This is a genomic window from Maricaulis maris MCS10, assembly GCF_000014745.1.
Classification (GTDB): domain Bacteria; phylum Pseudomonadota; class Alphaproteobacteria; order Caulobacterales; family Maricaulaceae; genus Maricaulis; species Maricaulis maris_A.
In genome coordinates this window covers 1,077,305-1,131,659 of record NC_008347.1, presented here as the reverse complement: position 1 = coordinate 1,131,659, position 54,355 = coordinate 1,077,305, and the positions used below count along the sequence as shown (strand labels likewise).

Here is a 54,355-nt window from a genome sequence, read left to right as displayed (position 1 = left end):
CGGTGATGGAAGTCATTGGCGCAGCCGTGCATTACGCTCAACTAGCGCGACTGGAGTCTTGATGGCGCAGCTATCGCTGCGCGCCCCTCACCTTTGATTCCTCTCCCCGGTCGGGGAGAGGCGGTGCTGCACTTTCTTCTTCTCCCCAGCTGGGGAGAAGGTGGCCCGGAGGGCCGGATGAGGGGCCCACACTTGACCTCTCCGCCATTCCGTCGCATCCCCCGCGCTTCATTCCCACACCGCGCGGAGCCCGCCAATGATCCCCCGCTATACCCGTCCTGAAATGGCTGCCATCTGGTCGGACCAGAACAAGTACAAGATCTGGTATCTGATCGAGGCGCACGCGACGGAGAAGCTGGCGGAATTGGGTGTGGTTCCGCAATCGGCGGTCGATGCCGTGTGGAAGGCCAAGGATGTCGATTTCGATGTCGACCGTATCAATGAGATCGAGGCCGAGGTGAAGCATGATGTCATCGCCTTCCTCACCCATCTGGCCGAGCATGTTGGCGAGGAAAGCCGGTTTGTCCATCAGGGGCTGACCTCGTCGGACGTGCTGGACACCTGCCTCGCGGTGCAGATGAAACAGTCGGCCGATCTTCTGCTCGAAGGCATGGACCGGGTTTTGGCGGCGCTGAAGACGCGCGCCATGGAGCACAAGTTCACCGCCTGCATTGGTCGCTCGCACGGCATCCATGCCGAGCCGACCACGATGGGTCTGAAATTCGCGCGCTTTTATGCCGAGTTCGACCGCAACCGCGCTCGCCTCGTTGCCGCCCGTGACGAGATCGCCACCTGCGCCATTTCCGGCGCCATTGGCACCTTCGCCAATATCGATCCGGCGGTGGAAGAACATGTCGCCGCGCAAATGGGTCTGACGGTCGAACCGGTCTCGACGCAGGTCATCCCGCGCGATCGTCACGCCAATTACTTCGCCGTGCTGGGCCTGATCGCCTCGGCGATCGAGAATATCGCCGTTGAAGTGCGCCATCTGCAGCGCTCGGAAGTGCGTGAGGCGCAGGAATATTTCTCGCCGGGCCAGAAAGGCTCGTCGGCCATGCCGCACAAGCGCAACCCCATCCTGACCGAGAACCTGACCGGCCAGGCCCGCCTCGTGCGCTCGGCGGTGGTGCCGGCGATGGAAAACATCGCGCTGTGGCACGAGCGCGACATCTCGCACTCCTCGGTCGAGCGCGGCATTGGCCCGGACGCCAATGTCCATCTCGACTTTGCCCTGCACCGCACCGCCTCCATGATCGAAAAGCTGATCGTGCATGAGGATCGCTGCCTGGAAAACCTGCAGGCCTATGGCGGCATCCACAATTCCCAGCGTGTGCTGCTGGCCCTGACCCAGGCCGGTGCCTCCCGCGAGGACAGTTATCGCCTGGTCCAGCGCAATGGCATGAAGACCTGGGATGAAGGCGGCATGCTGGTCGATCACCTGAAAGCCGATGAGGGCGTTACCGCCCTGATGAGCGATGCCCAGATCGAAGCCTGTTTCGACGAGGCCTATCACATGAAGCATGTCGACACGATTTTTGGCCGGGTGTTTGGGGCCTGAGGGCCTCGCTACTCCGCCCGCGGGAACTTTGAGAACGCGCGCATCGGCTCGCAACGATCCATACATCGCTTGTCAGCCAGCAGGCCGCATCCGGTTTTCCAGCTCAAGGATGCAACCGCGAAGCGGCGCCTACGGCGCCCTTGACCTGGAAAACCGGATGCGGCGACATCTCGGCAAGCGGTCTATGGACGGGTTCGCGCGCGGCGCGCCGCCGCCGACCAAACCACACAAAACTCCGTGATGTCGCGCACATCCAGCTAGCGAACGGTCCCGCGCCTCCCTACACTCCCCCCATGGCCAAAACTCACCCCCATATCGACGATCGCATCCGCGCCTTCATCGAAAAGCAGAAGATGTTCTTCGTCGCCTCCGCCCCGTCGGGAGACGGCGGCCATGTGAACCTGTCGCCCAAGGGCTATGACAGCTTCCGCATACTGGGACCCAATGAGGTCGCCTATCTCGATCTCGGCGGCTCGGGCATCGAGACGCTGGCCCATGTGCGCCAGAATGGCCGCATCACCTTCATGTTCTGTGCGTTCGAGGGGGCGCCGAACATATTGCGCCTGTATGGCCAGGCCGAAGCTGTCTCGTTTGACGAAGAGGGCTTTGCCGAAAAGCTCGCCCTCTTCCCGGACTTTCCCAAGGCCCGCACCATCTTCACGGCGAAGATCGACCGCATCCAGGACAGTTGCGGCTGGGGCGTGCCCTTTTACGAATTCACCGGCGAGCGCGACCAGCTGGTCCGCGTCAACGCCCACCGTTCGGACAAGGACTGGTCGGCGCGACGCTATGAAAGCAATGCGGTCTCGATCGACGGCATTCCCGGACTGGTCAAACCCGACACAGCGGCGGAGTAGGACATCATGCGCCTGAGCCTCATCCTGATCGGCCTGATGGCCGCCTTCCTGGCCCCCAATTTCTTTCGCGGCGATTGGGACAGTGCCGCAGTGGCCGAAACCACCGAGCCCGAGAGCGAGCCGCGCCTGGTTGCGGCCATGTTCCGCTCGTCCTGGTGTTCGGCCTGCCGCATCATCGAACCGCGGGTGGACGATGTCCGCGAAGACTATGAAACAGCCGCCATCGACTGGGTGAAGTTCGACTTCACCCTGGGCCGCCGCGACAGCCTGCGCGAGATGGCCGAGGCCGAAGGCCTTCTGTCCATCTATGACGAAGCCGCCGGCTCGACCGGCTTCATGCTGCTGATCGACCGCGAGACCGGCCAGGTCTTCGAAATGGTGACGATGGATTATGGCCGGACACAGATCCGCGAGGCGCTGGACCGCTGGCTGCATGTTGTCGAGCGGCTGGAAGCGGAAGGGGTGTGACGGGATTGGCCATAAGACACAAAAAAGCCCCGGCCTGACCGGGGCTTTTTCGTCGTCACCTCGGTGAGGCGGATCAGCCTTCCGAGCGGATCTGCTCGCGCGCCTTGATCAGCAGGTCATCCATCTGCTTGCGCAGGAGGTGGTCGGACAGCTCGACGCCCTTGGCGTCGAAATCGCCGCGCACCTTGCGGAAGACGTCATCATCACCGGCTTCCTCGAAATCGGCGACCACGACGGTCTTGGCATAGGCTTCGGCCTCCTGGCCATCCATGCCCATTTTCTCGGCAGCCCACAGGCCCAGCAGCTTGCAGCGGCGAGCGTTGGCCTTGAACTCGATCTCCTGATCGTGGGCGAACTTGTTCTCGAAGCCTTTTTCGCGATCATTGATGCCCGACATGGGTCTCTCCTTGAGGACGGTCGTTTGGGACGGTTGTGTTGCCACGTTGAGTAGCTTGGCCGCCCGGCCAAATCAATCTTTGCGCTGAAGCTCGCGCAGGGTTCTTGCCGCACCGCGACAAGAGATTGCACCACAGGGCCGCGAGGGATATTTTCGCCATCCGATACGCGGTCCGGTCTTCGATTCGGGCCGCGTCGTGCTTTTTCACGACCGGGTGTCCGCTGGGGGCTTCCGGTTCTGACGCTGGAGCGCTGCTCATGTCCCGTCGCAAGATGATTTACGAAGGCAAGGCCAAGATTCTCTATGAGGGTCCCGAGCCAGGCACCATCGTCCAGTATTTCAAGGACGACGCCACCGCCTTCAACAACCAGAAGAAGGCGACGCTGGAAGGCAAGGGCGTGCTCAATAACCGGATTTCCGAGCACATCATGCTCGGCCTCGGCCGGATCGGCATTCCGACCCATTTCCTCAAGCGCCTGAACATGCGCGAGCAACTCGTGCGCCAGGTCGAGATCATCCCGCTGGAAGTGGTCTGCCGCAATGTTGCTGCCGGCTCGATCAGCACCCGCCTGGGTGTGCCCGAGGGCGATCAATTGCCGCGCTCCATCGTCGAATTCTATTACAAGAAGGACGAGCTGGGCGATCCGATGATCTCGGAAGAGCATATCACCGCCTTCAACTGGGCCACCCATCAGGAGATCGACGACATGATGGCGATGACCCTGAGGGTCAACGACTTCCTGTGCGGCCTGTTCACCGGTGCCGGTATCCGCCTGGTCGACTTCAAGCTGGAATTCGGTCGCCATTATGAAGGCGACATGGTGCGCACGGTCCTCGCCGACGAGATCAGCCCCGACAGCTGCCGCCTGTGGGATCTCGAAACCAACGAAAAAATGGACAAGGACCGCTTCCGCCGCGATATGGGCAATGTCACCGAAGCCTATGCCGAAGTGGCCCGCCGTCTCGGCATCATGAAGGAAAGCGGCCAGGGCGCCGCCAATGGCGATGTCGGCAAGGGCGACGCCGCGAAGTAAGTCCTCGCCCAAACAAGGCGAGGTGGAGTGGGTAACTGACGTCTGATGCAGGAACGCTGCGCGTCTCACCCGATCTGACCCTGCGGGCCAATCCATTTTTCCCGGAGGCGCGCAGCGCCATCCGGGACCAACGGGAGACTCATCATTTGCCGGATGGTGACGTCGGTCCCGGCTCTCCACCCCGCTTTTGCGGGGCTCCGGCCGGGAAAAATGGTGAGGGTGAATTGGGTAAAGTGCGCGCCAGCGCCAACCATCCATTGATGTCTTGCCGGGAGTAAGCCTCAGCCTGTTTTCGAGCTCAAGGGTGGAACCGCGAAGCGGCGCCTGCGGCGCCCTTGACCTCGAAAACTGGCTGAGGCCCGCTGGCTGACAAGACAACAATGCCGCCCTCCTCGCTGCGCTCGGCCCCCTTCGTCCCGCCGCTCGCGCGTCGGGCCACTTCCCCCGCTTTGCGGGGGCAGAAAGAAGGTCTACACACCAACCCTGCTGAATCACCACGCCCAGCGAATTGCGCCAAGGCCGACTCCGCTTTATGCAGGGGCCAAATGTCGTGACCAGCACAAGCGAGTCGAGCCCGTGAAAGCGAAAATCCACGTCTATCTGAAACCCGGCGTTCTGGACCCTCAGGGAGCTGCTGTCGCCGGCGCCCTGCACAATATGGGCTATGCCGAGGTCGAAGCGGTCCGCCAGGGCAAGCTGATCGAGCTGGACCTGACCGGCGATGACGTCGAAGCCGCCCGCAGCCGAGTCGACGAAATGTGCGCCAAACTCCTCTCCAACCCGGTGATCGAGAGCTACTCGATCGAACTGGCGTAGGAGAGGCCGGCATCATGAAATCCGCCGTCATCGTCTTCCCGGGCTCCAATTGTGATCGTGATGCCCACGACGCGATCGAGAAAGTCACGGGTCAAAAACCGGCCATGGTCTGGCACCAGGAGAGCGAATTGCCCGAGGGCACCCAGTTCGTGATGGTGCCGGGCGGGTTTTCCTATGGCGATTATCTGCGCTGCGGCTCGATGGCCTCGCGCTCAAGCATCATGCCGGCGATCGTCGCCCATGCCGCGACCGGTGCGCCGGTCCTGGGCGTGTGCAATGGCTTCCAGATTCTCACCGAGAGCGGCCTTCTGCCGGGCGCGCTGATGCGCAATGCCGGGCTGAAATTCGTCTGCGAGAAAGCCCCGCTCACCGTCGAGAACGCCAATACGCAATTCACCTCGCGCTATGAGGCCGGGGCCCGGCTTCTGATGCCGATCGCCCATCATGACGGCAATTACTTCGCCGATGACGCCACGCTCGACCGGATCGAGGGCGAAGGCCAGGTCGTCTTCCGCTATGGCAAGAACCCGAATGGCTCGGCCCGCGACATCGCCGGCATCACCAATGAGCAGGGCAATGTCATGGGCATGATGCCCCACCCCGAGCGCGCCGTTGACGCCGGCCATGGCGGCACGGACGGGCTGGCGCTGTTTGAGAGCCTGCTGGGGAGCGCTTAACCCCGCCGCATCACCGCCAGCGACGGTGCCGCCGCATACCCGATCGCGCCCAGCGCCTCGACAAAGCTTTTGACACTGGCTCCGCCATTCGGTGCCAGCAGACGCCGGACATGGGTTTCACCCTTGCCGAGCCGGCGGGCGAGCTGACTCTGGGCGCCGCGGCCCGTTGCGGCGACCCAGCGCGCGAGGACCACACGATAGGCCGTGACATGATCAGGGCAGACGAGGTTTTCGCCCGGTTGGCGCGATGACGGGTCCGGCACGGCCTCGCCGCGCCGCAAGCGATCCCGAATCACCAGGTCCAGCGCGTCGCTGGCCTCTGCCAGGGCCTCGCCTTCGTCGGCCCCGTCGGTCGCCAGCTCGGGCAGGTCGCGACACTCGACCCAGCTCCGTCCGTCTTCATCTTTATGCAGCCGGACCGGATAGGCGAAAACCGTGAATTCAGCATTGTCCATGCCTGGCTCCATTCAGAATTTCTCTTTCGGCACAGCAAGATCGCGCAACATCTTGGCCAACAAGCCCTTGCCGATCTCGCCCGACTTGACTGTCGTCGGCCGATTATCGAGGCGAACCAATTGGTGTCCGCCCTTGCCACGCTCCGGGGAAATTGCGAGATCGAGCCCGTTGGCCTTGGCGTAGGCTCTCAGGCGGCGAATAAAGTCCTTGCCGTTCATGGAGCCTTCCTTCGATATAAGGCAGGACGCGGGACAACACAATAATGTGCGCACAAATTTGTGCGCATTTCGATTATCGCCTTGAGGTTGCATCATGACTCAATACTCGGATCAAGTCACTGCCGAGATTGTCAAGGAACACGGTATCAATGACGCCGAATACGCCGTCATTCTGGACCGTCTGGGCCGGGCGCCGAACCTGGTTGAGCTGGGTATTTTCTCGGTCATGTGGTCGGAGCATTGTTCCTACAAGTCCTCGCGCGCCCATCTGGGCCGTCTGCCGACCTCCGGCGAGAAGGTCATCCAGGGGCCGGGCGAGAATGCCGGTGTGATCGATATCGGCGATGGTCAGGCGTGCATCTTCAAGATGGAAAGCCACAACCACCCCTCCTTCATCGAGCCCTATCAGGGTGCGGCGACCGGTGTCGGCGGCATCCTGCGCGATGTTTTCACCATGGGTGCGCGCCCGGTGGCGCTGATGAATGCGCTGCGTTTTGGCGCGCCCGAGCACAAGAAGACCACGCATCTGGTCTCTGGTGTGGTGGCTGGCATTGGCGGTTACGGCAATTGCGTCGGTGTGCCGACCGTCGGCGGTGAGACCAATTTCCACGCCGGCTATAACGGCAATATCCTGGTCAATGCGATGGCGGTCGGCCTCGCGGATGCCGACAATATCTTCTACGCCCGCGGCGCCGAGCCGGGCCAGCCGATCGTCTATGTCGGCTCAAAAACCGGCCGCGACGGCATTCATGGCGCGACCATGGCCTCGGCCGAATTTGATGATGCCTCCGAGGAAAAGCGTCCCACCGTCCAGGTTGGTGACCCCTTCACCGAGAAAAAGCTGATCGAGGCCTGCCTCGAGCTGATGGCCACCGACGCCATCGCCGCCATCCAGGACATGGGGGCTGCCGGCCTCACCTCCTCCTCGGTCGAAATGGCCGACAAGGGCGGGATCGGCATTGCGCTGGACATGGACAAGGTGCCCCAGCGCGAAACCAATATGACGACCTATGAGATGATGCTCTCGGAAAGCCAGGAGCGCATGCTGGTCATCATGAAGCCGGGCCGCGAGGACGTCGCCTACGAGATCTTCAAGAAGTGGGAACTCGATGTCGCCGTGATCGGCGAGACCACGGATACCGGCCGCATGGTGCTCACCCACAAGGGCGAGACCGTGTGCGATATCCCGGTCGCGCCGCTGGCCGATGACGCCCCGAAATATGAGCGCCCCTATTTCGCCCCGGAAGTGCGCGCCCAGCTCAATGCCAAGGACGTGGCCCAGCCCTCCCATATGGGCGAGGTGCTGCTCAAACTGATGTCGAGCCCCGACATGGCCTCCAAGGCATGGATCTGGAAACAGTATGACCGCCATGTCATGGCCGACACGGCAGCGTCCTCGGAAGACCCGTCAGATGCCGCCATCGTCCGCGTGCACGGCACCAGGAAGGCGCTGGCCATCACCACCGATTGCACGCCGCGCTATTGTTTCGCCAACCCGTTCGAGGGCGGCAAGCAGGCCGTCGCCGAAGCCTGGCGCAACCTGACCGCCACCGGTGCCGACCCGATCGCGATTACCGATTGCCTGAATTTCGGCAATCCCGAGCGTGAAGAGATCATGGGCCAGTTCGTCGGCTGTATCGACGGCATGGCCGAGGCCTGCACCAAGCTCGACTTCCCGGTCGTGTCCGGCAATGTCAGCCTCTATAACGAGACCAATGGTGTCGCCATTCCGCCGACGCCGGCGATCGGCGGGGTCGGCCTGATCCCGGACATGGACCAGCGCGCCCATTTCGGCGGCATGCGCGAAGGCGATATCCTGATCGTGGTCGGCGAGACCGAAGGCAGCCTGGGCGCCTCGGTCTATCTCAAGGTCATTGAAGGCCGCGAAGATGGCGGCGCGCCGCTGGTCGATCTCGATGTCGAGAAAGCCAATGGCGATTTCGTCCGCGGGCAGATCCGCTCCGGTCGCATCTCGGCCTGTCACGACCTCTCCGACGGCGGCCTCGCCTGCGCCGCAGCCGACATGGCGCTGGCCTCCAACATGGGCATCAAGCTGGCCCATGAAGGCCCGGTACCGATGCACGGCTATCTCTTCGGTGAGGACCAGGGACGTTATCTCCTGGCCGCCGCCAAGGAAGACGCCATCGCCATCCTGCAGGACGCCAAGGCGGACGGCGTTCCCGTCCATGTGGTCGGCCTCGCCGGTGGCACGGCTGTGACCGTCAATGGTGCCCACCCGCTGGAGCTGGATCGCCTGCGCGCGGCCTGGGAAGGCTGGATGCCCGGCCTGATGGATCAATTGGTCGAAGCAGCGGAATAAGTCCGCCCCTGGCTACAGATAGCGCCGGATCCGTGCACGGTAATCGGCATAGGCTGCTGCGAAGACACGGTCCAAGTGCGGCTCTTCCACGCGCGTGATGAAGACGTGGATGATCAGCGCAAACAGGGCCGAGCTTGTCAGCGCCAGGATGGACCCGGCGGCCGCGGCAGCGCCGAAGAACATGGCGGCATAGCCGACATATTGCGGGTTGCGGGAAAACCGGTAGATGCCGCCTTCAATCAAGCGATCCTCCAGCAAGCCATAAACGCGCTTCTGGGAGCCGTAAGCGATCCGGCCGGCTGCAATCACCCCAGCACCGGCGACGAGCAACAGGCCGCCTGCAGCTAGGCTCACGGCCGTGACCGGCCAGAGACTTCCCCGATCGACAATGGCCAAGGCAAGTGTGGCCAAGGCCTGCCCATGCATCACGACCCCTGACCAGCTGGCTGTGGCGGGTGTCCATTTACCCTGCCTTTCAAACTCCCGCCGGGCCCGGATCATGAAGGGGATGGCGAGGATGGCGTTGAACAGGATGTAGACGCAGAGCACGATTGCGAGCAGTGACATGAGTGAAGACTTTCCGACCAGATCCAATACCTGCCGGAAAGCCTAATCTCTCTAGCCACTAGAGCTTCAAGCGTTTTCTTTACCGCCCCGAAGCCTCGCCGATCATGTCCAGCTGTGCGTCCGACTGACGGGCGAAATCCGCGATCGCCTCGCTGGCGTCCTGGAAGAAGTCCAGCGTCATGTTCTCATAGGTGTCGGTCGGCTGGTGATAGTGCGGGTGGAAGTCGACGCCCAGATAGATGAAGGGAATGCCGGCGGCGTGGAAGGCTCCGCTATCGGTCAGATTGGTCCAGTCGCCACCTGGCTCTTCGGTCGGCTCGTCATAGCCCATCGGCATGGAGACGGTGGCGCGAGAGGCCACGTCTTCGACGATCGGCGTCAGATAGGGATAGTGATACGTCCCGACAGCCCACAGGATGCGGTCCGTCGACATGGCAACCATGTCCATGTTGAGATTGAAGGTGATGTTCTCGACCGGGATGGGCGGGGCAGCGACAAAGGCCCGCGCGCCCTGGAGGCCGTTTTCCTCGGCATCGACAAAGGCAAAAATGACGTCGTGCTCGGGCGGCTCCGCCATGAACATTTCGGCGACGGCGAGAACAGAGGCGACGCCGGAGGCATTGTCATCGGCACCATTCCAGATCTGCTCGCCACGCATGCCCTCATGATCAAAATGGGCAGACACGACCATGGTGCGGGCGCTGTCGCTGACACCCTCAATCCGGGCGAGGATATTGGTCCCGTCGACCTTGTCGCGGGTCCGCGGCATTTCGAAACTGAAACCGTGCTCATAGCTGTCGCCGACCGGCTCGACACCCATGGCTTCAAGCCGGTCGATGATGTAGGCGCGCGCCCGGGCATTGCCGTCAGTACCGACCGCCCGGCCCTCCATGTCATCGGCCGCCAGAACGCTCAGATCGCTGAGCAATTGCTCGCGGTTCAAAGACCAGTCGCCGCTCTCCCCGTCTGGCTGGATGGCCACGCAGGCGGTTGAAAACAGGCTCAAGGAAAGGATGGAAGAAGCCAGAATGGCGCGCATGGAATATCCCCGGTTTGATCAGACAGCCGGGAGTCTGCCACGCTGGAACATCGCACCCCACAAAAATATCCGTAATGATCAGAACCAGCCGCCGGGCCGGGCAGCCGGTTCCGGCTCAAGGTCCGGCCAGTTGGCCTCGGATTGTTCAAGATAGCCGGGAATGTCCTGCTCCCACCGCGTCTGGATCGAGGGCGAGAAGTTCATGTACAGCACGCCGTCCACCACTCTGTAGGCCAGGGGGTCGGTACGGACCTTGCGGTCATTGGCCAGCGCATAGGCGCAATGACCGTCATAAGCCGGCGCATAGCGAACCGGATTGGCAACAAACAGGTCACGATTGGCCTCGGTCGCGAAATACCATCTCACCGCGTTATACTCGGCCGTGATCGTGTCGAGCCCTTGCAGGGGCTGGTCGCCGGTGTGGTAGCTGACCACATCATAGCCACCGACAGGCCGGTCATCACGGTCAAGATACTGGTCCCCGGCCTCGGCACGACTGGCGAAGCCAAGGGTCACCAGGAGGAGACCGGCGAAGACCCGGGCGGGCCAGAGGCGGGTTTTGGCAGCGAAGATGGCGGTCATGGTCTTTTCCCTTGCAGCGGTCACGACTAGCTTGGCGCACATATGGGCTGCGGTGGTGCGGCGCGATAGTGCACGGGACGACACATCCGGTCACGCTGTCGCTGGCCGGTCGTGAGTGAATGTGAAGCCGCCACAGCCTGCCCGCCCGACTGGAAGCCGAGGATCCGCCATGCCCATGCCCGCCGACGACATCATCGCCCTCATCAAGGCCGGAATCCCGGACGCTGACATCACCATGACCGACCTCGCTGGTGACAATGATCACTGGCAGGCCTTGGTGGTCTCCGAAAGTTTTCGCGGCAAGCTGCGCGTCGCCCAGCACCAGATGGTCTATGCGGCACTCGGCGACAAGATGGGCGGGGAGTTGCACGCGCTCGCGCTGGAAACACGGACACCCGATTGATGATCGAGGCTGACGCCTTCTCGCGCCTGGGGTTCGGCGTCACCGGTCCGCATGCCGGTCTGGGGGCCAGCCGGAAAGCCACCTCGCGGCTGATCCATCAAGCTGTCGATCTGGGCGTGACCCTGTTCGATACCGGCCCGGCCTATGGCAATGGCGAAGCCGAGCAACGCCTCGGCACAGCCTTGAAACAGCTGCCTCGCAACAAGGCCTTCGTCGCCACCAAGGCAGGTATTCATTCAGGCGGGCGGCGCGACTTTTCCGCCGGCGCTGTGGAGATGTCGCTGCGGGATTCGCTCAAGCGCCTGCAGCGTGACCATGTCGATCTGCTGCTTTTGCACGGGCCGGCACCGGATGAGATGACGGACAAGCTGATCCGCCGGCTCCAGGCCTTCACCGAACGCGGCATGATCCGCCATATCGGCGTGTGCGGTCGCGGTGACGAGCTGGACCGCGCGATCGAGCTGGGCGTGTTCGACGCGCTCATGGCGCCGGTCAATGACAGCCTGTCCGAAGATGAACGCCAGCGCCTGACCCGGGCCCGTGCCAATGGCCTGTCGGTCATCGGCATCGAGACCATGGCCGGAACAGCCCGGCCGGCAGGCGCACCCCGCTCTCGCAGCGACCTGTGGTATCTTGCCCGCCAGATCAGGCGGCGACTGCGCGGCGATGCGACTGCGTCGGCCGGCATGCCAGCCGCGGCCGGCCTGGCCTGGTCCTTGTCCCAACCCTTTGCCGACAGCGTCATCTGCCTGACCACACGCTCGGCCCACCTCACCGCGAACGCCGAACTGGTGGGCGCTCTTGAAGCGGGTGCAACGACGTCTTAGCTATCGATCAGGATCATTCGAGGAGTTCCGCCATGTCCGCCACTGCCCATGACAGCATCAAGTCGACCATCGACGGCAATGAGGTCGTGCTTTTCATGAAAGGCACACCGGTCTTCCCGCAATGCGGTTTCTCCTCTGTGGTAGCGCGCGTGCTGGACCATCTCCAGGTCAATTTCGAAAGCGTCAATGTACTGGAGGATGATGGTATCCGTCAGGGCATCAAGGAATTCTCGAACTGGCCGACCATTCCCCAACTCTATGTGAAGGGCGAGTTTGTCGGCGGCTGCGACATCATCAAGGAAATGTTCGAGACCGGTGAGCTGCAGGCCTATTTCAAGGACAAGGGCGTCCTCGCCGACGCGTGATCTCCGCCCCTGCACCTGTCCGTTTCGAGGCATTCAGGCTCGTCAAACGGGCAATTTCAGCCAGCTGACCGGCGAGCCCGACCACCGCCTTGCCCACCCGGCATGCCCCATGGGACACCCACCCTGTAGCTAGGAGTGGTGATGGGCCGTCTGATCGCGATCTCGAATCGAACCGCCGCCGACCCGAAGGCCCGCGCCGGCGGCCTCGCGGTCGCGGTATGGGAATCCCTCAAGGCGACCGGCGGATGCTGGTTCGGCTGGAGCGGCGAACTGGTCGACGAGATCCCGCGGGGCACCAGCGTCTATCGCGATGAGGGTGTCGAGTTCGTCCTGACCGACCTCACCCATGACGAACATGAAAGCTATTACCTGACCTACGCCAACCGGGTGATCTGGCCGGTCTTCCATTATCGGCTCGACCTGGCCAGCTTCGACAGCGAAGCCTTCAAGGTCTATTCCGCGGTCAATCAACGCCTGGCCAACATGGTCGCTGACCGTCTCGTTCCCACCGACACTGTGTGGGTGCACGATTATCATTTTCTGTTGATGGGCGACGCCCTGCGTCATGCAGGCTGGGAAGGGCCGACCGGTTTTTTCCTGCATATTCCCTTTCCGCCGCCGGAAATGTTCAGCGCCATTCCGGAACACCACTGGATTGCGCGGGCCCTGTGCGCCTACAGCGTGATCGGCTTCCAGTCCGAACGTGATCGGGCCAATTTCGAGCGCTACCTGGTCGATCAGTGCGGTGGCGAAGCGCATGAGGATGGTCGCATAAGCGTTTTCGGCACCACAACCCGCATCGCGGCCTATCCGATCGGGATTGATCCGGCCGGGTTCGTCGAAGCGGCACACTCGCCGGTCGCCGACCGGGCCGCCGAACGCATCAGCCGCTTCCTGGGCGGACGCGAGCTGGTGGTCGGTGTCGACCGGATGGACTATTCCAAGGGGCTGCCGCAACGCTTTGAGGCGGTCGGACAGTTTTTCGACGATCATCCCGATCTGCATGGCAAGGTCTCGGTGACCCAGATCGCACCGCCATCCCGGTCGAAGGTCGAGGAATATCAGGAGCTGCGACTGGAACTCGACCAGCTGGCCGGACGGATCAATGGCGATCATGGCGATCTGGACTGGATCCCGCTGCGCTATCTCGCCCGGTCCTATTCCCGCGAGGAACTGGCCGGCCTGTTCCGGATTGCCCGGGTCGGACTGGTCACCCCCTTGCGGGACGGCATGAACCTGGTCGCCAAGGAATTCGTCATGGCCCAGGATGAAAGCGATCCGGGCGTGCTGGTCCTGTCGCAATTCGCCGGTGCGGCCGAGCAGATGCAAGAAGCCCTGATCGTCAATCCGCATGATCGCCACAAGGTGGCCGACGCCATCCATCAGGCTCTGACCATGCCGCTGGAAGAACGCCAGACGCGGTGGCGCAAGTTGCGCGACATTGTGGTCAAGCAGGACATCGCCTGGTGGCGCAATAACTTCCTGCGGGATCTCGAGCCCGCCATTCCGGCATGATTGGCCTGCCCACCCATCCCCGGTCGAGGTCCGCACAGTCGCACCCGACTCCCGAAGCGCTTGATCCGCGCCGGGATGCACTTTTCCTCGATTTCGACGGCACACTGGCGCCGCTGCAGGACGACCCGGACACGGTTCAACTGCCACACGGAGGCGCGGCCCTGCTGGAGCGGCTTGCGGTGGCGCTGGGCGGTGCCCTGGCCATTGTCAGCGGCCGTGACATCCGAGACCTCGATCGCCGCACGCCCGGTGCCCTGTGGCGCGCAGGCGGGCATGGCTGCGATGTCTGCGCGCCGGGGCGCCATCCCGTGGCTTACGCCGCGTCAGCACCGGACGCGCTGTTTCGCGCGGTCACCGCCCTCGTGACCGCCGCGCCGGGAAGCCGGCTGGAAAGCAAGGGCCGTGTCCTGGCCATCCATTATCGCGCTGCACCGGCGGCCGAAGGCCAACTTGCCGAGGGCCTGGCGGGCCTGGTCGCCGACCATCCCGGCTATCATCTTCAATCCGGCAAGATGGTGTTCGAGCTCAAGCCCGAGACCGCCAGCAAGGCGCGCGCCGTGGAACGCCTGATGAGGCTGCCACCCTTTGCCGGACGGCGACCGGTGATGATCGGCGATGACGCCACAGATGAAGACGGCATGCGCGCCGCAATCGGTCTTGGCGGCCACGCCATCAAGGTCGGCCCCGGTGACAGCCTGGCCGCGACCCGATTGAACGATCCCGCCCACGTCTGGACCTGGCTGGAGGCAAGCACCCCATGACCTCACTGGAACTCGGCATCATCGGCAATGGCACCATTGCCGGCCTGATCAACGCATCCGCTGGCCTGACCTGGCTGTGCCTGCCACGACTGGACGGGGAACCGGTCTTCAATACGCTGGTCGGCGGGAGCGGCGAGTTTTCCGTCCGGCTGGCTGGCCAGACCAGTGCCCGTCAACGCTATGTCCGCAATACGGCGGTGATCGAGACCGAGCTGGAAGCCGATGACGGCTCGGCTGTGCTGATCACCGATTTCGCACCGCGTTTCATGGACAAGGGCCGCATGTTCCGGCCGGCCTCCACCGTGCGCCTGATCAAGCCCTTGCGCGGCATGCCACGCCTCTCCGTGACCCTTGCCGCCGCCTGCAACAAGGGCTCTGCCGCCATGCCGTCCAGGCGCGGCGTGTCCCATGTCAGCTTTATCGACGAGACCGCCGGTTTTCGCATCACCACCGATGCGCCGTTGTCCTATGTCATGGATGGGCGGGATTTTGTGCTCGATCACGAGATCGCCTTCGTGCTGGGTCCCGATGAGAGCCTGTCCGACGCGGTCGGATCAATGGCCAAGGACTGGTACGAGCGCACCTGTGCCCACTGGCAGGACTGGTCGCGCCGTCTGGCCACCCCGCCGGAATGGCAGGAGGCGGTCATCCGGGCCGCCATCACACTCAAGCTTTGTGTCTACGAGGAGACCGGCGGGATCGTGGCAGCGCTGACGACCTCGATCCCCGAACATGCCGGCAGCGAACGCAATTGGGACTATCGCTTCTGCTGGCTTCGCGACGCCTATTTCACGGTCACGGCTCTCAACCGCCTCTCCGCCGTGGGTACGCTGGAGGGCTATATGGCCTTCCTTCGCAATACGGTGGCGCTGACCAAGGGCGGGCATATCCAGCCGGTCTTCGGGATCGCGCTGGAGACCGACCTGACCGAGACAATTGCCGGCAATCTGCCCGGCTATCGCGGCATGGGCCCGGTGCGCTTCGGCAACCAGGCCGCCGAACACATCCAGCACGATGTCTATGGCCATGTAATCCTGGGCGCCTCCCAGGCCTTCTTTGACGACCGCCTGCAATCAAAGGCCGGCCGGCTGGAGTTCGAGCATTTCGAAGTCGTCGGCGAGCGCGCCTATGCCGTCTACAACACACCGGATGCCGGGATCTGGGAGTATCGCGGACGCGCCGACATACATACCTCCTCCGCCATCATGTGCTGGGCCGCCTGTGACCGTCTGGCCCGCATCGCCAACACGCTGGACCTGGAAGACCGGCATGCCTACTGGTCCGTCCGCGCCGACGAGATCCGCGAAACCGTTCTGCGCGAAGCCTGGAACGAGGCGCGCCAGGCCTTCACCGGTGCCTTTGGCGGTGAGGCCCTTGATGCCTCCGTACTGCTGATGGCCGAGATCGGTTTCATCGCGCCGGATGATCCGCGCTTTGTGGCCACGGTCGAGCGGGTCGATGAGGAATTACGGGACGGCTATCACGTCTATCGCTACCGGGTCGCTGATGATTTCGGCAAGCCGAAGACCGCCTTCACCGCCTGCACCTTCTGGCATATCGACGCGCTGGCCCGGATCGGCCGGCTGGACGATGCCCGCGCCATGTTCGAGGACGTGCTCGCGCACCGGACGAAGCTGGGCATCCTGTCGGAGGATATCGACACGGCGACCGGTGAATTATGGGGCAATTTCCCGCAGACCTATTCCATGGTCGGCATCATCAATGCCGCCTCACGTCTCAGCCTGAGCTGGGATGCGGTGGTCTGAGCCCCAGACCTTGCAACGCCCCAGACCTTGCAACGCAGGGGCTGCTAGCGCCGCGAGGCCAGGCTGGTGCGGTTTTCATTCCAGTCCCAGGGCCGCTCGGTATCGATCGGGTTGAGCAGGATGACCTGTCCACCGATCGGCACACCCAATTCCTCAAAGCCGAAGCCCAGCTGGACACCCCAGGGTGTCGGCGCGGTGCATCGGTCTTCGACCTGGCGGGTGAGATGCACCGTGTAGATGTCGTCGTGATACTGTTCGACATTGACCAGATAGTCGGCGCGCGAGGTGCAGCCATTGGTGTCGGCATGGACGATCAGGATATCATCCTCGATCACCCGCCAATAAATGACCGGCTCGGCTTCAGGATCGACAGCCGGCGCCTGGCGATAAGTGCCGGGAATGCGCATGTCGGCGATGTTGATGGTCGGCAGTGACGGCATGGCCGGCATGGGCGGCAGGCTGGGCAGGAAGCGGCTGCTCGCCTCTTGCTGCGATTCCCCGCTGGTCGCACAAGCCGAAAGAGATACAGCCAGTCCCACACTGGCTACAATGCCTCGCCAAAACACACGCATACTCGCCCCCAAAACAATTCCCCAAACATGCCCGGCCCTGCTCGTTTGCCCCCGCAGGACAGGACAGTTCGGGTATCCAAGCAGGGTTTCACAATTGATCAAGCCTAGACTCGTGACAGGCGAGCCGGGCACCGCAATTGCTCGATTGTGACGCAGGCTCGCTTCACTTCGCACCGGTGCCGTTTTCCGTACGGGCGGCACAGTCTGCTTGGCCCGCGACGCGGCGACCATGCCGGAAACGGTCAGGCCGGGGCGTGCCCCTTCCACCAGCGGCCACACCCGAGCCGGACCCGATGATCGAACCCGTCTTCCTTTTCGGTCCCATCATCGCCTTGGGCATTTTAATCATCCAGCGCCCGGCGCGTTTCCGGGCACCCATCCTTTTGCTCGTCCCCGCGGTTGGCATGATGTTCGGCGAAGACGGGCCAAGTCGCTCGCATTCGGCGCGCTGGCTTGGCGCTGACAGGGACGTCGAAGCGTAACCGGACGGCCCGGAAAGCGACCGACAGGAACAAGAACTGGCACGAAAAAGGCCGCCCCGGTTGTCCGGAGCGGCCTCTTTGTTGGGTCGATTTTCGTCCTCTTACGAGGAGTAGAATTCGATGACCAGGTTCGGTTCCATCTGCACCGCGTACGGCACTTCAGAGAATTCCGGCATGCGCACGAAGGTGGCCTTCATCGCCTTGGCATCGAGATCGATGTATTCCGGCAGGTCACGTTCCGGGCTGTCCAGGGCTTCCAGGACCAGAGCCATCGAGCGCGAACGCTCGCGGACTTCGATCACATCGCCCGGCTTGCAGCGGTAGGACGGGATGTTGACCTTGATGCCGTTGACCTTGACGTGGCCGTGATTGACGAACTGGCGCGATGCGAAAACCGTCGGCACGAACTTGCAGCGGTAGACGATGGCGTCGAGGCGGCTCTCGAGGAGACCGATCAGCAGCTCGGCGGTGTTACCCTTACGGCGCGAAGCTTCGTCATAGGTACGACGGAACTGCTTCTCGGTGATGTTGCCGTAATAGCCCTTCAGCTTCTGCTTCGCCATGAGCTGAAGACCGAAATCGGACATCTTGGTCTTGCGGCGCTGACCGTGTTGGCCGGGGCCATAGGAGCGCGAATTGACCGGAGACTTCGGACGGCCCCACAGGTTTTCACCCATGCGGCGGTCAATTTTGTATTTCTGCGAATGACGCTTTGACATGTTCTCTCTATTCGATGCGGCCCGGCGCGCCTTCCCTCAAAGGCGTGCGATCTAAACGGCGGTTCTCGCATCGTCCCGTTGGTGTTGAACGAAGTCCGGTGACCCGACAGGGCCCCGGCGAGGGAAGCGCGGGTTTTACCTGTGTGGACAGGGAAGTCAATGGCGGGAGCGCGGCGGTCGCGGCGTGTATGCAGCGGCGGGATTGCCCGCCGCGTCGCGGGCCGCCGAGGAGACGCTGAAAATCTGATACCACACGGGTGTGACTACACCTGCCAAACCATTGTTCTCTTGCCGAGATTCAGCCTTTCGGGATGTCTTCAGTCAAGGGTGGAACCGCGACGCGGCGGCTTTGCCGCCCTTGACTGAAGACATCCCGGAAGGCGCACTGGCTGACAAGAGATCAATGCCTCTTCCCGCGCAACGCGCCGCAATGAACGGCAGAGACCCTGCTCGCCGCTAGCCCCGCGCGAGCACGCTGCCCAGTCGGTTGCGGAATCCGCGATTGCCCCATTCCGACGTGTAGGCGGTCGCCTTTGACTTGGCTTCGCCGACCGAGACGCCCCAGAAATCAGCCAGGGTCAGGGCATCATCGAACTCCAGCCCGGTATCAACCCAGCTGCACTGGACGGACGCTGCAGTCGAGGCAATGTCCACATCGATGAGATCCGTGATCCCACCGGCAATCTTCTGACCGATCACCGTCTTGGCAGAGCCAACATCCGTGCCCCAGACATGGGCCACCTTGAGCGCGTCGCAATAGCCGTAATCGCTGTCGAAAAACATCCTCTGATAGGCGCCGTCGTTTGCGGACGGATTTTGCGGATGGGCCGGATTGAGGACGTGCGCCATTGTGCGCATGAAACCCTTATGGCCGAGATCGCTGGCGATATCGCCGGCCTTCGCCTTGGCTTCGCCGGGGCTGCGACCCCAGTAATTGGCCAGGGCCACGGCCTGGTCCCAATCAAGACCCAACTCGCCCCAGTCACAGGCGACGCGGCCTGACGTCGAGGCGATGTCGGTATCAACGAGATCGGTCAGGCCGTTGGCAATCTTGCCACCGATTATGGCCTTGGCGCTGAACGTGTCCGTATTCCACACATCGGCGACCTTGCGGGCATCGCAATAGCCGTACTCGCTGGCAAAGTAGAGATCGAGATGGGCGCGATTTTGCTGTGTGAAGGCAAAGCCGGAGGAGGATGCGGCGAGGATGGCGGACATGTCCGCTTCCGGCAGCACGATTTGAGCGCTGACCCCTTCGGCCTGGGCCGACGCTCCGACAGCTGAGACCAGAGCCAGCGCACTCATGACCGTTATGTTCGACATTTCATTCCCCCCGGATTTCAATTGCTTCCACCCATAGCCGCGTTGGACAGGCCCGGCAATCAGAATGAGGCATGACCTGCCATTGCCGACTCCCGCGAGGGCCGGTTCACTGCCAGATTGCACCCACAAACTCAGGCCCGGCAGCGCGGAGACAGACATGACCGGCTCGACACAGCGTCGCCCCTGGAAACAGGGTTTCGAGATCGAGCTGATGGCCCCGCAGGGCCTCAGCCGACGCGACCTGGCCGAGCGGATAGCCCAGCGGGTGGGCGGCCGTGTGAAGACCGTTTTCTATCCCCAGTCCGAACCCAGCCTCGTGCCCGGCATGCCGGTGTTTGAAAACCTGGTGCTGGGCTACGAGGCTTTGGATGCCGCTGGCGAACGGGTCGCGCTGTGCGTTGATGACCTCACCCTGCGCGACGGCCTCAACCCGCTGGCAGCACCCTTGCCCGGCTGGATGCGGATCCTGAGCGATGATGCTCGCCTGCTGGCGCTCGTGACCGAGCATTGCGACCCCGATGCAGACCTCGCCAATGTGCTGGCCCCTGTCGCCGCCCTCTTCGGCACCGAGCTTGATCATGCCGAGGGCGGCATCGCCAAAGTCGTGGACCGCGCAGCCCGCTCCATCGCCATGGTCGCCCCGCTGCCCGGCGAGCGCGAACGCCCCTGCGAGATCATCACCCCGCCCTATGAGGCTGACCCTGAGACAGCCCTGACCGCCCTGTTGGCCGACGCGGCAGCCCTCGGCTTCACCGTGCCGAAGGAAGCGGCTGTGCATATCCATTTCGACGCCGGTCCGCTGTGCGACGCGAGCATCGTGTCACGACTGGTGGAGACGCTTCACCGAAACGGCGTTCATCTGCGCGATCTGGTCGGCACCAATCCGGCCTGCGTCCGTCTGGGACCGATCGCGGACGAGATTGTGAAGCGGGTCCGCAGCGAGGCCTTCCGGTCCGCCGATTGGGACAAGGCCCGCCAAATGCTGGTCGACACCAAACCGACCAAATACGCCGACTTCAACTTCCTCAACATCGCTCACGCCCTGCCCGGAAAACACACCGTCGAGGCACGCATCTTTCCCGGCTCGATGGACGCAGCAGAAATCCTGCGCAATGCACGTTTGATGGAAGCGATTCTGGTCCGGGCTATGGACGGGGACGCAGCTCAAAGCGATACAGACCTGATCGCGTCACTGGAGCTTTCATCCACCGACCGGGCTTTTTGGACCGCACGCATGATCAAAGGCTGAGCCCGCCGCAATCGGCAGGCCCGTCCGGATTTCGGCTTGCCCAAATTCTCGCGGTCTTGCGCCGGTGAACCGGACCTCTGGCGGACGCTTGTTTCGCCTCGCCGGCTATCCTACAGAAGCCGGATGCGACACCTGATATCCGGTCTCCTGGCCACACTCATTTCCACCGCCGCCTACGCGCAATCCGACCCCGAGACGGTCTTGCGGACGCGGATCGATGCTGCCATTGCCGACGAGCTTGCTCCCGGCCTATCCGCCAGCCTCCTGCTGCCCGACGGCACGCGGCTCGACCATCAGGCCGGCTTGGCGGATCGGCGCCACAATGCACCGGTCGAGCCGGAAACCCGCTTCCTGTCCGGCAGTGTCGGCAAGACGATCACCGCCCTGGTCGCGGTCCAGCTCGCCGAAGAAGGCGTGCTCGATCTCGACGCCCCGGTGGAAACCTGGTTGTCCGGACGGGACTGGTGGCCGGCACTGGCCAATCATGACGGGATGACGCTGCGCCACCTGCTCAATCACTCGGCCGGTGTGCCGGACTATCTGGAAGATCTCGACTTCTTCCTGGCCGGCCTGACACGCGGTCAACGCGGCTTCACGCCGGACGACACGGTCGGATTTGTTGCCGGCGACGGCGCCGAAGGTCCGCTCGGCCAGCATTTTTCCTATTCCGACACCGACTATATCCTGGTCGGCCTGGTCATCGAGGCAGCGACCGGCGAAACCTTCTACGCCCTCGCGCAGGACCGCATCATCGCCCCGCTCGGCCTGTCACGGACCGAGCCCCTGAGGGGCCGCGATTTTGCACGCCTCGCCAACGGCCATCGACGCGGCTGGTTTGGCCTTGCGCCGACCGCTCGCGATGGCCGCCTGTCGCAAAATCTCGACCATGAATGGACCGCCGGCGGCTGGGTGACCACGCCGCAGGACCTTGTCACCCTGTACAGCGCGCTCGGCGCTGGCGGCATGTTCGAGGCCGAGGGCCGCATCATGCGCGCGGACTACAACGCCTTCGAGCCAGGCGGACCTTCCGGCTATGGGCTCGGCATCTATGTCCGTGTCACTGGCGAAGGGCACTACCGCATCGCACATGGTGGCGATTTCGGCGGCTACCGCTCCGCGGTCCTCCATGACAGCGCCACCGGGCTCACTGTCGCCAGCCAGGGCAATGCGAAGAATTTCGAGGCGCCCGGCTTCAATTTCGAGCTCTGGCAGGCCCTGTCGCAATAGCGGGGCAAATCGCGGAGGAAGGCGTCCCTCCCCCGTCAATCCTCACGGACGATCCGCGCCTTGCCACGCCCCAGCGTCAGCGCTTTGACCGCTCCGCGGAAGGTGCGCACCTCTTGCTCTGTCCAGCGCCCACGGATGAAGGCATTGCGCAGGTTTTGCACCATGAGCGGGGTCTTGGACGGCGGGTGGAAGAAGCCGGCCCGCTCGAGCTCGGTTTCGAAATGCTCGAACATGCGTTCCAGGTCTTCGCGTTTGGCAACATCGGAGACCGGTTCGAACTCGGCCGGGGCGCCCTCGCCGGCGGTCCATTCATAGGCGATCACGGCGACGGCCTGGGCCAGGTTGAGCGAGGAGAAGGAACGGTCGACCGGCAGGGTAATGATGACATCGGCCATGTTGACCGCCTCATTGGGCAGGCCTGACTTTTCGCCGCCGAACATGACCGCGACCTTCTCGCCCGCCTCGATGGCCGCCTTCATGTCGCTGACCGCCTCGCGCGCCGTCATCACCGGCTTCTCCATCCCGCGCGGCCGCGCCGTGGTGGCGTAGAGCCGTGTGGTGTCGTGGATGGCGTCGCCGAGGCGGTATTCGACCCGGGCATTGCCCAGCACCGGCGAGCCGGCCGACATGGTCACCGCCTTGTCATTGGGCCAGCCATCGCGCGGGTCGACAACAACCAGTTCCGGCAGGCCGAAATTGCCCATAACGCGGGCCGCCGCGCCAATATTCTCGCCCAGCTGGGGCGTGTGGAGTATGAAAGCGGGCGTTGCAGAATTTTGCGTCATGGAACGGGGCCTTCACCTTGGCGCGCACCGGTGCTAGAGAGCGCGCAAATTATGTGTCCGCGCTGTCCTAGCGCGACTTCAGTCCGTCCGAAAAGAAATGAGAGCACCCATGGCGAAGATCAAAGTCGATACCCCGGTCGTCGAACTCGACGGCGATGAGATGACCCGCATCATCTGGCAGCTGATCAAGGACAAGCTGATCCTGCCCTATCTCGACATTGATCTGAAGTATTACGACCTCTCGGTCACCAAGCGTGACGAGACGGATGACCAGATCACCGTCGATGCCGCCGAGGCGATCAAGCATTATGGCGTCGGCGTGAAATGCGCCACGATCACGCCGGACGAAGCCCGCGTCGAGGAATTCGGCCTGAAGAAGATGTGGCGCTCTCCGAACGGCACCATCCGCAACATTCTCGGCGGCGTTGTCTTCCGCGAGCCGATCGTCATCTCCAACGTGCCGCGTCTGGTGCCGGGTTGGCAGCAGCCCATGGTCATCGGTCGTCACGCCTTTGGTGACCAGTATCGCGCCACCGATTTCCTGGTCGACCGTCCGGGCAAGCTGACCATGACCTTCGAGCCGTCCGACGGTTCCGATCCGGTCACCCGCGAAGTCTTCGACTTCCCGTCCCCGGGCGTTGCCATGGGCATGTATAATCTCGACGACTCGATCCGCGACTTCGCCCGCGCCTCGCTGAATTATGGCCTGCAGCGCGGCTGGCCGGTCTATCTCTCGACCAAGAACACGATCCTGAAAGCCTATGATGGCCGCTTCAAGGACCTGTTCGAGGAGATCTACCAGGCCGAGTTCAAGGACGCCTTCGCCGAGAAGGGCATCTCCTACGAACACCGCCTGATCGACGACATGGTCGCCGCCGCGATGAAATGGTCCGGCGGTTTCGTCTGGGCCTGCAAGAATTATGACGGCGACGTCCAGTCCGACACCGTCGCCCAGGGCTTCGGCTCGCTGGGCCTGATGACGTCCGTGCTGATGAGCCCCGATGGCTCGACGGTCGAAGCCGAAGCCGCCCACGGCACGGTGACCCGCCACTATCGCCAGCATCAGCGCGGCGAGCAGACCTCGACCAACTCCATCGCCTCCATCTTCGCCTGGACGCAGGGCCTTTCCCATCGCGGCCGCATGGATGGAAACCAGGACGTCATGGACTTCGCAGCCCTGCTGGAAGACACGATCATCAAGACGGTGGAAGCCGGCTTCATGACCAAGGACCTGGCCCTGCTGGTCGGCGAAAGCCAGGGCTGGCTGTCGACCGAAGGATTCCTCGACAAGGTCGATGAGCGCTTCAAGGCCGCCATGGCGGCTCGCGGCTGACTCAGCCAGACACGGCGATAATGAACAGGGCGGCTCCGATGGGGCCGCCCTTTTTCTTCCGGGCATGAGAGTCGACAACGCATGCGCGCGGGCCTTGGACAGATACCTTCGGGCGCGCCCGGAGGGATGCGTATTGAAACCTCTTGTCTCCCCGTGCCGGTCGCCCGATAGTGAGCGGACAGGCAGAATTGGCCCATCGGGCCGGTCCCTGGCCGCTTGAAGGGTGATAATTGTGGAATTCGAGTTCGAGCCGGAAAACCGGCTTTGCATCTACCGCATATCCGGGCAGGTCACGACCGACTTGCTGATGGCGACCTTTGCCCGCGCCAGAGCCCATGAGGGCTGGTCGGATCACTATGATTTCATGACTATTCTGACCCGGGCTTCCCTGTCGGCCATGCCTGGCCCCGCCATGACCGAGCTGCAGACCCGGATGGCCAAGGCCGACCCTGTCAAAAGCGGGCCGCGGCGCCGCGCTGCGATCGTCTGCAATGATGAATTGTCGCACGCCATGCTGGCCTTCTGGGAGGCAACGGCCGGCCAGAGGCTGACGACCGAGGAACGCGTCTTCGAAACAGAACGCGATGCCCGCGCCTGGCTCGCTGAAGCGCCCTAGGCCGCGCCGCCCTTGCGTTTCATGGTGACGAAGGTTTCCGCCTCGATCTGCCAGCTGCCCTCAACACACCGCCATTTGGCGAAATAGCGCCCTGTATAACGAATGGACAGGCCATCCGTGGACCAGGCACCTTTCCAGCGGCCGGTTTCGGCGGCCAGATGAGTGTCTTCGCAGACCTCGATCCGTAACGGCGTCCGGACATAGCTGACATCGGGCATCTGGCTGAAGATTGATGCCCAGGCGTCCAGTTGCGCCGCCCGGCCGGTGATCAGTTGCGCTTCGTCGCCGGGGACGAGAACCGCGTCCTCGGTTAGATGTGTGGCGATCACTTTCAGCGCCCTGCTCTCAAGCGCCGCATTGAAATCCGCCCGCGCGGCCGCAATGGCGCGCGCGGCAACCTTGTCTCCAAGCAGCTGGATATCGGATTTGGACGATCGGGCCATCAGCCCGCCAAGGCAGCGCGGATCGCCGCCAACCCGTCATTCGCCTTCGCCCCGTCCGGCCCGCCTGCCTGCGCAAAATCGGGCCGTCCACCGCCGCCCTTGCCGCCGACCGCCGCGGCGCCGGCCTTGACCAGGTCAACGGCGACGAAGCGGTCCTTGAGGTCATCGGTCACGCCGACCGCGAGAGCTGCCTTGCCATCATTGACGCCAATGAAGGCCGCCACGCCGGAGCCCATCTGGGCCTTGGCCTCGTCGATCAAACCGCGCAAATCCTTGCCGCCAACACCCTCGACCACGCGGCCGATGAAGTTGACGCCATTGATGGTTTCCGGTCCGGCCGGAGCGCCGGACGCCCCGCCGCCCATGGCCAGTTGTTTCTTCGCTTCGGCCAGCTGGCGCTCGAGCTTCCTGCGTTCGTCCACCAGGGCCGCGACGCGGGTCGCGAGATCAGAGGGCGGGGTTTTCAGCGCATCCGCCGCCGCACGGCCAAAGCCGATCTGCTCATCCATGTAGAGGCGCGCGCCCTCACCGGTCATTGCCTCGATGCGGCGGATACCGGACGAAACGGCGGTCTCGGCAATGATCTTGAACAGGGCAATATCACCTGTCCGTTCGACATGGGTGCCACCGCACAACTCCACCGAATAGGGTGTGGCATGGTCTGCCAGCCCCTGCCCCATGGCCAGCACACGGACGGTGTCGCCATACTTCTCACCGAACAGCGCCAGCGCGCCCGCCTCGATGGCAGCGTCCGGCGTCATTTCCCGGGTCGAGACCGGCACATTCTGACGGATAACGGCGTTGACCTGAGCTTCGATCGCGGCGATCTGATCAGCGCTGACAGACTTGTTGTGCGAGAAGTCAAAGCGCAGCCGGTCCGGCCCGACATGCGAGCCTTTCTGGGTCACATGAGCGCCAAGAACATCGCGCAAAGCGGCATGTGCCAGATGGGTCGCCGAATGATTGGCCCGGATCGCGGCGCGGCGCGGAGCGTCTGCATCAAGTGCGGCCACGTCACCCAGGGTTATCTCGCCCTTGGTCAGCACGCCGATATGGGCATGCATGTCGCCGCCGCGCTTTTGCGTGTCCTCAACTGTGAAGACGGCCCCGTCAACAAAGCGGATTTCGCCGGTATCGCCGCATTGACCGCCGCTCTCGCCATAAAACGGCGTCTCGTCAAAAACGAGCTCGGCCCGCTGGCCGCTACCCAGAGCCTTGGCTTCCTGGCCGCCAGACACGATCGCTGTGAGGCGGCCCTTGCCGCCGGTGCCGGCATAGCCGGTGAATGCTGTGGCGCCGACCTTGTCTCGCACGGCGAACCAGACTGCGTCGGGTGCGGCATCACCGGACGAAAACTTGCTGGCCCGGGCATCGGCGCGTTGCTTGTCCATCGCCGAATTGAAACCGGCCTCATCTACTGTCATGCCCTTGGCGCGCAAGGCGTCCTGGGTCAGGTCCAGCGGGAATCCGTAAGTGTCATAGAGTTTGAAGGCGGTCGCCCCGGCAAGGGCGTCACCTTCGCCCATGTCGGCGGTTGCCTCCTCGAGAAGGGAGAGGCCGCGGCCGAGCGTGCGCTGGAAGCGTTCTTCTTCCACCTGAAGCGTCTCTTCGAGCAGGGCCTGGGCGCGCTCGAGCTCGGGATAGGCATCGCCCATTTCCGACTTGAGCGCATCGACCAGCTTCCACATGACCGGCTCGCCGGCGCCCAGCAAATGGGCGTGCCGCATGGCCCGGCGCATGATCCGGCGCAGCACATAACCACGCCCCTCATTGGACGGCGTCACGCCATCCGCCATCAAAAAACAGGTCGAGCGCAAATGGTCGGCGATGACCCTGTGGCTGGCCAGGGCGTCACCTTCCGCTTTCACGCCCAGCACGGATTCACCGGCGGCAATCAGATTGCGGAAAAGGTCGGTTTCGTAATTATTGTGCTTGCCCTGCAGAATGGCCGAGATGCGCTCCAACCCCATGCCGGTGTCGATCGAGGGCTTGGGCAGATTGATGCGCTCATCCGGACCCAGCTGCTCATACTGCATGAAGACGAGGTTCCAGATTTCAATGAAACGGTCACCATCCTCGTCTGGCGAACCGGGAGGCCCGCCGGCGATTGATGGACCATGATCAAAGAAGATTTCCGAACACGGTCCGCACGGGCCGGTATCGCCCATCGACCAAAAATTGTCTGATGTGGAAATGCCGATGATACGGTCGTCTGTCAGACCCGCGATCTTGCGCCAGAGGGCCCGCGCCTGTTCGTCTTCGGCATAGACGGTGACCAGAAGTTTTTCTGCTGGCAGGCCGAATTCACCGGTGACCAGATTCCAGGCATGGCTTATCGCCTCCTCCTTGAAATAATCACCGAAGGAGAAATTCCCGAGCATTTCAAAGAAAGTGTGATGGCGCGCCGTGTAGCCGACATTGTCGAGATCATTGTGCTTGCCGCCGGCACGCACGCATTTCTGCGACGAGGTGGCCCGAAGAGAGGCGCGCTTTTCCTGGCCGGTAAATGAGTTCTTGAACGGGACCATGCCGGCATTCACGAACAACAGCGTCGGATCATCCTGCGGGACCAGGGGCGCTGATGGCACAACCTCGTGCTCGTGCTTGGCGAAATAGTCGAGGAAGGTGGCACGGATGTCGCGCAGGCTGGCCATGATGTCCGATCCCGTCGGCTGGGGTGTCGCGCGCCGGCCCGAAGGACTGGCACAAACCGGTTTCTGTAGACTGACATATAGAAACGGGTGCCCGGCCTAGCCAAGCACCCGTTCACAATCAAGCTGCGATTCTTCGACAGGTGCGGCGGACGAGCAAGCCGCTGCCGCTAAGATCCTGGCCGGCGCACCTCGACCTTGGCCTGCCCGGCACACCTCAACCCTGGCCTGGCCTGCCCGGCACACCTCAACCCTGGAGAAGCCGACCCAATTCGATCACTGCCCAGACGACAAGCATCAAGGCCAGAGGCAGGACCAAGGACACCATCAGAAAGCCGACCACGCCCTGTGCCAAGAAACGAGCCCAGCTCTGGCCTGCGGGTTTGAGCGAATTCAGCCAAAAGCCCGCCAATACCACCCAGCTCGCCATTGAAACCAGGGCCAGCATGGCGCCCCCGACAGGCCCCAGGATTCCAAACACCATGTCCGCCAGGAATAGCGCCAGTGAGACAAGAGCAATAAGAGCCACATTCTGGCGAAGGGCCGAATTGCCGGACATGTGTGGGTGCCGGTCCATGAATGAGCCTCTTCACCGCACACATAGTCCCGCAAGTCAGCGCTTGAACAGCCTTGGATCGTATCGAACCTAGCCGGCGACTGCGTCGTCCTCGGCAAGGTCCGGGCCGGTCAGCATTTCATCGGCAATCAGGCCCGCATTGGAGCGAACCCTCGCTTCGATATCGGCTGCGATATCGCCATGCTCCAGCAGGAATTGGCGAGCATTCTCCCGGCCCTGGCCGATCCGCTCGGAATTGTAGGAATACCAGGAACCGGACTTCTCGATCACATCACCCTTGACGCCAAGGTCGATGAGCTCGCCCATCTTGGAGATACCCTCACCATAGAGGATATCGAACTCAACCTCCCGGAAGGGCGGGGCGACCTTGTTCTTGACCACCTTGACCCGGGTCTGGTTGCCGATCACCTCGTCGCGATTCTTGATGGCGCCAATGCGCCGGATGTCGAGACGGACCGAGGAATAGAATTTCAGCGCATTGCCGCCCGTGGTGGTTTCCGGCGAACCGAACATCACGCCGATCTTCATGCGGATCTGGTTGATGAAGATGACCAGGCATTTCGACTTCGAGATCGAGCCGGTCAGCTTGCGCAGCGCCTGGCTCATCAAGCGGGCCTGCAGACCAGGCAGGCTGTCACCCATCTCGCCTTCCAGCTCGGCGCGGGGCGTCAGGGCTGCCACCGAGTCGATCACCAGGATATCAATGGCACCGGAGCGAACGAGCGTATCGGCAATTTCGAGAGCCTGCTCACCCGTATCCGGCTGGGAAATCAGGAGTTCGCCGAGATCAACACCCAGCTTGCCGGCATAGACCGGGTCGAGCGCGTGCTCGGCATCCACGAAGGCCGCCACGCCGCCCGCCTTCTGGGCCTCTGCGACCGTGTGCAGGGCGAGAGTCGTCTTGCCAGAGCTTTCCGGGCCATAAATTTCGATGATCCGCCCCTTGGGCAGACCGCCAATTCCCAGCGCGATATCGAGGCCAAGCGAACCGGTGGAGATCGTTTCGATCTCCATGGCCGGCTTCTGGCCAAGCTTCATGACCGAACCCTTGCCGAAGGCCTTGTCGATCTGGCTCAGCGCCGCCTCGATCGCCTTTTCCTTGTCCATGTTCTTTTCGTTCTTCACGAGTCGAATCGCGCCCTTACTCATAGCCTTCATCCCTTATTTCACGCCCCTCAGGTCCGGGCAACTGACTGCTGATGTACCAATTTTGTTCCGGGAACACAAGCGGAACATTTATGGTTAACAAAACGGAACAAAAACCGATCGGTACCGAAGTCCGATGATTTGTGTTTCCGGCATTCTCCCACTAATTTGGTCTGATGACGCAAACCCTGCGGGCGCTGGTCGCCACTTTGAAAACCTGGCCATCGAGGGCCGTATCCCTGCTCTTGCTGGCGCTGGCCCTGCCGGTTGGCTGTTCCGAACCGCCCCCGCCTGTGCGGGATCCCGACACTCTTGCGACGATTCGCGAGCGCGGCGAGCTGGTTGTCCTCACCCTGGCCGGCCCGACCAGCCTGATCGAGAATGAGGACGGACCGCCATCGGGTTATGAAGTCGACCTTGCCAACGCGTTCGCTGCCAGCCTGGGGGTCACGGCCCGGTTCGAGGTCGCCGCCTCCCTGCCGGACCTGTTCGACGCGCTGGCGGCGGGCGACGGGCATGTCGCGGCGGCCGGCCTCACCCTGACGCCGGAACGGTCGGAGAGACTGGCTTTTTCACCCGTCTACAAATCGGTCACCGAACAGCTGGTCTGCCGCCGCGGCGGGGTCAACCCGACCCGTCTCGAGCGCCTGCCGGATGCTGACATCGTCGTGCTGGAAGGGTCCAGCTATGAGGAGACGCTGCGCGCGATCGGCGTGACTCATACGGCCCTGCGGTGGCGGACACGACCGGGCGGGTCGGCCATGCCCCTGCTGGAGGCTGTCGATGACGGGCAAGCCGACTGCACGATCGCGGACAGCCATCTCGCCGATTTCGCCCGGCGCCGCCATCCCGAACTCATCGTGGCCCGGAACCTGACCGGTGAGCAGCCGCTGGCCTGGGCCTATGACGCCCGCATTGACGGGCTGGGAGAGGCCCTGTCGGCCTGGTTTGCCACGGCCCATGCGGACGGGCTGCTGGAAGCGCTCGACGAGACCTGGTTCGGTCGCTTCGGGGATTATGACTATGTCGACGTCGCCCGCTTCGTGCGCCGGGTCGAGAACCGGCTGCCACGATATCGGCGACTGTTCGAGGCGGCCGCGGACGAGCTGCCGTTTGAGTGGGAATTGCTCGCCGCCCAAGCCTATCAGGAATCACACTGGGACCCGGATGCGGTCAGCGCCACGGGCGTGCGCGGCCTGATGATGCTGACGCTGTCGACGGCCGAGCGGGTAGGCATTGATGACCGCACCGACCCGGAACAGAGCATCGTCGGAGGCGCCGCCTATCTGGATGACCTCTACGAGCGCGTGCCCGACAGTGTGACCGGTCCCGACCGGCTGTGGTTCGCCCTAGCGGCCTACAATGTCGGGATGGGCCACATGTATGACGCCCGGCGCCTGGCGGAGCGGCTGGGCCGCGACAAGGACAGCTGGGACGACCTCGCTGAAATCCTGCCCCTGCTATCCGACCCGGCCCATTATTCAACGCTGCGTTATGGCTATGCGCGCGGCCATGAGCCGGTGCGCTATGTCGCCAAAATCCGGGAATACCGTGCCCTGCTCGCCGCCCAGGACCTGTAGCCCCAATCGACCAGTGCGGGCGCGGACGACCGAAATCCCGTCATCCGGAGCAACGCACAAAAAAGGGCGCCCCCGTCAGGAGGCGCCCTTTCTGGATGTTCTGCGTGGCCGAACGTCCTAGCGGCGGCGGCGGGCCACCCGGTCGATCTCGGCCTGGACCTTTTCGTCGACGATCGACGGCAGGTTCGAGTCGAGCCATTCCTTCAACATCGGACGCAGCAGGGCGCGAACCACACCTTCCAGCGTGCGGCCTTCCTCGTCGGAGATCCGGATGTTTTCGGCCAGCGTGTGGAAGGAGCCCATCGCGGCAGCCGCAGCCGGCTCGCTCATGATGCCGTCGGCGGTCTCATCAGCCAGAGCATCGAAATCGATCTCAGGCTCTGGATCCGCCATGACCGGCTCGGGCTCCGGCTCTTCCTCTTCACGGTCGACGATCATCAGATCATCATCAACCGCCATCGGATCGGTGCCCTCATCGCTGGCATCGACAAGATCCGTCAGCTCCAGCACATCATCGCCGCCTGCATCCGCAATCGGCTCGTCGAACATGGCGTCGACATCGTCCTGGCTTTTCGGTTCATCGTCGACGGGCGCCGCTTCGGCCTCAGCCTCGGCTTCCGCTGGCGCATCCTCGTCGTCTTCATTGATGATGCGGCGGATCGAGGAGAGGATCTCCTCCATCGACGGTTCGTTTTCAGCGGCATCGGCCATGAGCGCCCAATTCCTTGTCTTCGGTCAGCGTCTGCAGTGTGTCACTGCAGCCCGGATCCATGATCGGCCACGTTTCACTGCCTGCGGCAGCTTCCCGTGTAACGCGAATAAACCGGGCCGGAACTCGCCTGTCCAGCCCGTGACTCTGCGAAAACCCTAGTCCCAGGGCGTTAAGTCAAGGTTAGGGAAACGCGATTCGCGAGAATCGGCCGCTGCGGCATCATAGATATCCACATTCAGACCCAGCTGTTCGGCGGATGCCAGGCCCATCGCCTGCAACAGAAGATAGCCTGCCACAAAGCTGTCGCGCTCGGCGGTGACAAAGGTCAGACGCGATTCCAGCAATTCCTGCTCGGCATTGAGGACGTCCAGCGTGGTGCGGATGCCGACAAAGGCCTCCTGCTGCACGCCGTCCAGGGCGATTTCGTTGGCAACCACGGCCTGCCGGCTCGACTCGATCACAGCGAGCGACGTGACATAGCCGTACCAGGCATTGGTCACGGCCTCGGTGACCTGGCGGCGGGCTTCGCGGACCTGGTGACGGGCCTGCTCTTCCTGGGCCACAGCGGCGCGAATGCGCGAGCGGTTCAGTCCGCCGGTGAAAATCGGCACCGACACCTGCCCCATGATCGAGGCACTGTCGCGGACATCGCCGGAAAAGCTCGAATCACGCGCCGACGATGCCGATGCGGTCAGCGATACTTCCGGGCGCAAGGCACCACGGGCAATGCGGATAGCGTGCTGGGAGGCTTCCTCGCTATAGCGGGCCGCCAGCAATTGCGGGCTGTTGTCGAAAGCATATTCGGCCGCATCGGCGAGATTGTCCGGCAGGGCCGGCAAGGCTGGCGGCGCACTCAGGGAGGCCGCCGGCTGGCCGGTCACGCGCTCATAGGCCGCACGGCTGGCTGCCAGCTGCGCCTGGGCCGCAGACAATTGTGCCTGCGCCAGAGACAGCCGGGCCTCGGCCTGGGACACATCCGTCCGGGTGATCTCTCCGACTTCGAAACGATCCTGCGCGGCCCGCAATTGCTGGGCCAGCACTTCGACATTGTTCTGGCGAATCTCGACCACATTGCCGTCGCGGCGCACATCCATGAAGGTCGTCACGGCCTGGATCAGAACGGTCTGTTCCGTGGCCCGAAGCGATTCGCGGCCAGCCATGACCACGGCAGTCGCCTGATCAATGGCGCCATCAATCCGGCCGCCGCGATAGATCGGCTGGCTGGCTGATAGTCCGAAATTCTTCGGCGTGGCGTCCGATTCGAAGCTGTTGGTGGTATTGGTGATCGAGGAAAAGCTCTCGCCTTCCGAGTGAGACCGCGTGATCGAGGCCGAGGCCGAGACTGTCGGCAGACGTCCGGCTTGTGCCTGGATGCGGCCCTCATCTGTCGACCGCAAGCGGGCCCGCTCGGCCTGAAGCGTCGGATTGGAATTATAGGCCAGCGCCAAAGTCTCCTCCAGCGTCTGGGCCTGAACCGTACCCGCCAGCGCCAGTGCCGATGCACCTGCCGCCAGCACAAGCGCCAAACTCTTCAATCGCGACATTACAAACCCCTCTGGTCACGCCGGCCTCAAGCCACCGCCCTTCCGTCTCATACTAACGCGTCACGCCGCCCGATCCAGTGCTGACGGCGCGGCAGCCGAATTTCCGGCCACGCGCTTGCCACGCGTGCATATAGGCACTCCAACATTAAAAGTGAACACCGTTCACTCTGATATTTTTGTAACCTGGCTCGTGTTCTTGCGGCCGGCGACACTCCATCACAGGACATGACACGCGCAGCCAACCGAAATCCGTTGCCGGGCGGGTGTAAAAATCAGAGGACGAAACCGGCTTCCAGCTGGAAGCCCGGCAGCGGCGAGACATGGGCATCGAACACCACCCGCTCGCCAATTCCGGCTGCGGATCGCGTAAACACGGTCGCCTTGCCAACCGGCCCCTTGCGCACAACGGCGACCAAGCGTCCGCCCGGTGCCAGTTGATCGAGCCAGGCCTGCGGTACGGAATCAACTGCCCCATTGACGAAGATCACGTCATACGGCCCCTGCTTGGCCACACCCGCGGCCAGATCGCCCTCGATCACGACGGCATTGTCCGCGCCGACATCCGACAACAGGCCGGAGGCCCGTGACAGGCTGTCCTCATCGGATTCAAGACCGACGACTGTTCCCGCCATCCGCGCCAGGATCGCCGTGGAATAGCCCCGTGCACAGGCAATATCGAGGACCAGCTCATGCGGCTGGATGTCCGCTGCATGGACCAGTTTGGCAAAGTCCCGCGGGCGCATCAGCATGCGCGCATCGCCGACCTGGACCTGCCCGTCGGAATAGGCCGAAGCGCGCCGTGCTCGCGGCACGAAGAGGTGGCGCGGAATATCAAGGAAGGCAGCGATCAAACGCCGGTCGGTGACATCGGACGGCCGGATCTGACAATCCACCATCTGCTTGCGCGCGGTCTCGAATTCGCTCACGAGGCTCTCCCTGTCCAGGCCCGGTTCGGATAGTGCTGGCGCTGATATATCCCGGCATTGCGCGCCCCGGCAAGCATGCCACTGCGTGCGCGGCGAAATGCCCCTGGGGCCGCGGCTCCGGGATCGGAACATGCATGCCTGCCAATGAGGTGAGAAAGCCGGATTGCTCGCGCCGCGCGACAGCGCTATAGCTCCCGGCTCACCAAGCTTGGCACCGTGGCGGAGTGGTGACGCAGCGGATTGCAAATCCGTGTACCCCGGTTCGATTCCGGGCGGTGCCTCCAAGCCTTCTCCCCGACATGACCGGACCAACACCCGCGCGTTACCAGGCGATGGGTTCGCCCTTGTGGTCAAAGAAACCACCGCTATCCGCCTCCGACAGGCCGTCAATGACCGCCAATATGTCGGACGCGGCCTGGCTGGCCGGGCGCACGTCGAGGCCAGACTTCGAGAAGGGTCGGGACAGGGGGGTGTCGACGGTTCCGGGATGCAAGGCCACGCAGACAGCGTCCTTGCGCCGCCGCGCCAGTTCGATGGCGGCCCCTCGCACCAGCTGGTTCAGAGCCGCTTTCGAGGCGCGATAGCTGTGCCAGCCGCCCAGCCGGTTGTCCGCGATCGACCCGACCCGCGCCGACAGGGTGGCGAAGACGGCGCGGCCATCGCGGGGCAGGAGCGGCAGGATGTGCTGCATGACAATCGCCGGACCGATGGCATTGATCAGGAAGGCCTTGCCCATGTGCTCGGCGTTGAGGTCGCGCAAGCTGCGCTCGGGAGTAAAGTGCCCGTCATGCAGGAAACCGGTCGCGTCGATGACCAGGCGAATCTCACCGGGCTGTGCGGCCAGCCAGCTCGCCGCTCGCTCGATCGATGCGAGGTCGGTGAAATCGATCGGCGGCTCTGATTGGCGGGACAGGTTGATCACCCGGTCCGCGTGGTCCTGCTGTTCGAGGGCGTCGACCAGCGCCGCGCCAATGCCACCCTGTCCTCCGATCACCACTGCCAATTGCGTCATCGTCCTGACCTCGCGTCCTGCCATTCAAACTGGTCTGTCCTGGCCTGTCCTACGTAGTCCGACCGGGACTGGATGAAGGAATGTGTGATGACCGACCTGGTATTGGTGCTGGGCGACCAGCTGAGCCCCGACCTCGCGAGCCTGCGCCAGACCGCGCCGGGCGAGGCCGATATCCTGATGGTCGAGGCGATCAGCGAAACAGGCTATGTCTGGCATCACCGCAAGAAGATCGCCCTGGTCCTCTCCGCCATGCGCCATTTCGCGGCCGAACTGGAAGCGACGGGACGGCGGGTGGTCTATCACCGGCTCGACCAGGCCAGGCCCTGCACCAGTTTCACCGACGCGGTCGAGCGGGCGCTGGCGGAGGGGGCGTACAAGCGCATCATCCTGACCGAATCGGGCGAATGGCGGCTGCGCAAGGAGTTCGAGGGCTGGCGGGACCGTTTCGATGTGCCTGTCGTGATCGTTGAGGACGACCGCTTCATCTGCAGCCATGACCGCTTCCACCGCTGGGCCGAGGGGCGCAAGCAATTGCGGATGGAGTATTTCTACCGCGAGATGCGCCGCGAGACCGACCTGCTCATGGACGGCGACAAGCCGGCCGGCGGGCGCTGGAATTATGACGCCGACAACCGCAAGCCAGCCGATGCCGACTTGTTCATGCCGCGCCCGCACGCCGTCGAGCCGGACGCGGTGACACAGTCGGTGATCGCCCTTGTAGCATCACGCTTTCCTGACGGGTTCGGCGATATCGAGCCGTTTCGCTTCGCCGTGACGCGGGTCGGGGCCGAGGCGGCGCTGGATCATTTCATCGACACCGCCCTCGCCGATTTCGGCCACTATCAGGACGCCATGCTGGCCGGCGAAGCCTTCCTCTATCACTCGCTGCTGTCGGCCTACATCAATATCGGCCTGCTCGACCCGCTTGCCGTCTGTCATCGTGTCGAAGCGGCGTGGCGCGCCGGCAGGGCGCCGCTGAACGCGGCCGAAGGCTTCATCCGCCAGATCATCGGCTGGCGCGAATATGTGCGCGGCATCTATTGGCGCGAAGGACCGGACTATGTCCGCCGCAACGCCCTGAAGGCGACACGCCCCCTGCCCGAATTCTACTGGACCGGCGAGACCGACATGGCCTGCCTCGCCGCCACGATCGACCAGACCCGGCGCGAGGCTTATGCCCACCATATCCAGCGCCTGATGGTGACCGGCACCTTTGCCATGATCGCCGGGATTGATCCGCACGCCGTGCACGAATGGTATCTCGCCGTCTATATCGATGCGTTTGAATGGGTCGAGGCGCCCAATGTGATCGGCATGTCGCAATTCGCCGATGGCGGCTTGCTGGCCTCCAAGCCCTACGCCGCCAGCGGCGCCTATATCGACCGCATGTCGGACTACTGTTCCGGCTGTCGTTTCAATGTGAAGGACAAGACCGGGCCAGACAGCTGCCCGTTCAATTCACTCTATTGGGACTTCCTCGACCGCAATGCCGATACCTTGCGCGGCAATCCGCGGCTCGGACCGGTCTATCGCAACTGGGACCGGATGAGCGACGACAAACGCCAGGCCTATCGCGACCGGGCCCGCGACGTGCTCGACACACTCTAGCCCACTCCCTCACTCGCGCACACGCTCAGCGCGCCCGGCGACACCGCTGCGAGCAATATTTCACCTCATCCCAGACCAAAGCCCATTTGCGGCGCCACTCGAAAGGGCGTCCGCAAGCGGCGCAGGCTTTGGCAGGCTTTGGTGTTCGCTTGGACTGGCGGCTCATCAGGCCAGAGATAGGACCCGGCGCGGCGCGGGAAAGTCAGGCCTCGTCGGCCTGGCGTCCGGTTGGCACCCCGGCCTTGTCGAGCTCGGCGTCCAGCCGGCCGGTCAGGAAACAGCCATACATGCGATAATCGGCGACCAGCGACCACAACGGGTAGGTGAAGGTCGCCGGCTTGTTGTGCTCGACGAAGGCGTGACTGACCCAGGCGAAAAAATAGCCCGACACCGGGACGGCTGCCAAAAGCCACCAGGTCTGTGTCACCAGCGCGTAGATCAACACCGCAATGGCGAGCGTCGAACCGACAAAATGCCAGGTGCGGGTCCAGGGCTTGGCATGTTCGCGCAGATAAAAGGGCCAGAAGGACTGGAATGTGGCGTGCTCGCGCATGGTCATCTCCGGTGATTCGCCCGCCCGATGCCCGGACTGGCAGTTCGCAAAGCCCCGACCGGGCCGGATCATGGTGAATGAATCATCTCGACTTATCCACGCATTTCCATGAATCCATTAGGAATTCAGCAATGACGATAAACCAAATGCCTAATTTGGCCGCCGACATTAACCCGCCCTTAAGGGTTCAGGCCCGATTTTAAGCCCGTCTTCCCGTGAAGACACCCCACCATCCACCCAATGCCTTTTCGGGAGCCCTCGCGGCTCCCGATTTTTTTTGCACACAGTTTACGCCATTTGCGCAGCAGGGTGCTTGCGCCCGGAGCAAAAGCTCTGATAAAAGCCGGGCCTCGCTTGAGAGACGGTATTCCTCGGTAGCTCAGTTGGTAGAGCAGGTGACTGTTAATCACCGGGTCGGCGGTTCGAGCCCGTCCCGGGGAGCCACTCTCGAGAGACACCCCTGAAAAGGGGTCGACAAGCCCGCCGCAAGGCGGGCTTTTTCGTGGCTGAAACGCCCTACTCCAACCGTTCGTCCAAGGCGCGTGCCGCCCGGAAAAACCGTTCCCGCAATTCGCCGGCATGGGGATTGTGACGCTCGATCGCCCGGAACAGCTCGTCGCTGTCACCGGCGACCAGGTCGGCCGCCTGTTTGAGAAGATCATAACTGCGCGTCGTATAGGGCGCGGCAGGCAGGTCGAGATCGGTAATGACCTTGGAGACCAGATGGGTCAGCGCCTGCACGCTGGCCATGGTGCGGTCATGCGTATCGGCGTCGGAGATGTGGACGTCCAGACGCAGATCGTCACGCAGGAAGTCGGCGATGCAGGCCGGATCAACACCCGGTTCCGGACACAAGACGATGGACTGGCCGCCCAGCCCGTCTGCCGCACTCTGCGGGCCGAACAGCGGGTGGGTGCCCAGGATGCGCGTCCCGGCCGGCAGATGCGCCCGCATGGCGGCCATTGGCTTGAGCTTGACCGAGGCAACGTCAAGTACCAGCGCGCCTTCTGGCAGATGCGGCGCAATCTGCTGGCAGGCCTCCGCGATCAGTTGGACGGGCACTGCGAGAATGACAACGGGCCGCGATGCCGCCTCGGCGAGCGACACACAGGCCACACTGTCCAGCTCAGCGACCGCCGGGTCATGCGCCACCAGGTCGAGATGCGGTGAAAGATGGGTCGCTGCAAGCCGTCCAAACGCGCCCAGACCGATGAGGCCAACCGGCGGCATCAGTGGCGCGACTCGGGATCAGTGCGGATGGCAAGCGGTTCGAGATAGGCGAAATCACCGCTGCGGGGCGAGACGCGAAACTCGACCGTCGCCGCAGCCTCGCCGCGATGATCCGAGCAATGCACGGTGATCAAATAGACATCCCCCTGCCAGGCCTCGTCGAACACCAGCGGCGCGGCGCAATCATCGACCATGGCGATCGCGCTGGCGAGCGCTGCGGCAGAGCTCCCCTGACGCAGGACGGCGCGCATGTCCGGCAGGATCGGGTAACCCTCCGCATCAACGCCCGGATCAGCCATCGCCTCACCCGGCATGCCGGACTGGGCCATCGCTGAAGCGGCCAACACCACACCTGACGCCAATGCCACCAAAACCGTCTTCATGCCGGACTCCCTGACTATGCCCCGGGCAGTTGAGCCTGTTTCAGGCGCTCGCGATAGTCGGCGATCCGCCTGTCGATGCGGGGCACACCGCGCCAGACCCGATACAGCATGTAGATCGCCGAGCCGCTGACAATCCCGGCGGCAAAGCGGTAGATCACCACCAGCCAGGAAATCACGGCATTGTCCGGATTATTGCTGACCGGGGTCAGCCCCAGACGGAACACCTCGGGGATGTCCGCGAATGCGCCCCGGAAGACCTGGTCGGCGAGGAAGATGACGACATCGCCGACCGCTGCCACCGGCTCGCCCTCGCCGATCACGATCGGCGCTGCGTAATCCGGCAATAGCCAGTCATGTTGCCAGACGGTCATGAAAACGACGGCGCCGGGCAGGATCATCCCCAGCATCAGCAAAAGACCGAGCGCCCGCCAGACGCCGTGAACGACCTCATCGCGCCGCGCCTCGAACCAGTCGATGCGGCGCTGGATACTGGCCGGCTTTTTCGGCACCGGACCGGGCAGGCGCAGGTCGCTGTCCAACTCGGCGGCGCTGACGCTGCGCAGCAGGTTGAGTTGTCGCCGCGCAAACCACAGGCTGGCCCCGAAGACCAGAGCCAGCGCAATCCACGCATAAATGCGTTGCGCCCCGATTGAGGTCACGACAGTCCCGAAGCCGCTGGCCCGGAAAGCCTGCCAACCGTCCACGATCATGTCCATGAGACGCCCCCGCGCTGCTGCCGCCAGACTAAGCCGGCGGAGCGCAAAGACAATGCCTGTTCGGGCGAAGTCGGTCCTATTCAGCGATTTCCGCGACCAGGGTCGTCGCCGCCGACACCGCTTCGCTCTGGCGACGCCACATGTCGGCATAGAGACCGCCGCGGGCGAGCAGTTCGTCATGGCTGCCGGTTTCGGCGACCCGCCCGGCATCGAGCACGAAGATCCGGTCAGCGCCAGCAATGGTCGACAAGCGGTGGGCGACGGCGATGGTGGTGCGCCCCTCGGCCGCTTCGCTCAGCGCCGCCTGGACCTCGCTCTCGGTCTGGCTGTCGAGCGCCGAGGTGGCCTCGTCGAGAATCAGGACGGCGGGGTCTTTCAGGATCGCACGGGCCAGGCCGACGCGCTGTTTCTCGCCACCGGACAGTTTCAGGCCGCGCTCACCGACCCGGGTTTCCAGCCCCTCCGGCAGCCCGGCGACAAAATCGCTGAGATGGGCCCGTTTGAGCACGTCGGCGATCTCGGCCTCGCTGGCTTCCGGCTTGCCATAGATCACATTGGCGCGCAGCGTATCGTTGAAGAGGACCACATCCTGGGGCACCAGACCCAGCGCATCGCGCAGGCTGGTCTGGGCAATCGAACGCAGGTCCTGGCCGTCAATCGAGACCGATCCCTGCTCGGGATCATAAAAGCGGAACAGCAGGCGCAAAACGGTCGACTTGCCCGCTCCGGACGGTCCGCAAATGCCAACGAAACTGCCGGCCGGGATCTCCATCGACACACCGCCCAGCGAGCGCGACCGGCCATCATGGGTAAAGCCGACATTCTCGAAGCGAACAGCTCCGCCTTGAAGCAGCAGCGGTCGGGCATCAGGCGCGTCGGCGACATCGGGTTTCAGCGCCAGCGTCTCATAGACCCGCTCCATGTCGACGGCGCCCTGCTTGATCTCGCGATAGGCCCAGCCGAGGATGTTGAGCGGCTGATAGATATTCATCAGCACCAGCGTGACCGCCGCCACATCGCCAGCGCCCAGCACGCCATTGAATGCCTTCCAGCCGGCCGTCAGGGCCATCGCCAGCAGTCCGGCATTCATGATCAGCGCCTGCAGGCCGTTGAGCAGGGCCAGCGAGGACTGCGACTTCGCCGCCGCCCCGGCATAGCGCTTCATCGCGCCGTTATAGGCATCGCTCTCGCGTTCCTCGGCGGCAAAGGCCTTCACGGTCTCGAAATTGATCAGCCCGTCCACGGCGCGGGCGGAGGCCTCGTTGTCGGCATCATTCATCTGCCGGCGAATGCCGACGCGCCATTCGGTCATCGACCAGGTCAGCGCCATGTAGACGATGATGGTGACCACCGCGATGACCGCGAATTCCCAACCATAATTGGCGCTCAGTACGATCGCCGCGAGGGTCAGCTCGAACAGGGTCGGCGCGATGTTGAAGATCAGGAAGCGCATCAGGAAATCAACGGCCCGGGCGCCGCGTTCGATGATCCGCTGAAGCGCGCCGGTTCGCTTGGTCTGGTGGTAGCCGATCGACAGGCCCTGCACATGGGCGAAGGCGCGCACGGCGGTCAGCCGCTGGGCGTCCTGGCTGACCGGCGCGAACATGGCGTCGCGCAATTGCGGCGCTCCGACCGAGAGGAAGCGGGCGACGGCGTAGGCGATGAAGGCCAGGGTGAATGTGGTCAGCAGGCCCGGCCACAAGGTGCTGGTCTGACCCGCCTGCGAGGCCGGGGCATTGCCCGTCGCGTCAACAATCAGGTTGATGCCGTCACCGAACAGGATCGGCGCCGCCACCGAGAACAGCTTGGCAATGATGGTGAGAACCAGCGCCAGCCCCATGCGGAAGCGCCATTTCGCCATCTCCGGCGAGGCCAGCAACGCGAACAAGCGCCACATCGTCTTGCCGAGCGAGCCTTGCGGCGCCTGCTTGGCATCTTCTTCGCTATCGGGCTTGGTCGGTCTCATTGCGGGCAGAGATAGGGCGTTGGAGGGGCAAGCGCCAGAGGAGAGGCTGTGACTGCGGGCAGGCGCCATCGCCAGCCGCCATGCAGGGCGGCCGCCCCCAGACAAGCCGGGGGATGACAGCGAGATGGTGTTATTGCGGTGTCATGAAAAGCACCGCATCAGGACTCCAGTACCGCTTCGAGCCGCTCGATGGTCTCGGCAACCGACTGCGCATCCGGGTCATCCGGTGTCACCGCGATGACATAGGCACCGACCCCACGCCCGCGCTCTGTCAGTCCGCGCGCCGACCGCCTGTCACGGGCATTGCGCTGCGGATTCCGTCCCCATCTGCCGCAGGTGCTCCGACCGCAACCAGCCGTTCGGCGGCGGCGGGGCCGTTCGGTCGCGCTTTCATAGGACCAGTGCAAGGCTCCACGGCGCTCCACGACAACGAAGTGTGTCTCGCCCTCGTCCAGCATCAGTCGAGCCGCCTCCAGCTGCATGTGCAGGTCTGCATCCGACAAGGAGACATCCTCGTCGACATAGGTGCGAATGAGCCAACCATGCCACAACGGGTCGACCGTCGAGGTCACTGTGACGGCCTGGATCTTGGCATGGCCGGCATTGGCGGCCGGTTCGGCCAAGCTCGGTGAGGCGCCGACCGTCAGGATCACAGACGTCAGAAGCAGCAACAAAAATCGCATCAAACTCGTCTCCCGATAGTCGGCCTTATCCGACTTTCTGGCCGCCAGAAGATCAATCGTCGGCGTCGATATAGAGAGGCGCCAGACGGTTATAGGTTTCGGAGACTCGGTGTGACGCCGCTACGGGCTCACTGACAAACTCGATCAGCGTCTCGGCGCGCAGTTCCAGGGGCGGCTGCCCCTCACCCCGCGGCCTGTCACAAACCAAAATATTGTTGACCGTCTCCGAGCAGTTCAAATATCTGATAGAACGTTGATTTTCAAAGACAGGATCGGAAATCAGGAAATACCCATAGCCTTCTTCCTGTCCGATTTCAGCGGCCTTCAAGAGGAAGTAATCGTCCAGCTCGGCCTTGGTTGCTACGCCCCGGAATCGCAGACGCCAGGTCGCGTCGTCCAATTGACGGTCAGAGAGTCCCGAGCTTCCCAGAAACGAGTTGCGGTAAGGCGTCGAGCTATCATCCTGCTTGGCGAAGGCCGGTTCGACCGGGAATGTGAACAGAGCCAGCGACACGCCGACAATTCTGCACAGGTCGCGGAACATCTTACCCGCCCTGCCCGTCTTCACCCGGTGCTTCCAAGACCTGGCCAGGATAGATCAGGTTGGGGTCGCGGATCTGGTCGCGATTGGCTTCGTAGATGACGGTGTACTGGACGCCCTCGCCATAGAGGCGACGGGCCAGGCGCCAAAGCGAATTGCCCGGCTGCACGACGACTGAATTGGGACCCATGTTGAGGTCTTCCGCAGCGACGCGCTCGAACGGCAGGACGATCACGGCGCTGACCTGACCGTCCGCATCGACCTGGTCGATCTGGAGATCATAGACCCCCGGCGCCAGCAATGCGCCGGCCTGCAGGTTCCAGCGGCCATTGCGACCGACCGTGGCCTCACCGACCAGGGCACCATTGGCGAAGATGCGCACCGTGGTGCCGGCATCGGCGCGGCCCGAGAAGATGACGGCGCCGGTCTCGTCATAATCGACAGTCTCGAGCACCAGCGGGCCCATCTCGGAATTGGAGCAGGACGGGCATTGCCAGACACGGCTGGCCTCACCCGGACGCCCGACCACGACCAGCGGCGTCGGTCCGCGCTGTTCGGGAATGGATACGACGACGACCTGGTCGGACCGCAGCTCGCGGCCGTCCTGCGCAGTCATCAGCAGGGACAGCTCGACAGCGCCCGATGGCAGCGGGTCCTGCAGGATGATCGCCCACTCACCGCGCTCGTCGATCAGCATGTGATCGGTACGGCCATTGATGCCATCAAATTCGAGCACATCGTCATTGGCCAGAAGACGGATCGCAGCGCCCGGTTCGCCGCGTCCGGCGACCACCGCTGTACCAGCTGGCGCAACACGGACGATGTCAAATACCGGCGCGGCCAACATGGCAGCACTGGGATCGGGTTCGGTGACCGTGCCAGCCGGGGACACGGGATTGCCGGCGGCCGGCACGCCTGTGCTGTCGTCGGCTGGGCCCGGACGATACATGATGAAAGCCAGCGCGGCGGCAATCGCCAGCGCGGCCAGGGCTGCAGCGATGATAAAAGACCGCGTCGCGGTCATGGCCTGTCTCCTGTCATCCATCAGCCAGAGTAGGAATATGCACTCCGACGCTCAAGAACTGGATGCAATCCTCGCGCCGCCGACCTTCGGCAATTAGCATCCCGGTCCGATAAAGCAAATATGAGTGATGTCACGATGGCGAAACTAAGGTCGATTGGTGTCTTCTGCGGATCACGTATGGGTGAGCGCAAATCCTACGCTGACGCTGCAGCTCAGGTCGGACGCGCCATCGCGCAATCGGGATGCCGCCTGGTCTATGGCGGCGGTGATGTCGGACTGATGGGCATCTCTGCCTCGACCGCGGCCGCCGAGGGTGGCGCGGTGCATGGCATCATTCCCGGCTTCCTGATCGCCCGTGAGGGCCATCTTGACGGCGTCGAGATCAAGATTGTCGAGACGATGAGCGAGCGAAAGAGCCTGCTCATCGCCGAGAGTGACGCCTATATCATCCTGCCCGGCGGTACCGGGACGCTGGAGGAAGTGTTCGACGTCATCTCGCGCCAGCAGCTGGGCCTGCAGGACAAGCCGATCGTTTTCCTCAACACGGACGGTTTCTGGGCCCCCTTCATCGACCTGATTGCCCACACGGTGCGCGAAGGGTTCACGCCTCAGTCACTGGCCGATCATGTCGATCTCATCGACAGTCCCGAGGTCGCCATCGCCCGAATCATCGCCCAGCTCGACGAGAAATTGGCATCCGGGACGGGCATGACGGACTGATCAGTCCGCCTCCCCGTTTGGATCAAACACGGCCTCGATCGCGAGCTCGAAAGCTCCGGCGAGGGCAAAGGCCAGGGTGAGAGACGGGTCATGCTTGCCCGTCTCCACCGCATTGATCGCCTGGCGCGACACACCAACCCGCTCGCCCAGCTCAGCCTGGCTCCAGCGCCGCTCGGCGCGCAGGACGCGGAGGCGGTTCTTCATCGGTACACCACATATTTCTGGAAGCAGCCGACAAAGCCCCACAGACCGATCAAGGACGGGAATATCCAGATCGTCGGGATGGGCGGCAGTCCCAATGCCCCCTCGAGGAAGCCGTAGGCAAAGCTTCCAAAGCCGAGCAGGAGCGCCGAGATGATCATCGCCTCGGCCAGTAGGCGCTGCTTGAATTCATCCAACGAGCGGTAAAAGACGATCACCGCCCACAGGGCAAACAGGCCGGGGATGACCGGCAGCAGGGCGACCGTGCCGCGCACAACGGGTCCGGCCTCACTGCCGTTCAGCCAGGTCACCGAGCCGATCAGGACCAGCATGTAGGCCAGCATCGAGCCGCCGAAGCGAAACATGTAGAGGCGTGCGTTCTTCGCCATGATCAATTCTCCCCTTCAGGGCGCGCGATGACAGTGCCCAGAGCCGAGCGGAACAGGTCCGGCTGGTCGAGCATGATGAAATGACGCGAGGCATCAACCCGCACCAGTTCGACATCTGCCAGACCGGCATATTGGCTGGCATAGACCGAGTCGAGCTGGTCTGCGCTCATCGGCGAGCCTTCACTCCAGGCGAACATCACCGTCACCGGTACCGTCACCTGCGGCAGGACCGGGCTGTAGTCCGACCCCATCACCTCGCCCATGGCGGCACTGACCACCGCCTGGTCGGCCATTTCCATCCAGCCCATGACCCGGGCCTGACCCTCGGTCGTGATCGACTGCACCGGCAGACCCTGACGCGACATGGCCAGGAATTGCTCACGCGGAGCCGCCGCCATCTGGGCCGCCATGCCCGTCGCATAGGCGGACGCCTGGTCCGCCGTGATCGCCGGATTGAACAGGCGGGCGAAGAAGGGGGCGCTGTCGACCACGACAACCGCGCCAACATGATCAGGCGCCTGCTCGGCCAGCTGCAAGGCGATCTGTGCGCCCATGGAGTGCCCGACCAGCACGGCATCCTCAAGGCCTTCAGCCGCCAGCCAGGCGGCCAGGTCGGCCACTGCGCTGCCAACCACACCGGCCTCGCCGCGCGAGGCGGTCGGGACGTCGCCAAACCCGGCCAGCGTCACGACATGGGCATCGACGTTGTCACCCAGGGCCGCCACCGTGTCGTCCCAGACCTCACCCGGCGTTGCCAGGCCCGGGACCAGAATGACATCCCGACCGGCCGGTGACCCAAACCGCTCAATCTGCACCGATCCGGACATGACCCGGTCCGGTCCCTGCCCGTCGGCCTGCCCGGCGGTTGCACCGACCACAATCGCGACAGCGATGGCAATCCATCCGCCGATACTCATCTTCCCGCTACCACAAGGCTTCATTGTTTGCTCCATCAGCTCTACATGACTTAGTGTCATGCAAACCTGACATTCGGGAGCAAGGGTGTCAAGACTACCTGACAAATTGATATCCAAACATGTCCTTTTGTCAGGAGCGCATGCGTCGACACACTATCATTCCGGTTGTCATCCCTGATGAACGCCTGGCGAAGGCCGGGCGAAAGTCAGGGACCTAACTGATTGCAGGCACATAGGTCCCTGTCCTGCGTCCGGCTTTCGCCGGACATCCGACAGGGATGACAAGACGCGTGAGAGCGCTGACCGAGCCGGATGGGCTAGGCCGCCTCGCCCGCCAGGCGCTTGAGCACCTTGTCGCGTCCGATCAGCGGCAGCAGGACCGCCATCTCGGGACCGCGGGCCTCACCGGTCAGCATCAGGCGCAGCGGCATGAAGAGCTGCTTGCCCTTGCGGCCGGTCGCCTCCTTGAGGGCATTGGTCCAGACCGACCAGCTGTCACCATCCAGCTCACCGGCGGGCAGGTGCTGCGCGGCGGCAGCAGCATAGTCCGGCTCCTCGATCACCGGCGTCACCGGACCATCAATCAGCACAGCCCATGCCTTGGCGTCTGCGAGGGTTTCCAGATTCGGACGCACCGCCTCCCAAACGGCCTCACCCTTGTCGGCTCCCAGCACTGCCAGCTTCGGCTGGGCCACGTCATACGGCATGGCGTGCAGCAGTTTGGCGTTCACCCGCTTCAGTTCTTCATCGTCAAAGCGGGCCGGCGAGCGTGACAGCTTGCCCAGGTCAAAGCCTTCCAGAATACCCTCGACATCGGCAAACGCCTCGACAGGGTCCGAAGTGCCGATGCGGGCCAGCAGCGACATGATCGCCATCGGCTCCAGACCATCGACATCACGCAGATCGGCAATGCCCAGCGAGCCCGTCCGCTTGGACAGCTTGCCGCCATCAGCGCCGACCAGCAGCGCCTGGTGACCAAAGATCGGGGCCTTGCCGCCAAGCGCCTCGAAAATCTCGATCTGGGCGCCGGAATTGGTGGTGTGGTCCTCGCCGCGAATGATGTGGGTGATCTCCGATTCGATATCATCCAGCACGCTGGGCAGGGTGTAGAGGAAGGAGCCGTCCTCGCGGATCAGGATCGGGTCGGACAGCGACGACGTCTCGATCGAGACATGCCCGCGCACCATGTCATCCCACTGAACCGGATTGCCCGACAGTTTGAAACGCCAGTGCGGCTTGCGGCCCTCAGCCTCGAAGCCTGCCTTCTCGGCGTCGGTCAGGTCCAGGGCGGCGCGGTCATAGACCGGCGGCCGGCCATTGGCCATTTGCAGGCGGCGTTTGCGGTCGAGATCCTCGCCGGTCTCATAACAGGGATAGAGCAGTCCCTTGGCCTTCAAGGTCTCGGCGGCGGCCTCATAGCGGTCAAACCGGTCCGACTGTTTGAAGGTCTCGTCCCAAGAAATGCCCAGCCAGGTCAGGTCGGCGCGGATGCCGTCCTCATAGGCCTTCGTCGAGCGCTCGACATCGGTATCGTCAATGCGCAGCACAAAAGTGCCGCCGGCCTTGCGCGCGAACAGATAGTTGAAGATCGCGGTGCGGACATTGCCGACATGAAGCTTGCCGGTCGGGCTGGGCGCAAAACGGACTTTGGTCATCGACGTGGAGCCTCACTGAGATAGAGGCGCAGGGCTTAGCGCTGTCAGGGCAAAGGGGCAAGCGGGGGGTGCGGATGGGGCTTGGATGATGACCTCAATAGGGTGGCCGCGGCTTGTCTGCTGCAGACCAATATACGCCGCCCGCTGTCCATCCAGAGATGCACAATACGACCGCAAACCACAGAAATCCGGGATCAACTTCGCCAGAACTCACGAGTACCGCGGCAAAGGCTATATACCCCGGCGCGCCTCCCAACAGTATGTCGGCTGCGGGACGAGGCACCCGAAGGACCCGGATGGCAAAAACCAGCGGAGGCACAGCCCAAAACGTGAAGCCCGCGATCAGCAAGCCAAAAGTAAATAGCGGAAGGACTGCGATCGCCAATCCGCCTAGTCCAGTGAGGTGTGGCGGCAATCCGTTCCGCACGAACGAAGGCAGAACCAGTAGTAAATACCAGATCGCCCCGGCGACCTCACAGGCTAAAAACCAAGCAAGCGTTGCGCGGGACGATATGCGTGTGTCCGGTAGGAATGGATTGATCATTGCTGGTCGCCGTCCTGTCTTCGGCAAACCAGTGGCCAAAAGTTTCCACTAATTCGTCAAGCGAGGTCTCAAGGCCGAACCGACAACCACCAATACACGCCACCACCGACCAGTCCGGTCGCCGCGAAGAACGCCGTCATCGGCACGCCTTCCATGCCGTAGGACAGCGGCATGCCGAAGATCTGGATGGCGGCGCCGCCGGTCAGGGCGCCCATCAGCAGGTGAACGGGCAGGCCGTACCAGCCGCGCCAGCGTCGGACCCAGGTCAGGATCACCGTCGGGAGCGCGGTCAGGACCGCGATATAACCGCCGATGAAGAGGCTGCCCGGAATCAGGGCTTGCAGGAATTCGGCCTCGGCCTCGACGCCGCCTTCCGCCTCGATGACGGCCAGCAAGGCGAAGCCGATGACGACTGTCAGGCCCGACGCGACAGCGGCGGCGAGCCAGGCCAGGATATTGCGCATCGAGCCGGCAAGGCTCAGTGGCGGGCGTGTCGGTGTGGTCATGATGATCCCCTTCCCGGTCTCACTCTTATCAATCAAAGACATGATCCTGAACGATTTTTTGCGGCAGCGGGTTGTGCGGGCGCGGGCGCCCGGCGATCTGCCAGTAGACCCAGCCGCTGATGGCTCCAGAGAGAGCGAAACCTGCCACAGTCAGCCAGCCGCTCCAGCTGCCATCCCTGGCTAGCGCCATCCCGCTTATCCCCACAATCAACGCAGCACCGAGACCGCCGCCACCGATCATGTCGGCGAAGGGGCGGGGCCAGCGGATGGCGCGGATCACACCGGTCAGGATCAAGGCAGGTATGGCTGTGAAAAAGGCCACGACCAATCCGACAAGAAAGCCCAGGAACGGCGCGATCAGTATTGCACTCAATCCTGCCGCCACCGCGTTTTCGACGACAATACCCTGGTACAGGCCAAACTCGAGCGAAACCGCCACGCCCGCGACATAACAGGCAACCATCCAGGCCCCGATTGCCTGCAAGGGGTCAGCACCAAACGCTGTCTTCCGGATCGTTGTCATGCCTGTGCCCTCCCGAGCTCAATCTCTCCATCCCCTCTGCACGGACCGGGCCTCCCGGCGGCCAGCCAGTAGGCCAGACCGCCAACGCCGCCGCTGAAGGCCGCGAACAATGTCATTGCGATGCCGCGCGGACCGTCCAGAACCGGCCAGCCGAAGAGCTGGGCCAGTACCGCCCCCATCAAGGCCGCGGTGAGGAAATCCGATGCGCCACGCCGCCAATGTGCGGCGCGTTCGGCAAGGACAAGGAGCGGCATGGGAATGGCGGTCAGGAAGGCCACCAAGGCGGCATAGGCCAAGGCCCCAGGCAGAGCGCCGGCCAGCACGGCAAGAAAGCCCAGAGGTTCGCTCTGTCCGCCGGCGAGATCGGCGACACCGATCGCCCAATACCCCGTCAGCGCCGTGGCCGCGCAACCGGTGAGCCAGGCCACCACCGGGCTGCATGTCCGGGGACGCGTCACCGGCCCCGTCATGGCATTGAAGACACCCGCGTCTCGCGTGTCGCGGCCCGATATGCGATCAAGTGCACCATCCCGCCGCGCCATCCGGGCCGCGTTACGGGCCAACGTTCGCGGGAGCCTGTCATATGCCTTCATGTCCATCTCCATTCGTTGATTTCTGTTTTGACAGAAATAACTGACTGAACGAATGTGGCGGGGTGACGCAGGGGTTGGGGCTGGGCACAGGCGCTGTCAAAACCAACAACCTACAAGCCTCGTCATCCCTGATGGACGCCCGGCGAAGGCCGGGCGAAAGTCAGGGACCTAGCTGATGGCAGACATATAGATCCCCGCCCTGCATCCCGCCTTCGCGGGACATCCGGCGGGGATGACAAGCAAACCCGGGCGACTGGGCCGAAGCCTAGTTACGGAAGCGGTTGGTGATCGGATAACGCCGATCGCGGCCGAAATTCTTGGGGCCGATCTTGACGCCGGGCGGGGCCTGGCGGCGTTTGTATTCGGCGCGGTAAAGCAGGTTTTCGATCCGTTTGACCTCGGCCTCGTCATGGCCGTCAGCGACCAGTTCGCGGACCGAGCGTTCTTCCTCGATCAGTCCGTAGAGGATGGCGTCGAGCACGTCATAGGGCGGCAGGCTGTCCTCATCCTTCTGGTCCTCGGCCAGCTCGGCCGAAGGCGGCTTGGTGATGATGCGTTCGGGGATGACCTGGCCGACCGGGCCGAGACCGACCTGGTGATTGGCCGAATTGCGCCACCAGGCCAGCTCGAAGACTTCCGTCTTGTAGATGTCCTTGAGGGCGTTATAGCCGCCATTCATGTCGCCATAGAGGGTGGCATAGCCGACCGCCATCTCCGACTTGTTGCCCGTGGACAGCACCATCGGGCCGAACTTGTTGGACAGCGCCATCAGCACCACGCCGCGGGCGCGCGACTGGAGATTTTCCTCGGTCGTGTCCGGCTTGGTGCCCTTGAAGGGCGTCGACAGGATGGCGTTGAAGGAGGCGATGGTCGGCTCGACATCGATGATGTCATAGCGAATGCCCAGCGCCTCGGCGCAGGCCTTGGCGTCCTCGAAACTCTCCTGGCTGGTATATTTCGACGGCATCATCACCGCCCAGACCTTGTCGGCCCCCAGCGCGTCAACGGCGATGGCGGCCGAGATGGCACTGTCGATCCCGCCGGACATGCCCAGCACGACGCCGGGAAAGCCATTCTTGCCGATATAATCGCCCAGCGCGCGGGTCATCGCCTTCCAGTCGGCTTCCAGACCGGATTTGACCGACACGATCTGACCGCCGGCGCCGAACCAGCCCTTGTCGGTGCGGACCCATTCGACGGCATCGATGGCTTCTTCGAAGGCCGGCAGGCGCTGGACCTCGCGACCTTCGCTGTCGCGGGAGAAGGAGGCGCCATCGAAAACCAGCTCGTCCTGACCGCCAACCTGATTGACGAAAATCATCGCCTTGGGTGAGGCCCAACTGTCAAACCAGCCGGAGAAAGCCTGTTTGCGCTCACGCTCGATCGTGCGGCGCCAGGGCGAGCCGTTGAGCGTGATGATCATCTCGGCGCCCTTGTCGATCAGCGCCCGCGGAACATCGCCCAGCCACAAATCCTCGCAGATCGGCAGACCCAACTTGATGCCGCGCCATTTGACGATATCCGGCAACGGACCGGCCTCGAATACGCGCTTCTCGTCGAAGACCGCATAATTGGGCAGCTCGCGCTTGAAGCGCAGGGCGACCAGACGGCCCTCGTCGAGCAGGGCGACCGCATTGTAGAGGCAGGAGTTCTGCTTCCAGGGCAGACCGATCAGGATCGCCGGCCCGTCGCGGGTGATCGCCGCCAGCGCGTCCAGCGCCGACCGGCAGGCTTCGACCGCGGACGGTTTCAGCACCAGGTCTTCCGGCGGATAGCCCAGCAGGAACATTTCCGGAAAGACGACCATGTCGCCGCCGCGCGTCTTCGCTTCAGCGTGCGCGGCGCGGGCCTTGGCCAGATTGCCCGCCACATCCCCGACGACCGGGTTGAGCTGGGCGGTGACGAGGATGATGCGATCTGTCATGGCCGCGATTTAGACCGCGCCGCTGGTCCCTGCAAGTGGGTCAGGAGCCATAGGTCCGTGCCCCGTCGATCGCCCGGGCCGCGTCCAGCGCCCGCAGGCCGGCAATTCCCGGCACGGCGACCGGGGCGCCATCGAGGACCGAGGCAATGAAGGCAGAGACATTGGCCCCGAGGGAATCCCGGGCGGCCGGGTCATCGGCGAAGTCGGGATTGAGATCGTAGGGGGTGGAGTTTTCAAACGTCTTGGCGACGAAATCGATGTCCAGCACACCGGTTTCATATTCGACGCGCATCTTGCGATCGCGCTCGTGATGGACCCGGCTGGCGGTCAGGTCGGCCTCGCAGCCATTGTCGAACACCAACTTCGCCCGGGCGACATCCGGGTGACCGAAACGGCCCTTGTCGACCTCGCCCGTGACCGATTTGACCGCACTTCCCGACAGGGCAATCACCAGGTCCAGATCGTGGATCATCAGGTCGAGCGTCACCGAGACATCAAGGCAGCGCTCGGACGGCGGCCCCATGCGGCTGGCTGTGATCTTCTTCGGCGTGGCGCCGACGGCGAACAGGCCCATGGCGTTGAACACGAAACGTTCCTGGTGACCGACCTGGAGCACACAGCCATGCCTGGAGGCCAGCGCTATCAGCTCGCGGGCCTCTTCGACCGAGGATGCGATCGGCTTTTCGACCAGGACATGCTTGCCCAGGGCGAGCGCCGTGGCCGCCGCTTCGAAGTGATGCACCGCCGGACTGGCAACCGTGATCGCATCCACGCCGGACAGGAAATCCGCGAAATTGTCGAACCCCTTGGCACCATGCTTTTCGGCCAGCGCGCGGGCCCGCTCCAGATCCGGTTCATAGACACCGACAAGCTCAACCCGGTCATTGGCTGCATATTTCGAGGCATGGAAGCCGCCGAACACGCCGGCGCCGACGACGCCGGTCCGCAGGATGCGAGAATTGGATGTCATGAACAAAAACCTCGTTTGATGGCGCCGTGAATAGCGCTGCGGCTGTCACGATCAAGCATGCCATGCATCACCACTTGTTTCGGGCGATTGCAGGGCAGGCGCTGCGATCGCCGCAAGCCTGGCCCCACAATCGCGGCTTGCACCGCAACCGGCCCGGCTTAGGATGCCGCCGAGACAGGGGGAATGTGCGTGACGGAAACTCAAGGCAATCAGGAAGGCCCCGGCAATCAGGAAGGCTCTGGCAAACGCGAAGGCGATACCCCGCTGGATTCCCTTTCCATTGCGGTCTTCGATGTTGATGCGCGCATTTTCCGCACCATGCGCGACTATTTCCTCAAGCCGGTGACCGTCGCCACCGCCGGGATCGAGCGCGACTATACGCGCTATCTGTCACCGATCCGCGTCTTCATCGCGCTCTTCTCCTTCCAGTTTGTCGCGGCGGCCCTGTTTGGCACTCCGGTGACCGCGACGATCGAGTCGATGACAGCCACGGACCCCGACATTGATGTCGCGGCCTGGCTGGCAACGACGCGCATGGACTTTGACACGCCGCTCACCCTGGAAAGGGTCGAGTCCGAGTTGAGGGCCGTCCAGTCGCTCACCTTGTGGCCACTCACCGTCCTGTCCTCCCTGCCCTACCTGATCGCGCTCAAGCTTTTCCGGCCCTCGTTTCCGATCTGGGGGCATGTGCAAATCTATCTTACCGTCACCAATGTCAGCTTCATTGTGATGATCGCCCTGATCCCCCTGCATACGATGGGCGGGGCCGGCATGGCGATCGGCATGGGGATCGCGCTGACTGTGTTCTACGTATATGCCGGCATCCTGCTGGCCCGACTTTACGGCAAATCGGTAACAGCCCTGATTTTGCGCCTCGCCGGACTTGTCGCCCTTTTACCCATCACCATGCTGATCACGATGATCGGAACCTACATCACGATCGACTGGGTGCTTGGAAACTCATTTGGCCTGGACCTCCTGGCCCTGATGTCGCCAGAGGCGCTTGCCGAAATATCCTCACCATAAAAATCAAAACGGGAGTTGGTTGATGAAATCGCGTGAAATCCATTTGAACGCCTATTTGAAGGGCGCACCGGATCCGAAATACTATGACGTCGTGGAAACGGACGTTCCCGCGCCCGGCGCCGGGGAAGTCCTGGTCCGCAATCTCTACATCTCTGTTGAC

The 54,355-nt window shown here is 63.3% G+C and carries 59 protein-coding genes and 2 tRNA genes (2 of these 61 cut by a window edge); 25 read left to right on the top strand and 36 right to left on the bottom strand.

Annotated elements, in window-relative coordinates; all coding sequences use genetic code 11:
* From MMAR10_RS05385 to MMAR10_RS05370, 4 genes are all read left to right on the top strand, one after another.
* Positions 1–62: the end of an endonuclease domain-containing protein gene (locus MMAR10_RS05385; RefSeq protein WP_011642977.1), read on the top strand. The gene continues 301 nt to the left of window position 1, outside the view; only the last 62 of its 363 coding nucleotides appear in the window; its start codon lies off the left edge, out of view; it ends in the stop codon at positions 60–62.
* A gap of 194 nt (positions 63–256) precedes the next feature.
* Complete coding sequence (gene purB, locus MMAR10_RS05380; protein WP_011642976.1) at positions 257–1,558, top strand: adenylosuccinate lyase; 1,302 nt, start codon at positions 257–259, stop codon at positions 1,556–1,558.
* Positions 1,559–1,851: 293 nt separating this feature from the next.
* The gene (locus tag MMAR10_RS05375) at positions 1,852–2,415 is read left to right on the top strand and encodes a pyridoxamine 5'-phosphate oxidase family protein (protein WP_011642975.1); all 564 of its coding nucleotides are present in this window, start codon (positions 1,852–1,854) and stop codon (positions 2,413–2,415) included.
* A 6-nt stretch (positions 2,416–2,421) separates the two neighbouring features.
* Complete coding sequence (locus MMAR10_RS05370; protein WP_011642974.1) at positions 2,422–2,883, top strand: thioredoxin family protein; 462 nt, start codon at positions 2,422–2,424, stop codon at positions 2,881–2,883.
* A gap of 73 nt (positions 2,884–2,956) precedes the next feature.
* Here MMAR10_RS05370 and MMAR10_RS05365 read toward each other — a convergent pair whose 3' ends face one another.
* Positions 2,957–3,280 (bottom strand): DUF1476 domain-containing protein, encoded by a 324-nt coding sequence (locus MMAR10_RS05365; protein ID WP_011642973.1) that lies wholly within the window; start codon positions 3,278–3,280, stop codon positions 2,957–2,959.
* 257 nt (positions 3,281–3,537) lie between these two features.
* Between MMAR10_RS05365 and purC the strand changes: the two genes are divergently transcribed.
* From purC to purQ, 3 genes are all read left to right on the top strand, one after another.
* On the top strand, positions 3,538–4,314 hold the full coding sequence (gene purC, locus MMAR10_RS05360) for a phosphoribosylaminoimidazolesuccinocarboxamide synthase (RefSeq protein ID WP_011642972.1): 777 nt from the start codon (positions 3,538–3,540) through the stop codon (positions 4,312–4,314).
* A 576-nt stretch (positions 4,315–4,890) separates the two neighbouring features.
* Positions 4,891–5,130: a phosphoribosylformylglycinamidine synthase subunit PurS gene (gene purS, locus MMAR10_RS05350; protein WP_011642971.1), complete on the top strand. Its 240-nt coding sequence runs from the start codon at positions 4,891–4,893 to the stop codon at positions 5,128–5,130.
* 14 nt (positions 5,131–5,144) lie between these two features.
* On the top strand, positions 5,145–5,807 hold the full coding sequence (purQ, locus tag MMAR10_RS05345; protein ID WP_011642970.1) for a phosphoribosylformylglycinamidine synthase subunit PurQ: 663 nt from the start codon (positions 5,145–5,147) through the stop codon (positions 5,805–5,807).
* On the opposite strand, the gene MMAR10_RS05340 is transcribed toward purQ, so the two are convergent.
* Both MMAR10_RS05340 and MMAR10_RS05335 read right to left on the bottom strand, forming a co-directional pair.
* Positions 5,804–6,262, bottom strand: coding sequence for a type II toxin-antitoxin system HicB family antitoxin (locus MMAR10_RS05340; RefSeq protein WP_011642969.1), 459 nt, complete (start codon positions 6,260–6,262; stop codon positions 5,804–5,806). The genes purQ and MMAR10_RS05340 overlap by 4 nt on opposite strands.
* Before the next feature lie 12 nt (positions 6,263–6,274).
* Positions 6,275–6,481 carry a type II toxin-antitoxin system HicA family toxin gene (locus MMAR10_RS05335; protein WP_011642968.1) on the bottom strand — a complete coding sequence of 69 codons (207 nt, stop codon included), beginning with the start codon at positions 6,479–6,481 and terminating at the stop codon, positions 6,275–6,277.
* Between the two features lie 94 nt (positions 6,482–6,575).
* Here MMAR10_RS05335 and purL point away from each other — a divergent pair, with 94 nt between their 5' ends.
* Positions 6,576–8,801 (top strand): phosphoribosylformylglycinamidine synthase subunit PurL, encoded by a 2,226-nt coding sequence (gene purL, locus MMAR10_RS05330; protein ID WP_011642967.1) that lies wholly within the window; start codon positions 6,576–6,578, stop codon positions 8,799–8,801.
* Positions 8,802–8,813: 12 nt separating this feature from the next.
* Here the strand turns inward: purL and MMAR10_RS16075 are convergent, their stop codons facing one another.
* The 3 genes from MMAR10_RS16075 to MMAR10_RS05315 form a co-directional block, all read right to left on the bottom strand.
* Positions 8,814–9,368, bottom strand: coding sequence for a PEMT/PEM2 family methyltransferase (locus MMAR10_RS16075; RefSeq protein WP_011642966.1), 555 nt, complete (start codon positions 9,366–9,368; stop codon positions 8,814–8,816).
* 79 nt (positions 9,369–9,447) lie between these two features.
* Positions 9,448–10,407 (bottom strand): M20/M25/M40 family metallo-hydrolase, encoded by a 960-nt coding sequence (locus MMAR10_RS05320; protein WP_011642965.1) that lies wholly within the window; start codon positions 10,405–10,407, stop codon positions 9,448–9,450.
* Positions 10,408–10,485: 78 nt separating this feature from the next.
* Positions 10,486–10,989 (bottom strand): YHS domain-containing (seleno)protein, encoded by a 504-nt coding sequence (locus tag MMAR10_RS05315; RefSeq protein WP_049755664.1) that lies wholly within the window; start codon positions 10,987–10,989, stop codon positions 10,486–10,488.
* A gap of 169 nt (positions 10,990–11,158) precedes the next feature.
* On the opposite strand from MMAR10_RS05315, the gene MMAR10_RS05310 reads away from it, so the two are divergent.
* From MMAR10_RS05310 to MMAR10_RS05285, 6 genes are all read left to right on the top strand, one after another.
* Positions 11,159–11,392 carry a BolA family protein gene (locus MMAR10_RS05310; protein WP_011642963.1) on the top strand — a complete coding sequence of 78 codons (234 nt, stop codon included), beginning with the start codon at positions 11,159–11,161 and terminating at the stop codon, positions 11,390–11,392.
* Entirely contained in the window at positions 11,392–12,219 is an 828-nt protein-coding gene (locus tag MMAR10_RS16070; RefSeq protein WP_011642962.1) for an aldo/keto reductase, read from the top strand. The genes MMAR10_RS05310 and MMAR10_RS16070 overlap by 1 nt, the downstream gene beginning before the upstream one ends.
* Positions 12,220–12,251: 32 nt before the next feature.
* Entirely contained in the window at positions 12,252–12,584 is a 333-nt protein-coding gene (gene grxD / locus MMAR10_RS05300; RefSeq protein ID WP_011642961.1) for a Grx4 family monothiol glutaredoxin, read from the top strand.
* A 141-nt stretch (positions 12,585–12,725) separates the two neighbouring features.
* Positions 12,726–14,099 carry an alpha,alpha-trehalose-phosphate synthase (UDP-forming) gene (locus MMAR10_RS05295; RefSeq protein WP_011642960.1) on the top strand — a complete coding sequence of 458 codons (1,374 nt, stop codon included), beginning with the start codon at positions 12,726–12,728 and terminating at the stop codon, positions 14,097–14,099.
* Entirely contained in the window at positions 14,096–14,860 is a 765-nt protein-coding gene (otsB, locus tag MMAR10_RS05290; RefSeq protein WP_011642959.1) for a trehalose-phosphatase, read from the top strand. Before MMAR10_RS05295 ends, otsB begins: the two co-directional genes overlap by 4 nt.
* The gene (locus MMAR10_RS05285; protein ID WP_011642958.1) at positions 14,857–16,626 is read left to right on the top strand and encodes a glycoside hydrolase family 15 protein; all 1,770 of its coding nucleotides are present in this window, start codon (positions 14,857–14,859) and stop codon (positions 16,624–16,626) included. Before otsB ends, MMAR10_RS05285 begins: the two co-directional genes overlap by 4 nt.
* A 44-nt stretch (positions 16,627–16,670) precedes the next feature.
* Here MMAR10_RS05285 and MMAR10_RS16065 read toward each other — a convergent pair whose 3' ends face one another.
* From MMAR10_RS16065 to MMAR10_RS05265, 3 genes are all read right to left on the bottom strand, one after another.
* The gene (locus tag MMAR10_RS16065) at positions 16,671–17,198 is read right to left on the bottom strand and encodes a hypothetical protein (RefSeq protein ID WP_011642957.1); all 528 of its coding nucleotides are present in this window, start codon (positions 17,196–17,198) and stop codon (positions 16,671–16,673) included.
* A gap of 583 nt (positions 17,199–17,781) precedes the next feature.
* Positions 17,782–18,399 (bottom strand): 30S ribosomal protein S4, encoded by a 618-nt coding sequence (rpsD, locus tag MMAR10_RS05270; RefSeq protein ID WP_011642956.1) that lies wholly within the window; start codon positions 18,397–18,399, stop codon positions 17,782–17,784.
* A gap of 456 nt (positions 18,400–18,855) precedes the next feature.
* Positions 18,856–19,722 (bottom strand): hypothetical protein, encoded by an 867-nt coding sequence (locus tag MMAR10_RS05265; protein WP_011642955.1) that lies wholly within the window; start codon positions 19,720–19,722, stop codon positions 18,856–18,858.
* A 157-nt stretch (positions 19,723–19,879) separates the two neighbouring features.
* Between MMAR10_RS05265 and MMAR10_RS05260 the strand changes: the two genes are divergently transcribed.
* Entirely contained in the window at positions 19,880–20,971 is a 1,092-nt protein-coding gene (locus MMAR10_RS05260) for an amidoligase family protein (RefSeq protein ID WP_011642954.1), read from the top strand.
* Between the two features lie 123 nt (positions 20,972–21,094).
* Positions 21,095–22,198: a serine hydrolase domain-containing protein gene (locus MMAR10_RS16060; protein ID WP_011642953.1), complete on the top strand. Its 1,104-nt coding sequence runs from the start codon at positions 21,095–21,097 to the stop codon at positions 22,196–22,198.
* Positions 22,199–22,233: 35 nt separating this feature from the next.
* Here MMAR10_RS16060 and MMAR10_RS05250 read toward each other — a convergent pair whose 3' ends face one another.
* Positions 22,234–22,983 (bottom strand): RNA methyltransferase, encoded by a 750-nt coding sequence (locus tag MMAR10_RS05250; protein ID WP_011642952.1) that lies wholly within the window; start codon positions 22,981–22,983, stop codon positions 22,234–22,236.
* A gap of 109 nt (positions 22,984–23,092) precedes the next feature.
* Here MMAR10_RS05250 and MMAR10_RS05245 point away from each other — a divergent pair, with 109 nt between their 5' ends.
* Positions 23,093–24,316 (top strand): NADP-dependent isocitrate dehydrogenase, encoded by a 1,224-nt coding sequence (locus tag MMAR10_RS05245; RefSeq protein ID WP_041636819.1) that lies wholly within the window; start codon positions 23,093–23,095, stop codon positions 24,314–24,316.
* A gap of 232 nt (positions 24,317–24,548) precedes the next feature.
* The gene (locus tag MMAR10_RS05240; protein WP_011642950.1) at positions 24,549–24,932 is read left to right on the top strand and encodes an STAS/SEC14 domain-containing protein; all 384 of its coding nucleotides are present in this window, start codon (positions 24,549–24,551) and stop codon (positions 24,930–24,932) included.
* On the opposite strand, the gene MMAR10_RS05235 is transcribed toward MMAR10_RS05240, so the two are convergent.
* The 4 genes from MMAR10_RS05235 to recA all read right to left on the bottom strand — a co-directional run bounded on the left by MMAR10_RS05235 (position 24,929) and on the right by recA (position 29,752).
* Positions 24,929–25,375 carry a YybH family protein gene (locus tag MMAR10_RS05235; protein ID WP_011642949.1) on the bottom strand — a complete coding sequence of 149 codons (447 nt, stop codon included), beginning with the start codon at positions 25,373–25,375 and terminating at the stop codon, positions 24,929–24,931. The genes MMAR10_RS05240 and MMAR10_RS05235 overlap by 4 nt on opposite strands.
* Positions 25,375–28,029, bottom strand: coding sequence for an alanine--tRNA ligase (gene alaS, locus MMAR10_RS05230; RefSeq protein ID WP_011642948.1), 2,655 nt, complete (start codon positions 28,027–28,029; stop codon positions 25,375–25,377). Before alaS ends, MMAR10_RS05235 begins: the two co-directional genes overlap by 1 nt.
* 244 nt (positions 28,030–28,273) lie before the next feature.
* Positions 28,274–28,603, bottom strand: a complete 330-nt coding sequence (locus MMAR10_RS05225) for a hypothetical protein (RefSeq protein ID WP_011642947.1) — start codon at positions 28,601–28,603, stop codon at positions 28,274–28,276.
* A gap of 69 nt (positions 28,604–28,672) precedes the next feature.
* Positions 28,673–29,752, bottom strand: coding sequence for a recombinase RecA (gene recA, locus MMAR10_RS05220; RefSeq protein ID WP_011642946.1), 1,080 nt, complete (start codon positions 29,750–29,752; stop codon positions 28,673–28,675).
* A 173-nt stretch (positions 29,753–29,925) separates the two neighbouring features.
* Here recA and mltF point away from each other — a divergent pair, with 173 nt between their 5' ends.
* Complete coding sequence (gene mltF / locus MMAR10_RS05215) at positions 29,926–31,329, top strand: membrane-bound lytic murein transglycosylase MltF (protein ID WP_011642945.1); 1,404 nt, start codon at positions 29,926–29,928, stop codon at positions 31,327–31,329.
* Positions 31,330–31,446: 117 nt separating this feature from the next.
* On the opposite strand, the gene MMAR10_RS05210 is transcribed toward mltF, so the two are convergent.
* The 3 genes from MMAR10_RS05210 to MMAR10_RS05200 all read right to left on the bottom strand — a co-directional run bounded on the left by MMAR10_RS05210 (position 31,447) and on the right by MMAR10_RS05200 (position 34,511).
* Positions 31,447–32,040 carry a DUF2497 domain-containing protein gene (locus tag MMAR10_RS05210; protein ID WP_011642944.1) on the bottom strand — a complete coding sequence of 198 codons (594 nt, stop codon included), beginning with the start codon at positions 32,038–32,040 and terminating at the stop codon, positions 31,447–31,449.
* Positions 32,041–32,196: 156 nt separating this feature from the next.
* Complete coding sequence (locus tag MMAR10_RS05205; RefSeq protein ID WP_011642943.1) at positions 32,197–33,585, bottom strand: TolC family outer membrane protein; 1,389 nt, start codon at positions 33,583–33,585, stop codon at positions 32,197–32,199.
* Between the two features lie 272 nt (positions 33,586–33,857).
* Positions 33,858–34,511 (bottom strand): protein-L-isoaspartate O-methyltransferase family protein, encoded by a 654-nt coding sequence (locus MMAR10_RS05200; RefSeq protein WP_011642942.1) that lies wholly within the window; start codon positions 34,509–34,511, stop codon positions 33,858–33,860.
* Positions 34,512–34,721: 210 nt separating this feature from the next.
* Here MMAR10_RS05200 and MMAR10_RS05195 point away from each other — a divergent pair.
* Positions 34,722–34,795: transfer RNA gene (locus MMAR10_RS05195), tRNA-Cys, on the top strand.
* A 38-nt stretch (positions 34,796–34,833) separates the two neighbouring features.
* Here MMAR10_RS05195 and MMAR10_RS05190 read toward each other — a convergent pair.
* Positions 34,834–35,523, bottom strand: coding sequence for an SDR family NAD(P)-dependent oxidoreductase (locus MMAR10_RS05190; RefSeq protein WP_011642941.1), 690 nt, complete (start codon positions 35,521–35,523; stop codon positions 34,834–34,836).
* 87 nt (positions 35,524–35,610) lie between these two features.
* Here MMAR10_RS05190 and MMAR10_RS05185 point away from each other — a divergent pair, with 87 nt between their 5' ends.
* Positions 35,611–37,131 carry a cryptochrome/photolyase family protein gene (locus MMAR10_RS05185; RefSeq protein ID WP_233353871.1) on the top strand — a complete coding sequence of 507 codons (1,521 nt, stop codon included), beginning with the start codon at positions 35,611–35,613 and terminating at the stop codon, positions 37,129–37,131.
* A gap of 25 nt (positions 37,132–37,156) precedes the next feature.
* Here MMAR10_RS05185 and MMAR10_RS16655 read toward each other — a convergent pair whose 3' ends face one another.
* Both MMAR10_RS16655 and MMAR10_RS05180 read right to left on the bottom strand, forming a co-directional pair.
* Positions 37,157–37,297, bottom strand: coding sequence for a DUF2256 domain-containing protein (locus MMAR10_RS16655; RefSeq protein ID WP_011642939.1), 141 nt, complete (start codon positions 37,295–37,297; stop codon positions 37,157–37,159).
* A 36-nt stretch (positions 37,298–37,333) separates the two neighbouring features.
* The gene (locus MMAR10_RS05180) at positions 37,334–37,684 is read right to left on the bottom strand and encodes a DUF962 domain-containing protein (RefSeq protein WP_011642938.1); all 351 of its coding nucleotides are present in this window, start codon (positions 37,682–37,684) and stop codon (positions 37,334–37,336) included.
* Between the two features lie 368 nt (positions 37,685–38,052).
* On the opposite strand from MMAR10_RS05180, the gene MMAR10_RS05175 reads away from it, so the two are divergent.
* Positions 38,053–38,128: transfer RNA gene (locus tag MMAR10_RS05175), tRNA-Asn, on the top strand.
* A 72-nt stretch (positions 38,129–38,200) separates the two neighbouring features.
* On the opposite strand, the gene MMAR10_RS05170 is transcribed toward MMAR10_RS05175, so the two are convergent.
* The 7 genes from MMAR10_RS05170 to MMAR10_RS05140 all read right to left on the bottom strand — a co-directional run bounded on the left by MMAR10_RS05170 (position 38,201) and on the right by MMAR10_RS05140 (position 44,227).
* Positions 38,201–38,914: a prephenate dehydrogenase gene (locus MMAR10_RS05170; RefSeq protein WP_011642937.1), complete on the bottom strand. Its 714-nt coding sequence runs from the start codon at positions 38,912–38,914 to the stop codon at positions 38,201–38,203.
* A complete protein-coding gene (locus tag MMAR10_RS05165) occupies positions 38,914–39,297 on the bottom strand; it encodes a hypothetical protein (protein ID WP_011642936.1) in 384 nt (127 codons plus the stop codon). The genes MMAR10_RS05170 and MMAR10_RS05165 overlap by 1 nt, the downstream gene beginning before the upstream one ends.
* Before the next feature lie 14 nt (positions 39,298–39,311).
* Positions 39,312–40,013 (bottom strand): hypothetical protein, encoded by a 702-nt coding sequence (locus tag MMAR10_RS05160; RefSeq protein WP_011642935.1) that lies wholly within the window; start codon positions 40,011–40,013, stop codon positions 39,312–39,314.
* 76 nt (positions 40,014–40,089) lie between these two features.
* Complete coding sequence (locus tag MMAR10_RS05155) at positions 40,090–41,979, bottom strand: ABCB family ABC transporter ATP-binding protein/permease (RefSeq protein WP_049755662.1); 1,890 nt, start codon at positions 41,977–41,979, stop codon at positions 40,090–40,092.
* 158 nt (positions 41,980–42,137) lie between these two features.
* The gene (locus MMAR10_RS05150; RefSeq protein ID WP_011642933.1) at positions 42,138–42,662 is read right to left on the bottom strand and encodes a hypothetical protein; all 525 of its coding nucleotides are present in this window, start codon (positions 42,660–42,662) and stop codon (positions 42,138–42,140) included.
* Positions 42,663–42,714: 52 nt separating this feature from the next.
* Positions 42,715–43,206 carry a CC0125/CC1285 family lipoprotein gene (locus MMAR10_RS05145; protein WP_011642932.1) on the bottom strand — a complete coding sequence of 164 codons (492 nt, stop codon included), beginning with the start codon at positions 43,204–43,206 and terminating at the stop codon, positions 42,715–42,717.
* Between the two features lies 1 nt (position 43,207).
* Positions 43,208–44,227, bottom strand: coding sequence for a LysM peptidoglycan-binding domain-containing protein (locus tag MMAR10_RS05140; protein ID WP_011642931.1), 1,020 nt, complete (start codon positions 44,225–44,227; stop codon positions 43,208–43,210).
* A gap of 120 nt (positions 44,228–44,347) precedes the next feature.
* On the opposite strand from MMAR10_RS05140, the gene MMAR10_RS05135 reads away from it, so the two are divergent.
* Complete coding sequence (locus MMAR10_RS05135) at positions 44,348–44,947, top strand: TIGR00730 family Rossman fold protein (RefSeq protein WP_041636813.1); 600 nt, start codon at positions 44,348–44,350, stop codon at positions 44,945–44,947.
* Here the strand turns inward: MMAR10_RS05135 and MMAR10_RS05130 are convergent, their stop codons facing one another.
* The 9 genes from MMAR10_RS05130 to MMAR10_RS05090 form a co-directional block, all read right to left on the bottom strand.
* Positions 44,948–45,151: a helix-turn-helix transcriptional regulator gene (locus MMAR10_RS05130; RefSeq protein WP_011642929.1), complete on the bottom strand. Its 204-nt coding sequence runs from the start codon at positions 45,149–45,151 to the stop codon at positions 44,948–44,950.
* Positions 45,148–45,537 (bottom strand): hypothetical protein, encoded by a 390-nt coding sequence (locus tag MMAR10_RS05125; RefSeq protein WP_011642928.1) that lies wholly within the window; start codon positions 45,535–45,537, stop codon positions 45,148–45,150. The genes MMAR10_RS05130 and MMAR10_RS05125 overlap by 4 nt, the downstream gene beginning before the upstream one ends.
* Positions 45,538–45,539: 2 nt before the next feature.
* Complete coding sequence (locus MMAR10_RS05120) at positions 45,540–46,454, bottom strand: alpha/beta fold hydrolase (RefSeq protein ID WP_041636812.1); 915 nt, start codon at positions 46,452–46,454, stop codon at positions 45,540–45,542.
* 317 nt (positions 46,455–46,771) lie between these two features.
* Positions 46,772–48,109 carry a glutamate--tRNA ligase gene (gene gltX / locus MMAR10_RS05115; protein WP_011642926.1) on the bottom strand — a complete coding sequence of 446 codons (1,338 nt, stop codon included), beginning with the start codon at positions 48,107–48,109 and terminating at the stop codon, positions 46,772–46,774.
* A gap of 612 nt (positions 48,110–48,721) precedes the next feature.
* Positions 48,722–49,159 (bottom strand): hypothetical protein, encoded by a 438-nt coding sequence (locus tag MMAR10_RS05110; RefSeq protein ID WP_011642925.1) that lies wholly within the window; start codon positions 49,157–49,159, stop codon positions 48,722–48,724.
* Between the two features lie 28 nt (positions 49,160–49,187).
* Complete coding sequence (locus MMAR10_RS05105; protein WP_011642924.1) at positions 49,188–49,682, bottom strand: hypothetical protein; 495 nt, start codon at positions 49,680–49,682, stop codon at positions 49,188–49,190.
* Entirely contained in the window at positions 49,679–50,275 is a 597-nt protein-coding gene (locus tag MMAR10_RS05100; RefSeq protein WP_150099714.1) for a hypothetical protein, read from the bottom strand. The genes MMAR10_RS05105 and MMAR10_RS05100 overlap by 4 nt, the downstream gene beginning before the upstream one ends.
* Positions 50,276–50,540: 265 nt before the next feature.
* Entirely contained in the window at positions 50,541–52,199 is a 1,659-nt protein-coding gene (locus MMAR10_RS05095; RefSeq protein ID WP_011642922.1) for an NAD+ synthase, read from the bottom strand.
* A 40-nt stretch (positions 52,200–52,239) separates the two neighbouring features.
* On the bottom strand, positions 52,240–53,169 hold the full coding sequence (locus tag MMAR10_RS05090; RefSeq protein WP_011642921.1) for a Gfo/Idh/MocA family protein: 930 nt from the start codon (positions 53,167–53,169) through the stop codon (positions 52,240–52,242).
* 189 nt (positions 53,170–53,358) lie between these two features.
* Between MMAR10_RS05090 and MMAR10_RS05085 the strand changes: the two genes are divergently transcribed.
* On the top strand, positions 53,359–54,195 hold the full coding sequence (locus MMAR10_RS05085; protein WP_011642920.1) for a DUF3667 domain-containing protein: 837 nt from the start codon (positions 53,359–53,361) through the stop codon (positions 54,193–54,195).
* A gap of 22 nt (positions 54,196–54,217) precedes the next feature.
* Positions 54,218–54,355, top strand: partial view of an NADP-dependent oxidoreductase gene (locus MMAR10_RS05080; protein ID WP_011642919.1) — the 5' portion only. The gene runs 858 nt beyond the window's last position; only the first 138 of its 996 coding nucleotides appear in the window; the start codon lies at positions 54,218–54,220; its stop codon lies beyond the right edge, outside the window.

What these genes read in the sequence shown, in the direction of transcription:
- MMAR10_RS05125 (WP_011642928.1), bottom strand. Translation starts at nt 45,537, where the DNA reads ATGGCGAAGAACGCACGCCTCTACATGTTTCGCTTCGGCGGCTCGATG.
- MMAR10_RS05105 (WP_011642924.1), bottom strand. Translation starts at nt 49,682, where the DNA reads ATGACAACGATCCGGAAGACAGCGTTTGGTGCTGACCCCTTGCAGGCA.
- grxD (WP_011642961.1), top strand. Translation starts at nt 12,252, where the DNA reads ATGTCCGCCACTGCCCATGACAGCATCAAGTCGACCATCGACGGCAAT.
- mltF (WP_011642945.1), top strand. Translation starts at nt 29,926, where the DNA reads ATGACGCAAACCCTGCGGGCGCTGGTCGCCACTTTGAAAACCTGGCCA.
- recA (WP_011642946.1), bottom strand. Translation starts at nt 29,752, where the DNA reads ATGAGTAAGGGCGCGATTCGACTCGTGAAGAACGAAAAGAACATGGAC.
- MMAR10_RS05310 (WP_011642963.1), top strand. Translation starts at nt 11,159, where the DNA reads ATGCCCATGCCCGCCGACGACATCATCGCCCTCATCAAGGCCGGAATC.
- MMAR10_RS05250 (WP_011642952.1), bottom strand. Translation starts at nt 22,983, where the DNA reads ATGACGCAAAATTCTGCAACGCCCGCTTTCATACTCCACACGCCCCAG.
- MMAR10_RS05315 (WP_049755664.1), bottom strand. Translation starts at nt 10,989, where the DNA reads ATGACCGCCATCTTCGCTGCCAAAACCCGCCTCTGGCCCGCCCGGGTC.
- MMAR10_RS05180 (WP_011642938.1), bottom strand. Translation starts at nt 37,684, where the DNA reads ATGCGCGAGCACGCCACATTCCAGTCCTTCTGGCCCTTTTATCTGCGC.
- MMAR10_RS05285 (WP_011642958.1), top strand. Translation starts at nt 14,857, where the DNA reads ATGACCTCACTGGAACTCGGCATCATCGGCAATGGCACCATTGCCGGC.
- otsB (WP_011642959.1), top strand. Translation starts at nt 14,096, where the DNA reads ATGATTGGCCTGCCCACCCATCCCCGGTCGAGGTCCGCACAGTCGCAC.
- MMAR10_RS05295 (WP_011642960.1), top strand. Translation starts at nt 12,726, where the DNA reads ATGGGCCGTCTGATCGCGATCTCGAATCGAACCGCCGCCGACCCGAAG.
- MMAR10_RS05260 (WP_011642954.1), top strand. Translation starts at nt 19,880, where the DNA reads ATGACCGGCTCGACACAGCGTCGCCCCTGGAAACAGGGTTTCGAGATC.
- MMAR10_RS05150 (WP_011642933.1), bottom strand. Translation starts at nt 42,662, where the DNA reads ATGCGATTTTTGTTGCTGCTTCTGACGTCTGTGATCCTGACGGTCGGC.
- MMAR10_RS05245 (WP_041636819.1), top strand. Translation starts at nt 23,093, where the DNA reads ATGGCGAAGATCAAAGTCGATACCCCGGTCGTCGAACTCGACGGCGAT.
- MMAR10_RS16070 (WP_011642962.1), top strand. Translation starts at nt 11,392, where the DNA reads ATGATCGAGGCTGACGCCTTCTCGCGCCTGGGGTTCGGCGTCACCGGT.
- MMAR10_RS05205 (WP_011642943.1), bottom strand. Translation starts at nt 33,585, where the DNA reads ATGTCGCGATTGAAGAGTTTGGCGCTTGTGCTGGCGGCAGGTGCATCG.
- purC (WP_011642972.1), top strand. Translation starts at nt 3,538, where the DNA reads ATGTCCCGTCGCAAGATGATTTACGAAGGCAAGGCCAAGATTCTCTAT.
- MMAR10_RS05235 (WP_011642949.1), bottom strand. Translation starts at nt 25,375, where the DNA reads ATGGCCCGATCGTCCAAATCCGATATCCAGCTGCTTGGAGACAAGGTT.
- alaS (WP_011642948.1), bottom strand. Translation starts at nt 28,029, where the DNA reads ATGGCCAGCCTGCGCGACATCCGTGCCACCTTCCTCGACTATTTCGCC.
- MMAR10_RS05120 (WP_041636812.1), bottom strand. Translation starts at nt 46,454, where the DNA reads ATGAGTATCGGCGGATGGATTGCCATCGCTGTCGCGATTGTGGTCGGT.
- MMAR10_RS05140 (WP_011642931.1), bottom strand. Translation starts at nt 44,227, where the DNA reads ATGACCGCGACGCGGTCTTTTATCATCGCTGCAGCCCTGGCCGCGCTG.
- MMAR10_RS05225 (WP_011642947.1), bottom strand. Translation starts at nt 28,603, where the DNA reads ATGGACCGGCACCCACACATGTCCGGCAATTCGGCCCTTCGCCAGAAT.
- MMAR10_RS05090 (WP_011642921.1), bottom strand. Translation starts at nt 53,169, where the DNA reads ATGACATCCAATTCTCGCATCCTGCGGACCGGCGTCGTCGGCGCCGGC.
- MMAR10_RS16060 (WP_011642953.1), top strand. Translation starts at nt 21,095, where the DNA reads ATGCGACACCTGATATCCGGTCTCCTGGCCACACTCATTTCCACCGCC.
- rpsD (WP_011642956.1), bottom strand. Translation starts at nt 18,399, where the DNA reads ATGTCAAAGCGTCATTCGCAGAAATACAAAATTGACCGCCGCATGGGT.
- MMAR10_RS05375 (WP_011642975.1), top strand. Translation starts at nt 1,852, where the DNA reads ATGGCCAAAACTCACCCCCATATCGACGATCGCATCCGCGCCTTCATC.
- MMAR10_RS05110 (WP_011642925.1), bottom strand. Translation starts at nt 49,159, where the DNA reads ATGACCACACCGACACGCCCGCCACTGAGCCTTGCCGGCTCGATGCGC.
- MMAR10_RS05130 (WP_011642929.1), bottom strand. Translation starts at nt 45,151, where the DNA reads ATGAAGAACCGCCTCCGCGTCCTGCGCGCCGAGCGGCGCTGGAGCCAG.
- MMAR10_RS05145 (WP_011642932.1), bottom strand. Translation starts at nt 43,206, where the DNA reads ATGTTCCGCGACCTGTGCAGAATTGTCGGCGTGTCGCTGGCTCTGTTC.
- MMAR10_RS05095 (WP_011642922.1), bottom strand. Translation starts at nt 52,199, where the DNA reads ATGACAGATCGCATCATCCTCGTCACCGCCCAGCTCAACCCGGTCGTC.
- gltX (WP_011642926.1), bottom strand. Translation starts at nt 48,109, where the DNA reads ATGACCAAAGTCCGTTTTGCGCCCAGCCCGACCGGCAAGCTTCATGTC.
- purB (WP_011642976.1), top strand. Translation starts at nt 257, where the DNA reads ATGATCCCCCGCTATACCCGTCCTGAAATGGCTGCCATCTGGTCGGAC.
- MMAR10_RS16655 (WP_011642939.1), bottom strand. Translation starts at nt 37,297, where the DNA reads ATGAGCCGCCAGTCCAAGCGAACACCAAAGCCTGCCAAAGCCTGCGCC.
- purQ (WP_011642970.1), top strand. Translation starts at nt 5,145, where the DNA reads ATGAAATCCGCCGTCATCGTCTTCCCGGGCTCCAATTGTGATCGTGAT.
- MMAR10_RS05210 (WP_011642944.1), bottom strand. Translation starts at nt 32,040, where the DNA reads ATGGCCGATGCCGCTGAAAACGAACCGTCGATGGAGGAGATCCTCTCC.
- MMAR10_RS05335 (WP_011642968.1), bottom strand. Translation starts at nt 6,481, where the DNA reads ATGAACGGCAAGGACTTTATTCGCCGCCTGAGAGCCTACGCCAAGGCC.
- MMAR10_RS05100 (WP_150099714.1), bottom strand. Translation starts at nt 50,275, where the DNA reads ATGAAGGCATATGACAGGCTCCCGCGAACGTTGGCCCGTAACGCGGCC.
- purL (WP_011642967.1), top strand. Translation starts at nt 6,576, where the DNA reads ATGACTCAATACTCGGATCAAGTCACTGCCGAGATTGTCAAGGAACAC.
- MMAR10_RS05165 (WP_011642936.1), bottom strand. Translation starts at nt 39,297, where the DNA reads ATGAAGACGGTTTTGGTGGCATTGGCGTCAGGTGTGGTGTTGGCCGCT.
- MMAR10_RS05340 (WP_011642969.1), bottom strand. Translation starts at nt 6,262, where the DNA reads ATGGACAATGCTGAATTCACGGTTTTCGCCTATCCGGTCCGGCTGCAT.
- MMAR10_RS05365 (WP_011642973.1), bottom strand. Translation starts at nt 3,280, where the DNA reads ATGTCGGGCATCAATGATCGCGAAAAAGGCTTCGAGAACAAGTTCGCC.
- MMAR10_RS05320 (WP_011642965.1), bottom strand. Translation starts at nt 10,407, where the DNA reads ATGCGCGCCATTCTGGCTTCTTCCATCCTTTCCTTGAGCCTGTTTTCA.
- MMAR10_RS16075 (WP_011642966.1), bottom strand. Translation starts at nt 9,368, where the DNA reads ATGTCACTGCTCGCAATCGTGCTCTGCGTCTACATCCTGTTCAACGCC.
- MMAR10_RS05265 (WP_011642955.1), bottom strand. Translation starts at nt 19,722, where the DNA reads ATGTCGAACATAACGGTCATGAGTGCGCTGGCTCTGGTCTCAGCTGTC.
- MMAR10_RS05135 (WP_041636813.1), top strand. Translation starts at nt 44,348, where the DNA reads ATGAGTGATGTCACGATGGCGAAACTAAGGTCGATTGGTGTCTTCTGC.
- MMAR10_RS05370 (WP_011642974.1), top strand. Translation starts at nt 2,422, where the DNA reads ATGCGCCTGAGCCTCATCCTGATCGGCCTGATGGCCGCCTTCCTGGCC.
- MMAR10_RS05190 (WP_011642941.1), bottom strand. Translation starts at nt 35,523, where the DNA reads ATGACGCAATTGGCAGTGGTGATCGGAGGACAGGGTGGCATTGGCGCG.
- MMAR10_RS16065 (WP_011642957.1), bottom strand. Translation starts at nt 17,198, where the DNA reads ATGCGTGTGTTTTGGCGAGGCATTGTAGCCAGTGTGGGACTGGCTGTA.
- MMAR10_RS05160 (WP_011642935.1), bottom strand. Translation starts at nt 40,013, where the DNA reads ATGGACATGATCGTGGACGGTTGGCAGGCTTTCCGGGCCAGCGGCTTC.
- MMAR10_RS05170 (WP_011642937.1), bottom strand. Translation starts at nt 38,914, where the DNA reads ATGCCGCCGGTTGGCCTCATCGGTCTGGGCGCGTTTGGACGGCTTGCA.
- MMAR10_RS05185 (WP_233353871.1), top strand. Translation starts at nt 35,611, where the DNA reads ATGACCGACCTGGTATTGGTGCTGGGCGACCAGCTGAGCCCCGACCTC.
- MMAR10_RS05155 (WP_049755662.1), bottom strand. Translation starts at nt 41,979, where the DNA reads ATGAGACCGACCAAGCCCGATAGCGAAGAAGATGCCAAGCAGGCGCCG.